60 protein-coding genes, 1 other RNA gene and 2 other annotated features (1 of these 63 running past the window's edge) are annotated in these 57,671 nt (G+C 37.2%); of the genes, 13 read left to right on the top strand and 48 right to left on the bottom strand.

From position 1 onward, the window contains the following. From ACW2QC_RS16325 to ACW2QC_RS16275, 11 genes are all read right to left on the bottom strand, one after another. Positions 1 to 690 carry the beginning of a DNA internalization-related competence protein ComEC/Rec2 gene (locus ACW2QC_RS16325; RefSeq protein WP_457545004.1) on the bottom strand. 1,599 nt of this gene lie to the left of the window's left edge, so 690 of the gene's 2,289 nt are visible here — the first part of the coding sequence; its start codon is at positions 688 to 690; the stop codon falls past the left edge of the window. Between the two features lie 18 nt (positions 691 to 708). Beyond that, on the bottom strand, positions 709 to 1,272 hold the full coding sequence (locus ACW2QC_RS16320; RefSeq protein WP_457545003.1) for a ComE operon protein 2: 564 nt from the start codon (positions 1,270 to 1,272) through the stop codon (positions 709 to 711). 92 nt (positions 1,273 to 1,364) lie between these two features. Further along, entirely contained in the window at positions 1,365 to 1,970 is a 606-nt protein-coding gene (locus ACW2QC_RS16315) for a helix-hairpin-helix domain-containing protein (RefSeq protein WP_457545002.1), read from the bottom strand. A 117-nt stretch (positions 1,971 to 2,087) separates the two neighbouring features. Further along, positions 2,088 to 2,849 (bottom strand): class I SAM-dependent DNA methyltransferase, encoded by a 762-nt coding sequence (locus ACW2QC_RS16310; RefSeq protein ID WP_457545001.1) that lies wholly within the window; start codon positions 2,847 to 2,849, stop codon positions 2,088 to 2,090. A 3-nt stretch (positions 2,850 to 2,852) separates the two neighbouring features. Beyond that, on the bottom strand, positions 2,853 to 3,212 hold the full coding sequence (rsfS, locus tag ACW2QC_RS16305) for a ribosome silencing factor (protein WP_457545000.1): 360 nt from the start codon (positions 3,210 to 3,212) through the stop codon (positions 2,853 to 2,855). Between the two features lies 1 nt (position 3,213). After that, entirely contained in the window at positions 3,214 to 3,786 is a 573-nt protein-coding gene (yqeK, locus tag ACW2QC_RS16300) for a bis(5'-nucleosyl)-tetraphosphatase (symmetrical) YqeK (RefSeq protein ID WP_457544999.1), read from the bottom strand. Then, positions 3,773 to 4,342: a nicotinate-nucleotide adenylyltransferase gene (locus ACW2QC_RS16295; RefSeq protein WP_457544998.1), complete on the bottom strand. Its 570-nt coding sequence runs from the start codon at positions 4,340 to 4,342 to the stop codon at positions 3,773 to 3,775. The genes yqeK and ACW2QC_RS16295 overlap by 14 nt, the downstream gene beginning before the upstream one ends. Before the next feature lie 10 nt (positions 4,343 to 4,352). After that, positions 4,353 to 4,643, bottom strand: coding sequence for a ribosome assembly RNA-binding protein YhbY (gene yhbY, locus ACW2QC_RS16290; RefSeq protein WP_457544997.1), 291 nt, complete (start codon positions 4,641 to 4,643; stop codon positions 4,353 to 4,355). 1 nt (position 4,644) lies between these two features. Next, a complete protein-coding gene (gene aroE / locus ACW2QC_RS16285; protein ID WP_457544996.1) occupies positions 4,645 to 5,493 on the bottom strand; it encodes a shikimate dehydrogenase in 849 nt (282 codons plus the stop codon). A gap of 17 nt (positions 5,494 to 5,510) precedes the next feature. After that, on the bottom strand, positions 5,511 to 6,611 hold the full coding sequence (yqeH, locus tag ACW2QC_RS16280) for a ribosome biogenesis GTPase YqeH (RefSeq protein ID WP_457545015.1): 1,101 nt from the start codon (positions 6,609 to 6,611) through the stop codon (positions 5,511 to 5,513). A gap of 2 nt (positions 6,612 to 6,613) precedes the next feature. Further along, a complete protein-coding gene (locus ACW2QC_RS16275; RefSeq protein ID WP_457544995.1) occupies positions 6,614 to 7,129 on the bottom strand; it encodes a YqeG family HAD IIIA-type phosphatase in 516 nt (171 codons plus the stop codon). A 492-nt stretch (positions 7,130 to 7,621) separates the two neighbouring features. Between ACW2QC_RS16275 and sda the strand changes: the two genes are divergently transcribed. The 8 genes from sda to sigK all read left to right on the top strand — a co-directional run bounded on the left by sda (position 7,622) and on the right by sigK (position 14,372). Next, positions 7,622 to 7,783 carry a sporulation histidine kinase inhibitor Sda gene (gene sda, locus ACW2QC_RS16270; RefSeq protein ID WP_457544994.1) on the top strand — a complete coding sequence of 54 codons (162 nt, stop codon included), beginning with the start codon at positions 7,622 to 7,624 and terminating at the stop codon, positions 7,781 to 7,783. A gap of 467 nt (positions 7,784 to 8,250) precedes the next feature. Beyond that, a complete protein-coding gene (locus ACW2QC_RS16265; protein ID WP_457544993.1) occupies positions 8,251 to 10,575 on the top strand; it encodes a Na+/H+ antiporter subunit A in 2,325 nt (774 codons plus the stop codon). Next, positions 10,576 to 10,914 (top strand): Na(+)/H(+) antiporter subunit C, encoded by a 339-nt coding sequence (locus ACW2QC_RS16260; RefSeq protein WP_106497076.1) that lies wholly within the window; start codon positions 10,576 to 10,578, stop codon positions 10,912 to 10,914. Then, positions 10,907 to 12,388 carry a Na+/H+ antiporter subunit D gene (locus ACW2QC_RS16255; RefSeq protein ID WP_457544992.1) on the top strand — a complete coding sequence of 494 codons (1,482 nt, stop codon included), beginning with the start codon at positions 10,907 to 10,909 and terminating at the stop codon, positions 12,386 to 12,388. The genes ACW2QC_RS16260 and ACW2QC_RS16255 overlap by 8 nt, the downstream gene beginning before the upstream one ends. Before the next feature lie 6 nt (positions 12,389 to 12,394). After that, entirely contained in the window at positions 12,395 to 12,871 is a 477-nt protein-coding gene (locus ACW2QC_RS16250; protein WP_457545014.1) for a Na+/H+ antiporter subunit E, read from the top strand. Continuing rightward, positions 12,868 to 13,179 (top strand): Na(+)/H(+) antiporter subunit F1, encoded by a 312-nt coding sequence (locus ACW2QC_RS16245; protein ID WP_457544991.1) that lies wholly within the window; start codon positions 12,868 to 12,870, stop codon positions 13,177 to 13,179. Before ACW2QC_RS16250 ends, ACW2QC_RS16245 begins: the two co-directional genes overlap by 4 nt. After that, complete coding sequence (mnhG, locus tag ACW2QC_RS16240; protein ID WP_457544990.1) at positions 13,160 to 13,540, top strand: monovalent cation/H(+) antiporter subunit G; 381 nt, start codon at positions 13,160 to 13,162, stop codon at positions 13,538 to 13,540. Before ACW2QC_RS16245 ends, mnhG begins: the two co-directional genes overlap by 20 nt. 124 nt (positions 13,541 to 13,664) lie before the next feature. Beyond that, the gene (sigK, locus tag ACW2QC_RS16235; protein ID WP_457544989.1) at positions 13,665 to 14,372 is read left to right on the top strand and encodes an RNA polymerase sporulation sigma factor SigK; all 708 of its coding nucleotides are present in this window, start codon (positions 13,665 to 13,667) and stop codon (positions 14,370 to 14,372) included. A 38-nt stretch (positions 14,373 to 14,410) separates the two neighbouring features. On the opposite strand, the gene ACW2QC_RS16230 is transcribed toward sigK, so the two are convergent. From ACW2QC_RS16230 to cymR, 18 genes are all read right to left on the bottom strand, one after another. Continuing rightward, complete coding sequence (locus ACW2QC_RS16230) at positions 14,411 to 14,641, bottom strand: YrhC family protein (RefSeq protein WP_457544988.1); 231 nt, start codon at positions 14,639 to 14,641, stop codon at positions 14,411 to 14,413. A gap of 75 nt (positions 14,642 to 14,716) precedes the next feature. Next, the gene (gene mtnN, locus ACW2QC_RS16225; protein ID WP_457544987.1) at positions 14,717 to 15,409 is read right to left on the bottom strand and encodes a 5'-methylthioadenosine/S-adenosylhomocysteine nucleosidase; all 693 of its coding nucleotides are present in this window, start codon (positions 15,407 to 15,409) and stop codon (positions 14,717 to 14,719) included. Positions 15,410 to 15,451: 42 nt separating this feature from the next. After that, the gene (locus ACW2QC_RS16220) at positions 15,452 to 16,120 is read right to left on the bottom strand and encodes a DUF1510 family protein (protein WP_457544986.1); all 669 of its coding nucleotides are present in this window, start codon (positions 16,118 to 16,120) and stop codon (positions 15,452 to 15,454) included. 395 nt (positions 16,121 to 16,515) lie between these two features. Next, complete coding sequence (gene greA / locus ACW2QC_RS16215; RefSeq protein WP_457544985.1) at positions 16,516 to 16,992, bottom strand: transcription elongation factor GreA; 477 nt, start codon at positions 16,990 to 16,992, stop codon at positions 16,516 to 16,518. Positions 16,993 to 17,213: 221 nt separating this feature from the next. Next, entirely contained in the window at positions 17,214 to 17,867 is a 654-nt protein-coding gene (udk, locus tag ACW2QC_RS16210; RefSeq protein WP_457544984.1) for a uridine kinase, read from the bottom strand. 19 nt (positions 17,868 to 17,886) lie between these two features. Next, positions 17,887 to 18,522: an O-methyltransferase gene (locus ACW2QC_RS16205; protein WP_457544983.1), complete on the bottom strand. Its 636-nt coding sequence runs from the start codon at positions 18,520 to 18,522 to the stop codon at positions 17,887 to 17,889. 31 nt (positions 18,523 to 18,553) lie between these two features. Further along, the gene (gene mltG, locus ACW2QC_RS16200; RefSeq protein ID WP_457544982.1) at positions 18,554 to 19,672 is read right to left on the bottom strand and encodes an endolytic transglycosylase MltG; all 1,119 of its coding nucleotides are present in this window, start codon (positions 19,670 to 19,672) and stop codon (positions 18,554 to 18,556) included. A gap of 290 nt (positions 19,673 to 19,962) precedes the next feature. Next, on the bottom strand, positions 19,963 to 20,253 hold the full coding sequence (locus ACW2QC_RS16195; protein WP_457544981.1) for a DUF1292 domain-containing protein: 291 nt from the start codon (positions 20,251 to 20,253) through the stop codon (positions 19,963 to 19,965). Between the two features lie 11 nt (positions 20,254 to 20,264). Then, on the bottom strand, positions 20,265 to 20,681 hold the full coding sequence (gene ruvX / locus ACW2QC_RS16190) for a Holliday junction resolvase RuvX (protein WP_457544980.1): 417 nt from the start codon (positions 20,679 to 20,681) through the stop codon (positions 20,265 to 20,267). Positions 20,682 to 20,685: 4 nt separating this feature from the next. Beyond that, positions 20,686 to 20,952 carry an IreB family regulatory phosphoprotein gene (locus tag ACW2QC_RS16185; protein ID WP_106497061.1) on the bottom strand — a complete coding sequence of 89 codons (267 nt, stop codon included), beginning with the start codon at positions 20,950 to 20,952 and terminating at the stop codon, positions 20,686 to 20,688. Positions 20,953 to 21,157: 205 nt separating this feature from the next. Then, complete coding sequence (gene alaS / locus ACW2QC_RS16180) at positions 21,158 to 23,800, bottom strand: alanine--tRNA ligase (RefSeq protein ID WP_457544979.1); 2,643 nt, start codon at positions 23,798 to 23,800, stop codon at positions 21,158 to 21,160. Between the two features lie 248 nt (positions 23,801 to 24,048). Further along, positions 24,049 to 24,255, bottom strand: a binding site (T-box leader). Positions 24,256 to 24,300: 45 nt separating this feature from the next. Continuing rightward, the gene (locus ACW2QC_RS16175; RefSeq protein ID WP_457544978.1) at positions 24,301 to 25,368 is read right to left on the bottom strand and encodes an AI-2E family transporter; all 1,068 of its coding nucleotides are present in this window, start codon (positions 25,366 to 25,368) and stop codon (positions 24,301 to 24,303) included. A 45-nt stretch (positions 25,369 to 25,413) separates the two neighbouring features. Next, a complete protein-coding gene (locus tag ACW2QC_RS16170; protein WP_457544977.1) occupies positions 25,414 to 25,608 on the bottom strand; it encodes a hypothetical protein in 195 nt (64 codons plus the stop codon). Between the two features lie 76 nt (positions 25,609 to 25,684). Continuing rightward, the gene (gene recD2, locus ACW2QC_RS16165; protein ID WP_457544976.1) at positions 25,685 to 28,012 is read right to left on the bottom strand and encodes an SF1B family DNA helicase RecD2; all 2,328 of its coding nucleotides are present in this window, start codon (positions 28,010 to 28,012) and stop codon (positions 25,685 to 25,687) included. Between the two features lie 18 nt (positions 28,013 to 28,030). After that, positions 28,031 to 28,699: a tetratricopeptide repeat protein gene (locus tag ACW2QC_RS16160; protein WP_457544975.1), complete on the bottom strand. Its 669-nt coding sequence runs from the start codon at positions 28,697 to 28,699 to the stop codon at positions 28,031 to 28,033. 82 nt (positions 28,700 to 28,781) lie between these two features. Continuing rightward, on the bottom strand, positions 28,782 to 29,894 hold the full coding sequence (gene mnmA, locus ACW2QC_RS16155; protein ID WP_457544974.1) for a tRNA 2-thiouridine(34) synthase MnmA: 1,113 nt from the start codon (positions 29,892 to 29,894) through the stop codon (positions 28,782 to 28,784). A gap of 13 nt (positions 29,895 to 29,907) precedes the next feature. Next, positions 29,908 to 31,053, bottom strand: coding sequence for a cysteine desulfurase family protein (locus ACW2QC_RS16150; protein ID WP_457544973.1), 1,146 nt, complete (start codon positions 31,051 to 31,053; stop codon positions 29,908 to 29,910). Positions 31,054 to 31,084: 31 nt separating this feature from the next. Beyond that, positions 31,085 to 31,504 carry a cysteine metabolism transcriptional regulator CymR gene (gene cymR, locus ACW2QC_RS16145; protein WP_457544972.1) on the bottom strand — a complete coding sequence of 140 codons (420 nt, stop codon included), beginning with the start codon at positions 31,502 to 31,504 and terminating at the stop codon, positions 31,085 to 31,087. Between the two features lie 374 nt (positions 31,505 to 31,878). On the opposite strand from cymR, the gene ACW2QC_RS16140 reads away from it, so the two are divergent. Together ACW2QC_RS16140 and ACW2QC_RS16135 are read left to right on the top strand one after the other, a co-directional pair. Next, entirely contained in the window at positions 31,879 to 33,162 is a 1,284-nt protein-coding gene (locus tag ACW2QC_RS16140; protein WP_457544971.1) for a replication-associated recombination protein A, read from the top strand. A gap of 93 nt (positions 33,163 to 33,255) precedes the next feature. Then, positions 33,256 to 33,966, top strand: coding sequence for an RsfA family transcriptional regulator (locus tag ACW2QC_RS16135; RefSeq protein WP_457544970.1), 711 nt, complete (start codon positions 33,256 to 33,258; stop codon positions 33,964 to 33,966). Positions 33,967 to 34,024: 58 nt separating this feature from the next. Here the strand turns inward: ACW2QC_RS16135 and ssrS are convergent. The 4 genes from ssrS to ACW2QC_RS16115 all read right to left on the bottom strand — a co-directional run bounded on the left by ssrS (position 34,025) and on the right by ACW2QC_RS16115 (position 37,995). Beyond that, positions 34,025 to 34,214, bottom strand: a non-coding RNA gene (gene ssrS / locus ACW2QC_RS16130) — 6S RNA. A gap of 130 nt (positions 34,215 to 34,344) precedes the next feature. Further along, positions 34,345 to 36,132, bottom strand: a complete 1,788-nt coding sequence (gene aspS / locus ACW2QC_RS16125) for an aspartate--tRNA ligase (protein WP_457545013.1) — start codon at positions 36,130 to 36,132, stop codon at positions 34,345 to 34,347. 2 nt (positions 36,133 to 36,134) lie between these two features. Continuing rightward, the gene (gene hisS, locus ACW2QC_RS16120) at positions 36,135 to 37,415 is read right to left on the bottom strand and encodes a histidine--tRNA ligase (protein ID WP_457544969.1); all 1,281 of its coding nucleotides are present in this window, start codon (positions 37,413 to 37,415) and stop codon (positions 36,135 to 36,137) included. A 64-nt stretch (positions 37,416 to 37,479) separates the two neighbouring features. Beyond that, positions 37,480 to 37,759: a binding site (T-box leader), on the bottom strand. Between the two features lie 62 nt (positions 37,760 to 37,821). Further along, positions 37,822 to 37,995, bottom strand: coding sequence for a hypothetical protein (locus ACW2QC_RS16115; protein ID WP_457544968.1), 174 nt, complete (start codon positions 37,993 to 37,995; stop codon positions 37,822 to 37,824). A 97-nt stretch (positions 37,996 to 38,092) separates the two neighbouring features. Here ACW2QC_RS16115 and ACW2QC_RS16110 point away from each other — a divergent pair, with 97 nt between their 5' ends. Next, positions 38,093 to 38,932 (top strand): N-acetylmuramoyl-L-alanine amidase, encoded by an 840-nt coding sequence (locus ACW2QC_RS16110; protein ID WP_457544967.1) that lies wholly within the window; start codon positions 38,093 to 38,095, stop codon positions 38,930 to 38,932. Between the two features lie 43 nt (positions 38,933 to 38,975). Here the strand turns inward: ACW2QC_RS16110 and dtd are convergent, their stop codons facing one another. From dtd to ACW2QC_RS16075, 7 genes are all read right to left on the bottom strand, one after another. Continuing rightward, positions 38,976 to 39,422, bottom strand: a complete 447-nt coding sequence (gene dtd / locus ACW2QC_RS16105) for a D-aminoacyl-tRNA deacylase (RefSeq protein ID WP_457544966.1) — start codon at positions 39,420 to 39,422, stop codon at positions 38,976 to 38,978. A gap of 61 nt (positions 39,423 to 39,483) precedes the next feature. Continuing rightward, positions 39,484 to 41,685 carry a RelA/SpoT family protein gene (locus tag ACW2QC_RS16100; protein WP_457544965.1) on the bottom strand — a complete coding sequence of 734 codons (2,202 nt, stop codon included), beginning with the start codon at positions 41,683 to 41,685 and terminating at the stop codon, positions 39,484 to 39,486. 376 nt (positions 41,686 to 42,061) lie between these two features. Further along, positions 42,062 to 42,574: an adenine phosphoribosyltransferase gene (locus tag ACW2QC_RS16095; protein ID WP_457544964.1), complete on the bottom strand. Its 513-nt coding sequence runs from the start codon at positions 42,572 to 42,574 to the stop codon at positions 42,062 to 42,064. Further along, complete coding sequence (gene recJ / locus ACW2QC_RS16090; RefSeq protein WP_457544963.1) at positions 42,564 to 44,888, bottom strand: single-stranded-DNA-specific exonuclease RecJ; 2,325 nt, start codon at positions 44,886 to 44,888, stop codon at positions 42,564 to 42,566. The genes ACW2QC_RS16095 and recJ overlap by 11 nt, the downstream gene beginning before the upstream one ends. A gap of 58 nt (positions 44,889 to 44,946) precedes the next feature. Continuing rightward, a complete protein-coding gene (locus ACW2QC_RS16085; RefSeq protein ID WP_457544962.1) occupies positions 44,947 to 45,291 on the bottom strand; it encodes a LapA family protein in 345 nt (114 codons plus the stop codon). A gap of 86 nt (positions 45,292 to 45,377) precedes the next feature. Beyond that, on the bottom strand, positions 45,378 to 47,645 hold the full coding sequence (secDF, locus tag ACW2QC_RS16080; RefSeq protein WP_457544961.1) for a protein translocase subunit SecDF: 2,268 nt from the start codon (positions 47,643 to 47,645) through the stop codon (positions 45,378 to 45,380). Positions 47,646 to 47,689: 44 nt separating this feature from the next. Continuing rightward, positions 47,690 to 47,992 carry a post-transcriptional regulator gene (locus tag ACW2QC_RS16075; protein WP_457544960.1) on the bottom strand — a complete coding sequence of 101 codons (303 nt, stop codon included), beginning with the start codon at positions 47,990 to 47,992 and terminating at the stop codon, positions 47,690 to 47,692. 122 nt (positions 47,993 to 48,114) lie between these two features. Between ACW2QC_RS16075 and spoVB the strand changes: the two genes are divergently transcribed. Then, on the top strand, positions 48,115 to 49,659 hold the full coding sequence (spoVB, locus tag ACW2QC_RS16070) for a stage V sporulation protein B (protein ID WP_457544959.1): 1,545 nt from the start codon (positions 48,115 to 48,117) through the stop codon (positions 49,657 to 49,659). Positions 49,660 to 50,433: 774 nt separating this feature from the next. Here the strand turns inward: spoVB and ACW2QC_RS16065 are convergent. Continuing rightward, positions 50,434 to 51,735 carry an ArsB/NhaD family transporter gene (locus ACW2QC_RS16065; protein WP_457544958.1) on the bottom strand — a complete coding sequence of 434 codons (1,302 nt, stop codon included), beginning with the start codon at positions 51,733 to 51,735 and terminating at the stop codon, positions 50,434 to 50,436. Between the two features lie 173 nt (positions 51,736 to 51,908). Here ACW2QC_RS16065 and ACW2QC_RS16060 point away from each other — a divergent pair, with 173 nt between their 5' ends. Next, a complete protein-coding gene (locus tag ACW2QC_RS16060) occupies positions 51,909 to 52,289 on the top strand; it encodes a TIGR04086 family membrane protein (protein WP_457544957.1) in 381 nt (126 codons plus the stop codon). Between the two features lie 156 nt (positions 52,290 to 52,445). Here ACW2QC_RS16060 and yajC read toward each other — a convergent pair whose 3' ends face one another. From yajC to ACW2QC_RS16025, 7 genes are all read right to left on the bottom strand, one after another. After that, a complete protein-coding gene (yajC, locus tag ACW2QC_RS16055; protein WP_457545012.1) occupies positions 52,446 to 52,703 on the bottom strand; it encodes a preprotein translocase subunit YajC in 258 nt (85 codons plus the stop codon). Between the two features lie 24 nt (positions 52,704 to 52,727). Next, on the bottom strand, positions 52,728 to 53,867 hold the full coding sequence (gene tgt, locus ACW2QC_RS16050; RefSeq protein ID WP_457545011.1) for a tRNA guanosine(34) transglycosylase Tgt: 1,140 nt from the start codon (positions 53,865 to 53,867) through the stop codon (positions 52,728 to 52,730). 17 nt (positions 53,868 to 53,884) lie between these two features. Then, a complete protein-coding gene (gene queA / locus ACW2QC_RS16045; protein ID WP_457544956.1) occupies positions 53,885 to 54,913 on the bottom strand; it encodes a tRNA preQ1(34) S-adenosylmethionine ribosyltransferase-isomerase QueA in 1,029 nt (342 codons plus the stop codon). A 21-nt stretch (positions 54,914 to 54,934) separates the two neighbouring features. Next, on the bottom strand, positions 54,935 to 55,132 hold the full coding sequence (locus ACW2QC_RS16040) for a DUF2905 domain-containing protein (protein WP_457544955.1): 198 nt from the start codon (positions 55,130 to 55,132) through the stop codon (positions 54,935 to 54,937). Further along, a complete protein-coding gene (gene ruvB / locus ACW2QC_RS16035) occupies positions 55,129 to 56,133 on the bottom strand; it encodes a Holliday junction branch migration DNA helicase RuvB (RefSeq protein ID WP_457544954.1) in 1,005 nt (334 codons plus the stop codon). The genes ACW2QC_RS16040 and ruvB overlap by 4 nt, the downstream gene beginning before the upstream one ends. Before the next feature lie 12 nt (positions 56,134 to 56,145). Further along, entirely contained in the window at positions 56,146 to 56,754 is a 609-nt protein-coding gene (gene ruvA / locus ACW2QC_RS16030; RefSeq protein ID WP_457544953.1) for a Holliday junction branch migration protein RuvA, read from the bottom strand. A 120-nt stretch (positions 56,755 to 56,874) separates the two neighbouring features. Further along, on the bottom strand, positions 56,875 to 57,606 hold the full coding sequence (locus tag ACW2QC_RS16025) for a YebC/PmpR family DNA-binding transcriptional regulator (protein WP_457544952.1): 732 nt from the start codon (positions 57,604 to 57,606) through the stop codon (positions 56,875 to 56,877). Between the last annotated feature and the right edge of the window lie 65 nt (positions 57,607 to 57,671).

The raw sequence follows: 57,671 nt of genomic DNA, 5'->3' as shown, positions 1-57,671 counted from the left end.
TCGCTGAAATAATTCAATCGTGTCTTCACTAATCATTGAATCATCGCCAAGCACTAAGGCAGTTAACCAGGAAGCTGTTTCTGGACTTACCTGTTCATGAATATGACGAATTGCTTTAGTACGCATCTCATAAATATTGGCCATGGCAGATGAACCAGAACAAGTAATATCTTCAAGTGAATTTAGAGTTACTTGATAGGCAATTCCTTGGGAAAGTAAATAATTTCGGTAATCAAACTGCCCGGGGTTTCTACTTCCATCCGGACGTTCTACCTTGCCATTCAGCTGACAGGAGGCACCATCCTTCAACATAGCTATATTTTTGTAAAGTACATTTTCATCTTTAACTGGAAAATAGACAACGAGGAATTTGGTTTTAGTAGATTGATCACGAAGCACGAAATCAATTTTTTTCACTGTGTTATTTATCGGTCCGACAATTTTCCCTGATAACTGGGAAGCAGTATCGTTAGGAGTTGGTTGTTCAATCGGGGTTATCGTTGGAATAAATGCATAGAAAAAGAGGAAAAGCGTTAGGGAAATGATGATCGGTATTTTCCCTAACCTATTAGAAACATACAAAAGCAAAAGCCACAACATTAATCCACCAGCAAACCAGTACGTATGAAAAATTGTTGTCAAAATACTCACCGCGACTGAAATAGCCGGAAAATGCCAATATCCTTTCACGTTACTTATCACCTTGTTTCAATAAAGATTAAATAATTTCTTTGCTTCATTTTTAAGTGAAGAAAGTCGGTCATTTGTTGATGTATCCTCAAGATTTTCTAATAATGATTTAACCAGTTCTGTTTTTTTTGCAGCATTTTCATCAATTGCAACATAATTTAACTCTACTTTCTTGGTCTCAACTCCAGCTTCTCTAAATAAATCAATTGCATATGGGTGATTTTTATAATCTTCTGCGTAGTAAACGGATTTAATACCACTCTGAATAACTTGCTTGCAGCATTGTAAGCAAGGGAAATGCGTAACATATAATTCAGCACCATCTGTTGGGACACCAAATTTAGCACATTGTAATAATGCATTCGCCTCAGCATGAACGGTACGAACACAGTGTCCATCAATTACATAACACCCTTCATCAATACAATGAACGCCGCCGGAAACACTACCATTGTAGCCACCAGCAATAATGCGTTTATCCCTAACAATGGTTGCACCTACCATTAGTCTTGTACATGTACTTCTTAACGCTAATAAATGGCTCTGCGCCATAAAATATTGATCCCAAGATATCCTCTCCATGAAAATATACTCCTTTATTATCATTTGGTAATGCTTTGTACAGGCACTATAAAATTATAGTTTACATGTATGGTTTCGGATTCGTCAATTCACTATGGAACTTGAATATCATCTTTAAGATTTTCTAGCGTTTTTTCGCCAATTCCGGAAACCTCAAGCAAGTCTTCCACTGCATGAAAAAAACCATTTTCTTCTCGATACTGGATAATTGCTTGAGCTTTTGAAGGGCCAATTCCATTTAAACCTTCAATTTCTTCTTTTGTTGCATAATTTAATTTAACTTTGTCATTACCATTCGTAGGAGAACTTAATCCTGACTCAGGTTCTGAACCTGTACTTACTTCACCCATTTTGGGGATCGTAATTACCATTTCGTCCTGTACTTTCTGGGCTAAATTCACCATTGTCTGGTCAGCCTGCTCAGAAAAACCACCCGCTAATTGGATTACATCGTTAACCCGGGTATTTCCGTCTATTTCATATACACCCGGGTTCATCACTTCACCTTTGACGTCAACTATTACCATTTGATTTTCTATTGTCTTATTATTAGATTCATCTTTTTGGGAAGTTTCAATAGGAGTAAAGTCAGAAGCAGGATCTTTAGCATCATCATCATTGTTAATTACCAAAAAAATAATAATAACAATGCTTAGCAAAATAAAAAGTGCACTCTTCTTTAATAATTCGATGTTCATAGAATCACACCTTTCATTAGAGGTGAAAAACTGTAGAAAACAAAATACGAGAGATTATCTATACTATTCGACATAAACTCCAAAAATCCTTCAACAAAAAGAAAGATCGAAAAAATATTATTTTCCCGATCTTTTTTCTGCAACAAAAAATATTCGTTCTGTACTGTCTGTCACGCTTTTCGGTCTAACAGAAAAATCACCAAATAAATGTTGAATTTTAAAGCCAGCTTCTTGTAATAATTTCTGATAAACCTCAATTGAAAAAGTCCGTTGGTGATGATATTCATCAAAACGAACATAACTGTCATCATCATCGTCAGCAACAAAAAATGTTAGGTCATGATACATATCACCGGTTGCTTCCCCTGGGGAACAGAACCATATATAAGAAATAGCATCATCCACCAGTGCGAACGTTTCGCCTACAAGATGATTTTCAACATGATACAGAGAATGCACGTCAAAGATAAACATTCCTCCTTCATGAAGCATATTCGCCACATGATGGAAAACGGTCGCAAGCTCCTCTTCAGTTGTAATATAATTGATGACATCACAGTAACTTACAACTGCATCCATACCGGTGATTCCCTCTAAAGACCGTAAATCTTGATGAATCCACTGAACCGCAAGACCCGCATTGCTAGCACGCTGCTCGGCATAGCTGAGCATATCCTCTGAATAGTCCACCCCGATCATATCGAACCCTGTTTTGGCTAACTTTGTTGTGATTTGGCCTGTGCCACACCCTAAATCAGCAACCATCTTAATTTTTTTATCCGATTGCTTGAAAATTTCTTTTGTTACAGCTACCCACTCATCGTATGGCGCATCAAGCATCAGTTGATCATATAAATAAGCCATTTGTTGATATGCCATGTTTTATCCTTCTTGCCCGAAGTTTAATGTAACCTGGGAAGCATCGCCCCATAAACGTTCTAAATTATAATAAGACCGCTCATCTTTATGGAAAATATGACAGACAATATCGCCAGTATCGACTAATATCCAACGCGCTTGTTCAAATCCTTCCAAACGTTTGACATTTATACCTTCTTCTTCAACCGTATCTTTAATGGATCTGGCAATTGCCTGTACTTGTCGCTCATTACTTCCATGACAGATTAAGAAATAGTCCGCAACTAATGAAACATTTTTCATATCCAATGCAATAATATCTTCGGCACGTTTATCATCACATGCTTCTGCTACGTTTTCTAGAATTTCTTTCGTTTCCTTCAAATTAGTTACCTCCATTTAATTGCTTTGTTAAATCATTATATGCATGAAAAGTATCTGGATATATACGTGATTGTTTCTGCATTAAAAATGCGATCGTATTTTTCAGTGTTAGCCAACATGCATGGGTTAAATCCTGTTCTGCCATCCCTCTAACTTCATCTAAGCCCGGGAAGGATCTGCCAGGTTCAATATAGTCAGCCAATAAGACAACCATTTCAAGATTGTTCATGTGTGCTTTCCCAGTAGTATGATTATGGATGGCTCCAAGAACCTCCTGATCGTTAATACCATGCTCTTGATTTACCAAAATTGCCCCGACTGGTGCGTGCCACAATTCATGATGATATTGTAATAAATCATTTGGCAGTGAGCTAGATAAAATGATCCGTCTCATTTCATCTAAGGAACGGAATTTTGCATAATCATGTAAAATTCCCGCTAATTCCGCCTTCTCTTCGGGTACATTAAATCTCCTCGCTAATTCAACAGCTGTTTTGGCAACCCGTAAAGTATGATCAAACCGTTTTTCAGTAAGATGAGGTTTAACGGCTGCAATAGCATCATTTATTTCCATATAACTGTTTCTCCTTAATAAAAGTTTCCACCTTTTCTGGTAGTAAATACTTGACTGATTGGTTCGATTTTAGACGATCTCTAATTAAGGTTGATGACACATCGATCATCGGAATATCCAATTCAATAATTGAATAATTCGTATGTAACTGATATCCTTTTCGTTTTACACCAACAAATTTAACAATATCCATTAATTCATCAATTCGATCCCATTTAGGCAAATATTCGACCATATCAGCCCCAATAATAAAATAAAACGTTATATCAGGATATGTATCATTCAATAGATTCATTGTATCAAACGTATACGATTTTCCTAAACGATCAATTTCAATTGTATTCACCTGAAAATCTTTATTGTTCGCAATTGCTCTGTTAACCATGGCAACACGATCTGCTGCACGTGTTCTAGCCTTTTGTTTATGTGGTGGTTCATATGAAGGAATAAACCAAATTTCCTCCAATTCAAGCTTATTTTTTACTTCTTCAGCAATCAGTAAATGGCCTAAATGCGGTGGGTCAAATGTCCCTCCTAGAATACCAACACGTCTCATAATGGCTCCTTTATGGTAACTCGATATGTTTATTTTCTTCCGACTCTTTATATAAGACAATATTATTGCCAATTATTTGTACGACTTCTGCCTCTGTTCCTTCTGCTAATTGTGCAGCAACATCATCCTTTTCTTCCAAACAATTTTGCAAAATGCTTACTTTTAGTAATTCTCTCTTTTCTAATGCCTCTTTTATTTGTTCAATCATATTCTCATTCACGCCGATTTTTCCAACTTGAAATATCGGTTTTAATTGATTAGCTTGTGAACGTAAATATCTTTTTTGCTTACCTGTTAACATATTATCTTCCTTCCAAAATTTGTTGTAGTTGATTTTCCATATCACCGATTGGAACATGTTTATTTGTCCATATCTCAAAAGCATATTGTGCTTGATACAAAAGCATTGTATGACCATAATGGATCATTGCTCCAGCGTTATTTGCTTGTTGTAGAAATTTTGTTTCAATTGGTTGATAAATGATATCACTTGCCAAACTAGTACTGTCCATGGGTGACTTTATTGTTAAAATCGTTTGGTCTTGATTCGGTTTCATACCAACAGATGTCGTTTGAACGATCACATCATACATATTTAATCTTTGCTGTAAATCATCTAAAGATAAAATAGTCGTTTTGGTATCACTTTGTTGTAAATCGGCAATAGCTTCTGCGCTTTTCATTGTTCGATTGGCAATATCTATGAAAAGGAACCCCTCCGTAACAAGTGCATCATAAATCCCTCTGGCCGCACCACCTGCACCAACAATTACTATTTTTTTATGCTTGTCCGAAAAAATAGCAGGATAGTGTTCCTTTAGTGATCTGGTATATCCTTTACCATCTGTATTATAACCAACCCATTTACCCTCCCGATTTACCACCGTATTCACTGCACCAATTCGTTCAGCTTCAGCATCTAGTTCATCTAAATAAGTAATTATTTTTTGCTTATATGGGACGGTTACATTAAAACCATCAATCTGACTATCCTTTAGTTCCTTCATTTTTTTATCAAACGATTCATTCGGGTTCATTTCTTTTATTACGTAGTTTCCGTTTAACCCAGCTTTCTGTAAAAATTGTTCATGAATCCATGGTGAAAGCGAATGTTTAATCGGATAACCAATCAGAGCAAATTGATAATTCATTCAGCAACCAACCTCCTTTAGATCAATGATTTCCGGATAGACACGGCTACATCTTTTGGGCTATGTGCAGTAACTGTGGTTTGATAACCAGGGACACTCACCCAGCCTAGGCCAGGAAAAACGATATCTGTTTTCCCGTCATTTAACCGATACGTTGTGCTTGTGAATTCTGGTAACTTCTCCAAAGTTTGTTCATCAGGAGGTGCTAATAGCTCCCCTTTATGCTCTTCATATAATGAATCTGCATTATCAAGCTTTGTTCGATGAATCGGTAGCTGATTAGAGAAGTAACAAACGAATGATTGTTTATCTCCTTTTAGAAAATCCAAACGAGCAAGTCCACCAAAGAATAATGTTTGACCACTATTCAGTTGATAAATTCTCGGTTTTATTTCCTTATTCGGTGTAATAAGCTTTAAATCCTGCTCAGAAACGTAATGGGCTATTTGCTGTTTATTCACAATTCCTGGTGTATCAATTAATGCAGTCGATTCATCTAATGGGATTTCGATAAATCCAAGTGTTGTTCCAGGAAAATAAGATGTTGTAATTACATCGTTTACCCCTGTTGAATGCTTAATTAGTCGATTAATAAACGTTGATTTGCCTACGTTTGTTGTTCCGACAATGTATACATCCTTATGAGCACGAAAATACTCAATAGCTTCGGTTAATGCATCCATTCCATACCCCTTGGCTGATGAAATCAAAAATACATCCTCTACACGTATTCCCATTTCTTTAGCTGATGATCGAAGCCAATCGGTTAACTTCCGTTTATTCGTTGATTTTGGTAATAAATCCATTTTATTTCCTACCAAAATGATCGGATTATTCCCGGTTATCCGTGGCAAACTTTTAATTAAACTTCCACTAACATCAAATATATCAACGATGTGAACGACTAATCCACTTGTTTTTCCGATTTGACTAACCATCTGTAAAAAGTCATCATCACGAATCGAAACGGACTGTATCTCATTATAATGTTTTAAACGAAAGCAACGTTGACATAAAATAGTATCCTTTTGAAGTGCTGATTCTGGTGTATAGCCAATTTCTCTCGGTTTAGCTGTCTGAATTGGGGCACCACAGCCTTGACAAAGTCTTTTTTCCACCATTATTCCTCCCAGGTAATTTTTCCTTTTTTCCTCATATAGCTTAAAATTCGTCGTTCTATTTTTCGATTGATTTTAGTCATTTTTCCATCTGTTTGTACAATCGGAACAACTAATATTGTATAAAACCCAGCGAAATTTCCACCGAGAACATCTGTCAGCAATTGATCACCGACAACTACAATTTCTTCCTTTTTCAAATTCATTTGTTTCGCGGCAGATTTAAACGCATGTCCTAGTGGTTTTCTCGCACTAAAAACAAATGGTGTACCTAGAGGTTCAGAAAAAATTTTAACACGTTCTTCTTTATTATTAGAAATAATCGTTACATTAATATTATGTTCTTTCATTAATTTAAACCATTGAACAATTTCCGGTGTTGCATCTTTAACATCCCATGCAACGAGTGTATTATCCAAGTCGGTTATAATTCCACGAATACCCCTTTGCTTCAATGCGGCAGGGTGAATATCAAAAATACTTTTAACATGCTCATTCGGCAAAAACTTCTTTAACAACTGTCACACCTCATTATTATCTTCCCTAACCTAGTCCTATTTTATTGGGCAAAACAATACCATCTATTATCACAAGTTAACATTATACCTCAATCCTATAACAACTTTCTACAATATTAAAGCGAAATTTCTATCGGGGGTGTTTAATTTGTCATATCCTGGCAAAACTATGATGATCTACTGCCATTCGGAACGGGATGAGCGGATAAACTTTGTATGTTTATGTCTATTTACAAAAAAATATGCTTGCGTGAGCACATTTTCTACTAAAAACCGTTCGACAAATTCCTTCATAATCCGACTTGTGGATAACTTTAATCACATTATCCACATTTATACAATAGTATTTCCAGGGTGATTTTTTGTTTTTATACACAAGTTATCTACAAGAGACTGTAGATAACTATCATCTTGTTCAGTACTATTATTCATGGTAAGTTATTAATAACTTCAAATGGAAGTACTACTAATTATCCGGGAGGGGCTATACTGATGGAGCATTTGTCAGATGAATTGTTGTTAGAATCATATCGAAAAGCAAATGAATTAAATCTAAGCCCTGATTTTCTTTACCTTATTGAACAGGAAATAAACAGAAGGTCATTAACACATAGAATCAATTCGAAAAACCTGCTTAATACTTCAACCCGCTAGAAACACAAATACCTATAAGTAAAAAGAATGCTTTTTGTTAACTCTTGTCATTTTTATGAATGATAGGGGTTTTTTATTTTGCAGGACCCTATAATATGATAAGCTATCATTTGAACATATGTATAAATAGCAGGATTTAATAACATTTTAATATGTTTAAAAAGCTTTATTACAAAATTACAGCGTATACTTGATACATAATGGAATGAAAATACGTTAGAATGGATTAAACCACTAACATCCCCCATCAGGTTACCTGACAAAGCCTCAGACGTATGTTCATTGATCCTATTGATTTAAAAGTAGGCTGAACGTTTTAAGAACAAAACCGGAAGCAAACCGATGTTGACTTATCGTAAGGAGGCGAGGGAGTCTCGCTGGCCGTTGGAGCTAGCATCCTGCCGAAAGCAAATTAGAACCAAATTTTATACTTTCTTAGTTTTAAAACAAAGGAGGAATCCCAATAGATGATTTTCACTGTAATAATACCACTTATACTTGCATGCTTTGTTCCATTACTTAGTAAAATGAAAGAAAAAATACATACTGGTATTTTTGTGTTTTTCATCCCATTTATCATTTTTCTTTACTTTATTCAATTTATTGGCAGTGACTTTTCGCCAATAGCAAAAACATATAAGTGGATACCATCACTCGGAATCAACTTGAACTTTTATTTAGACGGATTAAGTTTGTTATTCGTTTTGTTAATTAGTGGTATCGGCGCCCTTGTTGTTTTATATTCCATATATTATTTGGATAAAACAGAGCGGCTTGGTCACTTTTATGTTTATCTCCTTATGTTTATGGCAGCGATGCTCGGTGTCGTATTATCCGATAATGTATTTGTGTTATATACATTTTGGGAGCTAACATCTATCTCTTCCTTTTTATTAATTGGTTATTGGCATTTTAATGAGCGCTCCCGCTATGGGGCATTAAAATCAATGCTTATTACTATTTTTGGTGGTTTGAGTATGTTCGGTGGATTTGTCTTACTATCTGTCGTTACTGGTACGACTAGTATCCAATCGATGATCGAACAAAAAGATGTTATTTTAAACAGTACCTATTTACCATTAATTCTTGGGTTCATTCTGCTCGGTGCATTTACCAAATCAGCACAATTTCCATTTCATATTTGGCTACCGGATGCAATGGAAGCACCTACACCTGTTAGTGCTTACCTGCATTCCGCAACAATGGTTAAAGCAGGACTATTTTTAGTTGCTCGGTTTTCACCTATTTTCTCCAGTTATGAATGGTTCTTTATTATTGTCAGCCTTGCAGGGATTGTCACATTATGCTGGGGATCTTACATGGCGGTAAGACAAACGGATTTAAAGGCAATCTTAGCATTTTCTACCATTAGTCAATTAGGTATGATTATGGCAATGCTTGGATTTGGCACGAAAATAGCAGTATTTGCAGCTGTATTTCATATTTTAAACCATGCAACATTTAAAGGAAGTCTCTTCATGGTTGCAGGTATTGTTGACCATGAAACAGGAACACGTGATATCCGTAAACTTGGTGGATTAGTAACGTTTATGCCAATCACTGCTACATTAGCCTTGTTTGGAACATTCTCAATGGCAGGAATCCCGTTACCATTTTTAAATGGGTTCTATAGTAAGGAATTATTTTTCGAGTCAAGCCTTGATTTAGAAGGCGCTACGACATTTGCGAGAGTTCTGGCTCAAGTAATTCCGTACCTTGCTGTATTCGGAAGTATCTTCACGTTCGTCTATTCGATTTACTTATTATTTGGGACTTTTGCTGGTAAAAAACATCTTGATTTATTGCCAAAGAAACCGCATGAAGCACCAATCGGCATGTTGCTGTCCCCATTTATTCTAGTTTTAGGTGTTGTGTTAATCGGACTGTTCCCTAATTTTGTAAACGGAACATTTCTAGCTCATGCTGCGGAGGCAATAAAGGGTGCTGAAATTAATCAAGATATTGGTTTCTGGCATGGATTTAATACACCGTTTAAAATGACATTAATAGTTGTTGGTGTAGGACTATTGTTAGTTTTAACACGTAAAAAATGGGCAGGTGCTTATCGTGTGCTGCCTGGTAAATTAAGTCTGAACAAACTGTATGATTACATTCTAAATAAATTGGATGTCGTATCACAAAAAGTAACACAATCTTATATGACGGGATCATTACGGTTATACGTAGCAATCATCTTAGGTGTAACACTTGTTGCAACCTTTATTGTTATGCTTGTAACGGATGGATTCAACCTTCAATTCGATAATTTGGCGGATGTAACAGCTATTGAGGTATCTGTTGTCGCCATCATGATTGTTGCGGCACTTGCTACTATTTTGGCCAAAAACAATGTATCAGCTATTTTAATATTAGGTGTTGTTGGTTACGGTGTGGCAATTCTCTTTGTACTTTATCGTGCACCTGATCTAGCCTTAACACAATTGGTAATCGAAACCGTAACTGTTGTATTGTTCTTGCTCTGTTTCAGACACATGCCACAACTGCGAAAAAGAAACGAAACAAGCAGAACCAAAATCGTTAATATTGTTATTTCAGTTGGCTTTGGCGCCTTAATGACATTAATCGGAATTTCAGCACACAGCAGTAAATGGTTTGAGTCCATCTCAAATTACTTTATCGAAACATCCTTAAAACTAGGAGGCGGTCACAACATCGTAAACGTCATCCTTGTCGATATGCGTGGTTTCGATACATTATTTGAGATAACCGTGTTAGGTATTGCAGCACTCGCAATCTATAGCCTCATTAAGCTTAAGAAGGGGGCGAAATAAATGGAGATTATTATTCTCATTTTGGCAGGTATCCTGTTTGCTGCAGCTATTTATAATTTGCTGCAAAAGCAGTTATTGCGGATCATTATTGGAACCGGACTGCTATCCCACGGGGCACATTTGTTTATTTTAACAATGGGACAACTGAAACGTGGACAACCACCAATTCTAACAGAAGGCAAATCAGACTATGCTGATCCACTGCCACAGGCATTGATTTTAACATCAATCGTTATCAGTTTTGGCGTTACGAGCCTATTATTAGTTTTAGCTTACAGGGCTGCTAATGAAAACAATACAGATGACATGGCACAATTAAGGGGTGACGAAAATGAGTAATTTAGCAGTATTGCCAATTATCATCCCATTAATATCCGGGATAATCCTGGCCTTTTTTCACAATAGAGTAGGCATTTCCCGTTGGTTAAGTAGAATCTTCATCATGATAAACCTAGGGGTTGCATCATACATTGCATGGATCGTTTTCAATAATGGTGCACTTGTATTGGAAACTGGTGGTTGGGAAGCACCATATGGAATCATCCTTGTTGCTGATCCGCTAGCAGTAACACTTGTTCTAACAACGAACATCATTGCAACTGCTTGTGCATTCTATGCGCCGTATTCCATGGATGTAAAACAGGAAACCCATTACTTTTATGCATTTTTCTTCCTGTTAATTGCCGGTGTTTCCGGGGCCTTTATCACGGGCGATTTATTCAACCTGTATGTATTCTTTGAAGTGTTATTAATGGCCTCCTACGCCCTGATCGTTCTTGGGGGAGGAAAAGTTCAATTACGTGAATCAATTAAATATGTGTTAATTAATCTTTTTTCTTCGGTATTATTTGTTACAGCTATTGCTTTCCTCTATTCCGTAGTTGGTACAGTAAACATGGCGCAAATTGCCGAACGGGTTCAGGATGTTGATCAAAAAGGTATTTTGACTACAATCGCTGTGTTACTCTTTTTTGTTTTTGCAACAAAGGCAGCGTTGTTCCCATTATATTATTGGATGCCTAAATCATATGTTGTACCAAATCCGGTCATTTCTGCATTGTTTGGTGCACTCTTGACCAAAGTTGGAATCTATTCAATCTTACGTGTGTTTTCCCTGATTTTCATATACAAATTAGATTTGACACACCATGCATTTATTTGGATCGCTGGTCTATCAATGATTTTCGGAATTGTTGGGGCATTGTCCACTTCCAATATTAAATTAATTATTGCATATAACATTATCCCTGCTATCGGTTTTATTATGATGGGAATTGGTGTATTCAATCAGGATGCGATTAGTGGATCGATTTATTATTTGGTTCATGACATGATAATAAAATGTGCATTATTCTTGCTTGTTGGAGCCGTAGCCTATGTAGCTGGAACTTCTGATCTGCGCAAGTTTAGCGGATTAATTCACTACTATCCATTGCTTGGCTGGTTATTATTTGTTTCTGCCTTTGTCCTTGCAGGAATACCACCATTCAGCGGGTTTATCGGAAAATTATTGTTACTCAAAGGTGCATTATCCGCCAATGAAGTCGCAATTGTTATTCTCGCCTTACTTTCCAGTTTGTTGATCCTTTACTCCATTATGAAAATCTTTATTAATGGGTTTTGGGGCGAAAAGGATGAGTCACTTATTACGGAAAAGAAATCTACCAAAGGCTTGATTGGCCCAATTGTATTTTTGTTAGCATTTTCTGTTATTCTAGGCTTAGGTGCAGAATTTATTTACCCATCAATAGAATCGATCTCAACATATTTACTTGATCCAGAAGTTTATATGGAATCTGTTTTAAAGGAGTAATGGATGATGGCCTTTCAAATAGTTATTAATTTTATTATTGCAATCATGTGGATGTTCTTAAGTGAGTCATACACGGTAACCAGTTTCACTGCAGGGTATTTACTGGGACTTCTCTTGTTGTTATTGCTAAATCGTTTTGTTCCCGACACTTTCTATGTAAAACAGGTCTATAAAATAGTGAAGCTGATTCTTTTGTTTATCAAAGAATTGATCTCGTCAAACATTGATATTGTGAAATTGGTTTATAAACGCAAACCTGAATTTGAACCGGGGATTTTTGCACTACCAGTTGATCTAAAAAGTAACTGGGGAATAACGTTACTAGCAAATTTAATTACATTAACACCGGGAACTTTATCGGTTGCCGTTTCATACGATCATTCACATATTTATATTCATGCGATGGATATCGATACGATTGATGATTCCATTAGTTCTATTAAAAATACATTTGAAAAAGCAATTATGGAGGTGACACGATGAACGACTTTTTGGACTTCACAAAGGAACTTATTCATGTGTCAACCATTATTTGTATTGTCGCTATTTCTGTGTCCCTTCTATTGCTTTTAATTCGGGTGATAATTGGCCCATCGAATGCTGACCGGGCTGTTGCATTAGACGGAATTGGAATTAATTTAATGGGACTTGCAGCATTAATTTCGGTTATCCTTGTGACAACTAAATTAAACGATGTTGTCTTGTTAATTGGGATCCTACTTTTCATTGGAACACTAGCTATCGCTAAATATTTAGAAAAGGGTGTTATAATTGATCGAGACGTGGATTAGCATCATCTTAAATATTCTCGTTGTTTTTCTTATATTAGCTGGCTCATTTTTCATGCTTTCCGGATCCATTGGGGTGATTCGATTCCCCGATGTGTACACCCGGCTCCACGCAGCGACAAAGGCATCAACGCTTGGAATATCTGGTATTTTAATTGGCGCATTTCTATTTCTATATGTAGAACACTCGCTTGTAAGTGGGAAATTGCTTTTAGCTATTGTTTTTACACTAATAACGGCACCGGTCTCTGGACATATGATATCAAGGGCAGCACATCGCAGTGGCGTAAAACCAGTTACACATAACCGAAATGACGCTTATGAAGAGGCATTACAAAAATACAATGAACAAACACAAAAGTGACTTTCTCAACTGAAAGTCACTTTTTATTTTAGTTTTTAAATAAGGACAGACACAATATAATCATTATCCTCATATGGATGTTATATAGGCAAATACCCAGCCAATATTTAGGAGGTGCATGTGTTTGTCAGGAATTTTAAGTGTGCTCGGATTACTTGTAAAAGAAGCGCTCTTTTTTGTATCCTATGTGAAAAATCACGCCTTTCCACAGCCACTCCCCCCAGACGAAGAAGCGAAATACATTAGGCAAATGCAAGACGGAGATGAAAACGCGCGAAACAAATTAATTGAACACAATTTACGGCTGGTCGCTCACATCGTCAAAAAGTTTGACAATACCGGTGAAGACATGGAGGATCTTATTTCCATCGGGACAATTGGTCTAATCAAAGGAATTGAGAGTTTTTCTGCTAAAAAAGGAACGAAACTTGCCACCTATGCCGCAAGATGTATTGAAAATGAAATTCTTATGCATTTACGCGCACTAAAAAAAGTAAAAAAAGATGTGTCATTACATGATCCAATTGGCCAGGATAAAGAAGGCAATGAAATAAGTTTAATTGATATTCTAGAAGCAGAAAATGCTGATGTTATCGAATATATTCAATTAAACATGGAAATTGACAAAATGAAAGATTATTTGTCTATACTTAACAGCCGAGAAAAAGAAGTTATTGTTTATCGTTACGGTTTAAATGATTCTAAAGAAATGACCCAACGTGAAATCGCCAAAAAGCTAAATATATCACGAAGTTATGTATCACGAATTGAAAAAAGAGCGTTAATGAAAGTGTTCCACGAGTATTTTCGTAGTGAACGCAGAGGAAATTAGAAACAAAAATAGCGCGATGATCTAATCAATCATACGCGCTACTTATCCTCTAACATTGCTTTTATTTTGCGGAATTTCATAATAAAACCTGCTGCTACTACAACCATTCCAAATGAAAATCCTGTCAATAATCCACCATCTGCTTTGGGGTTAATGTACGTATCCATTACAGCACCCATATATAGGTAAATACTAATTATTAATAACGTTATTATAAAACGATGGTAATCTTTAAGTTTTAACTCAAGTTCTTTTGTCTTTGGTTCCACTGAGTTATTCCCCTTTCCCTATTAAGCATCATATCATAGAATAATAGAGAATCTGGGAGGTAAATGATGGATTCTTTATGAAAGCTCCTCAATCATTGTCATAATTAATTTTGATGCATTCAATGCTGCCCTTTCCAAAAAGGCATCAAATGAAATGGAAGATTCCTTTCCAGCGATATCTGAAAGTGCACGGATAACAACAAATGGTTTCGCATATTGGTAGCATACTTGTGCAACAGCAGCTGCTTCCATTTCAGCAGCAATCATCGTAGGGAATTTTTCATTTACAAACGCTACTCGAGTAGGATCATCCATAAATGAATCTCCTGTTGCAATAATTCCCTCTTTTGATGGGATATCCAATCCCTTAAGTGCCTTTGTTGCTAAAGTCACTAGTGTTGCATCAGCATCAAACATTGCTGGCATATTTGGAACTTGTCCATATGCGTAGTCAAAAGCAGTTACATCTACATCATGATGAACGACCTGGGTTGAAATAACAACATCACCGACCTCCAAATCAGTATCAAATCCACCAGCTGATCCTGTATTAATAACATATGATGGTGAAAAGCGTTCATGCATTATAGTAGTAGCCATAGCTGCGTTTACTTTACCAATTCCAGATTTCAATAATACAACATCTTTACCATGTAATTTACCATGAACAAACAAGCAATTCGCAACAGTAGTTTGCTGTTGATCTGTCATATTTTCTAATAAAATTGCGACTTCTTCGTCCATTGCACCAATAATTCCTATCGTCACAAGAATGCCCTCTTTTCCTTTTTTTGAATATTTTCTTAGTCATCATTCAAAACGATATTTTTGATCATTTTCTTTTAACACTTCAACTTTTGTTGGTTGCCATCCTTCACTTTCCACCCATGTTAAATAGGTTCGGTATGTTTGGGTTTCATCCTGATCAGAAACAGTAGCGATTACACCTTGATCCCTATCACGTTCTAACCACCATGTTGTCATATTTCCTTCTTCAAGCCCTGTAGCTAAACGAATTGCCTGCTCCATTTCGATACGATCCTGTGAGCCTTCATCATAATTTGTTGTATGTGAGCCTTGCTGTTCCGTTCCTATTGGTTGCCAGTTTCCTGTATACGCTTCGGTCACATTTGCATCATCCGGAGTTTCAATTTGTTCCATTTCAACGTTTGTATTACTTTCTGTATCATTTTCTTGCTCATTAGAAGGATTCTCTTCATCCATCGTCAGTTCATCATCAGTGTCTTGTGAACCATCTGATTTTGTATCATCACCAGATTCGGTCGCATTCTCCTCATGTTGATTATTGTCTTGATCTGCTGGCTGGCTCTGGTCATCATCACCGCCACCAAATAACAATATACCTATTAGAATAACAATCAGAATACCGCCAACGACAAGTAAAATAGATAATTGCTTCGTATTTTTTCGTCGTTTTTCAAACTTGTTGACTCGTGAATAGTTATTGTAATCGTTCACTCAAAAACACCCTTCCCTTACCTATTATAATATCATAACTTGCATGAGTATATATTAGCAAAAATATCGTAAGTGAATTCGCATAACCATTAGGTCAAAGGTCGGATAAAAGCAATGACTGATGAATCGATTATTTAGTAACACAATGGAAATATAGATAATGCAATATTTCGAGAAACATATATGTAAAGTAACTCATCTATAAATTGTAAAGGCCGGCGGGAGATGCGCGTACTTATAGAAAAGAGCCCAGCAGTTACTTCGCAGTTTATTTCTATTGTGTAAACAACAAACAAATGTTTTCGATGGGGCGAGTAATCGTAGTCCCAATCTTTTAGAAATCAGCCTTTGTAAAAAAACAAAAGCGGTAATGTTCCGCTTTTGTCAGCAACTATTTATTCTACTTTCGTAATTTTAACTTGAATGTCTCCCCCTGGGGTTGTCACACTCACCTCTGTGCCAATTTCATGGCCTAACAGGCTTTTAGCCATTGGTGAATCATTGGAAATTTTACCCTCAAAAGGATCCGCTTCGGCACTGCCGACAATTTTGTATGTTTCCTCTTCTCCATCTGGTAATTCTATAAACGTAACCGATTTTCCCATTGATACAATATCCGGATTGTCATTATCATTTTCAATAATAACTGCATTACGAATCATTTTTTCGACTTGTGTAATACGTGATTCAACAAATGCTTGTTCATCTTTTGCTGCATCATATTCCGAATTCTCGGATAAGTCACCAAATCCACGGGCAACTTTTATTCGTTCTACAACTTCTTGTCGTCTTTCCGTTTTTAAATAATGCAGTTCTTCTTCTAACTTTTCTTTCCCCTCTTGTGTCATATAATAACTTTTCTCTATAGCCATTTAAAAACACTCCTTTTCTTTCTACCATGGAAATAAATGAGCAATACGCTTGTACAACCTTATGGAATAAACAAAATGTATCAGTTTATTTATTAGCGATGTTCACTTGTCTGCCATTCGAACAGACAGTTTGGAGGTTATAAGATTGTTTATTCAATGTTATGAATTACTATTATAAAATAATGTACTAATAAATACTATGGCAGATTCAATTTAAATTTTCAATACTTTTCCTTAATTTGCTTATCGCGATTTTTTGACAATATCGTTTCAATTTTTGTTGCCATAATGTCGATTGCTACGTAATTTTGACCGCCTTCAGGGATGATAATATCCGCATAGCGTTTCGTTGGTTCTACAAATTGTAAATGCATTGGCCTAACATTGTTAATATACTGATCAATAACCGAATCAAGAGTTCTTCCTCGTTCTTTAATGTCTCTTAAAAGCCGTCGCATAATCCTGACATCTGCATCTGTATCAACAAACACTTTAATATCCATTAAGTCGACTAATCGAGGATCCTCTAAGATTAAAATACCTTCCAAAATAATAACCTCTTTTGGTTCAACAGGAATAACCTCATTTGACCGTGTATGAATTTTGTAATCATAGACGGGTTTTTCTATTGATTTATGGTTCATTAAATCATGTATATGTTGAATTAGTAAGTCATTATCAAATGCCAACGGATGATCATAATTTGTATTCAGCCGCTCCTCGAATGGTAAATGACTTTGATCTTTATAGTAATAGTCCTGTTCAATAACAAGAATTGTTTTATCAGAAAAACGTTGACAAATGGATCGGGTTACAGTAGTCTTTCCACTCCCACTTCCTCCTGCAACACCAATAACAACTGGCTTTTCGCGCATGAACTAAAGTGCTCCTTTCTTATTCTTTAATGCTTATCGCAACTCCATCACCAATTGGAACAATCGATGTAGAATATTCGGGGTTTTGCATAAGCCAATCATTATACTTACGAATTTTCTTTCCAAGTTTTGCATACCTTGGATGTGCGTTGCCCGGGTCGACAACATACCCTTTAAATAATACATTATCTGTAATAATTAAGCCACCTTTGGGAATTGCCTGGCTATACAATTCAAAAAAGCGTTGATATTGTCCCTTAGCCGCATCAATAAACAACAAATCAAAAGGACCTTTGGCAATTATATCCTCAGCTTTTTCTAGCGCATCTCCAAAAATAACATCAATTTTATCTTGTTTTTGTTGTTTTTCAATATTGTACAATGCTTGTTTATAACGCTGTTCATCCCGTTCGATTGTTACAACAGCTGCTTCGGGGTTCGCCTGAATCATTCGTAAGGCAGAATACCCAATTGCCGTACCGATTTCCAGAATCAAATTTGGCTTCCTTACTTTAATTACCTGCATCAAAAAATTAATTCCAACTGGATCCATGATCGGCACATGATCTTCTTTTGCTTGCTTCTCTAATTTTAGCACCCAGTTTTCTTGTTCAGGCAACATTTGGGTTAAATAGCCTGTCAAGTTATCTTCCATGATTTTCAGCCTCTTTTCAAATTCCTTGCAATTACTTAATATATTGCTCCTTTAATTTTAAATGTTCATCATGGGTTTTTGCATAGTGAATGTTTCCTTCACTATCATGCAGAAAATATTTATAGTCCGATTCCTCCGGTTCAAGTGTTGCTTTCAATGAACTTTCGGCAAAATTAGAAATAGGTCCAATGGGTAATGTGTCAATTTGATACGTATTGTATGGGGACTCAATTTCTAAATCCTTAAGTAAAACCTTATCCTTATGTTTTCCTAATGCATATAAAACAGTTGGATCAGTCTGAAGAGGCATCCCTTTATTTAAACGGTTATAGAAAACCCCAGCAATCTTTTTACGTTGATCTTTAGTCCGTGCCTCGTTTTCAACCAAGGAAGCCATTGTGATCGTCTCGTGAACTGTAAAGTCCCGAGTTGAAATGTCATCTAAATAAGGGGAAACAACAGCCACAGTCTTCTTAAGCATTTTTTCTATGATTGTTGTAACACTCGGTTCCTCTTGATAAAATTTATAGGTTGCTGCGAATAAATACCCTTCTAATGGTGTCCTAATGTTTGGATTCAGAATTTCCTCTGATAAAACTTCTGGGTATTTATCGATCAATTTCGAAACATAATCTTGGTCATTTACCTTTGAGAGAAATTCTTCCTTTGTAATTGGCAGTTTTTTTGCATAGATTTGGGCAATTTGATCAATTGTTTTCCCCTCTGGTATGGTGACCTTATAAATCGCTTCTTCCATAACTTTTCCTTTTTTTAAGGAATCAATAATCTCATCCAATGTCATCGATGGTGAAAACTTGTAGTCACCAGCTTGGAAATCTGACTCATTTTGAAATTTTATGTAAAATCGGAAAACACGTGCATCTTTGATTATTCCTTTTTCATCAAGTATCGATGCAATACCCGATGTTGATGAACCCATTGGAATTGTAACATTCACTTCTTTTTTGCTATCTGGATCAACTGGGTTTAATGCTGATTTAACATACATATACCCTGAGATACCTCCTACCAGAAGTATCAGGACAAGAGAAATAATAATAATAGCAACGATTTTCCGCACTGTTCTAGCTTCTTCGCTTCGAGCTATAAGCTTATCCTTATAATTACCTTTATCCTTCTTCCTAAACATTCAGTATCCCCCTTTCCCATCCGGTATATTATACTAAAAAAAAGATAAACATGCCATGATTCGCTAAATTTTTTAAGCTGCTTTTGCATAGATTGTTGCTATCTGCCCCACATACCGATTCATGTTCCCTTTGATGATGAAAGCCTTCTCATGCTCCAATTCGAAGTTCTCAATGCATAATCTTAAGCACAGTGAACTAACATCGGATCCATTTATCAATTTGCAGTATGAATTCGAAAGGCTGATGTCAAATTGTGACATCAGCCTTATTTTGTATTAAAGTCATAAATTTATGAATGGTCATCCTCTTCATCTGCTAACGTATTTAGCATTTCTTCAACCATTTCCCACTCTTCTTCTGACTCAATTGGGAATAGTGACAAGTCATTTTCATCACTACCCTTTTCTTCATAGCGAAAAGCATATACTTCTACTTCTTCGTCGTCCTTTTGTTCTACCGGTACAACGGCAATATAAGATTGATTTGTTTGATCAACATCAAACGTGAACAATACTTCAAATAGATGCTCTTCCCCATTTTCATCAGGGATAATAATCCGTTCTTTTTCTTCTAGTGCCATGTCTTCACTCCTTATATTTTTTGATCAAGATAACCTTGCAGGATCATAACAGCAGCCATTTTATCAATCACTTTTTTCCGCTTTTTTCGACTTACATCCGCTTCTAAAAGCACACGCTCAGCAGCAATTGTTGTAAGGCGCTCATCCCAAAGCACGGTAGGTATTTGATGGATCTCCTCGATATGTTTTGCATATACTTCCGATGCCTGTCCACGTTCACCAATCGTTCCATTCATATTTTTCGGTAAACCAACAACAGCTTTTTCTATCTCATGTTCATGGATGATAGCTTTCAACTCTTCATCTGCAGAATGAATATCCTGCTCATTCCATTTAATTGTTGTTAATCCTTGTGCTGTCCAGCCAAAGGCATCGCTTATAGCGACACCTATTGTTTTGGACCCTACATCTAATCCAATAATTTTCATTCACTCAGCCCTCTTGCTGTTGCTCTAAATAAAATTTTACTAACTCTTCTATCACTTCATCACGCTCAACTTTACGGATTAAATTTCGCGCATCATTATACCTTGGTATATACGCAGGGTCACCAGATAATAAATAACCTACAATTTGGTTAATCGGATTATACCCTTTTTCCTTTAGCGCTCCATGAACAGTCAGTAAAATCTCTTTAATATCCTGATCAAATGGTTCCTCTGAAAAATTAAATTTCATCGTTTTATCAATAGAGCTCATAGTGACACCTCGTTCCATGTTTTGCCTTATTCATCATTCTAACATGTTTCCAACTAATATTATATCTTTTTTTAACAATCGTATAAGTGAACCGATGTTTATCGTACGATGAGAAGTCCACTAGCACTCTGCCTAGTATAACTTAGCTTCCACAGCGCACAAAATTATAATGTTAAATCCATAGAATAAATAGAATACAGTCTATTTATTCTTTTATCGTATCTGTGACATAAAGACTTGCATTACGTAATGCATCACCTATTTTTTCCGGGTCTTTACCGCCAGCTTGTGCCATATCAGGACGACCACCCCCGCCGCCACCACATGCTTGGGCAGCTTGTTTAATCAAATTACCGGCATGTAAGCCACGATCAACCAAGTCTTTGGATACTCCTGCAGCTAACTGTACCTTTTGATTATTTTCTGCAGCAAGTAAAATCACACCAGATTCAAGTTTCTGTTTTAATTCATCCACCATATTTCTTAATTGGTTCATATCTTTAACACTCACTTTTTGAGCTAGTACAGAAACATCTTCTATTTTTTCTACTTTATCTAGTATAGACGAAGCTTCGACATTTGATAATTTCGAACTTAGTGATCCGTTTTCTTTTTGCAATGCTTTTATCTCTGTATACAAACTGTTTATTCGTTCAGGGACCTTTTCATCATTGGCTTTCACTAGTTGTGCAGCCTGATCCAAAACTGCCAATTTTTGATTAACAAAATGATAGGCATGTTTACTTGTAACGGCTTCAATTCGTCTTGTGCCTGCACCAATTCCAGTTTCGGCTATAATTTTAAACATACCAATCTCTGCTGTGTTTTGTACATGGCAACCACCACAAAGTTCGATACTATAGTCACCAACTTGAACAACTCGGACAATATCTCCATATTTTTCACCGAATAATGCCATTGCTCCCATTTCTTTCGCCTCATTAATTTTCTTGCTTTCGATAACAACCCGGGTTGATTCCCAAACCTTTTCATTAACAATTTGTTCAATTTTTTTTAGTTCATCGTCACTTATAGCTCCAAAATGGGAAAAATCAAATCGGAGTCTGTCTGGTGTTACAAGTGATCCAGCTTGATTTACATGGTTGCCAAGTACATCTTTAAGTGCTTGATGCAGCAAATGTGTTGCTGTATGGTTTTTAACAATCAAGTTTCGGAAATCAACATCAACAACAGCTTTGACATGATCGCCTAGCTTCAGTTCTCCCTCTTTCACAATAACCTGATGAAGGTGCTGTCCTTTTGGTGCTTTTTGAACATTTTTAACATATGCTGTTGCTTGATCCGAGTAGATCCAACCATTATCCGCAATTTGTCCACCGCTTTCTGCATAGAAAGGAGTTTCCTTTAAAAATAGAACAACTTCGTCATCAACGCCAGCAGTATTAACCATTTCTTTTCCATTTATCATTTGTTCAATTGTTGTTTCTACATCTAATTGGTGATACCCAATAAAAGTACTTTCCACGTCTACTTTACTTAACGTTTCATCTTGTACATGCATCGAGTCTACTTTTTGTCTTGCATTACGCGCGCGTTCCCGTTGCATTTTCATTTCTTCGTCAAATCCAGCTTCATCAATTGTAAAGCCTTCTTCTTCTACATATTCTTCGGTTAACTCTTTCGGGAAACCGTACGTATCATATAATCGGAACACTTCTTTCCCAGGAAATACAGTGCTACCATTGGCTTTTTCCTTTTTTATGATGGAAGTCAGTATTTCCAATCCTTCATTTAATGTTTCGTGAAAACGTTCCTCTTCGGTTTTAATGACATTTTCAATATATGATGCCTGATTTAAAACTTCCGGGTAAAAGTCATGCATTATTTGTCCAACGATAGAAACGAGCTTGTACATAAATGGCTTCTCAATACCAATTTGTTTTGCAAAACGTACCGCACGTCGCAATAACCGGCGTAATACATATCCTCTTCCTTCGTTTGAAGGTAGTGCATTATCACCAATCGCAAAAGCAACTGTCCGTATATGGTCAGCAATTACTTTAAACGCTGTATCACTATTTTTATTCTTTCCATAAGTAACGTTTGCTAGTTCCTCAATTTTATTAATGATCGGCATAAACAAATCCGTTTCAAAATTTGTTGGTGCATCTTGTATAACAGAAACCATGCGCTCAAGCCCCATACCAGTATCAATGTTCTTTTTCGGAAGTGGTGTATACGTATCATCAGGGTTATGGTTGTATTGTGAAAATACTAAATTCCAAATTTCTAAATAACGTTCGTTTTCTCCACCAGGATATAATTCTGGATCACTTGGAACGTTTCCATATTTTTCACCACGATCATAGAAAATTTCTGTATTTGGTCCACTTGGTCCTTCCCCAATATCCCAGAAATTTTCCTCCAGACGAATGATGCGTTCTTTCGGTAGCTTAATGTCATTTAACCAAATATCATATGCTTCATCATCTTCCGGATGAACGGTGACAGATAATAACTCCGGGTCAAAGTTTATCCATTTTTCATCTGTAAGAAATTCCCATGCCCATTCGATTGCTTCTTTCTTAAAATAATCGCCAATAGAGAAGTTACCAAGCATTTCAAAAAATGTATGGTGTCGTGCTGTAAATCCAACATTTTCAATATCATTTGTCCGAATCGCCTTCTGAGCGTTCACGATACGCGGATTATCTGGTATAACACTACCATCAAAGTATTTTTTCAAGGTCGCAACCCCACTGTTAATCCACAGCAATGTTGGGTCATCTTTCGGTACTAATGAGGCACTTGGTTCAACTCGGTGCCCTTTTTCAGTAAAGAAATCTAAAAATAATTGTCTTACCTGTTCTGATTTTAACTGTTTCATGTTACTGCCCTCCAATATTTTATATTTCATGTCGGATTAACCAATCCATCTTCAATAAAGGCTCTCTTCATAATATTTGTTGCTTTTTAAATTTCGTAGTTGATATAAAATGCGACGTTATTCGAGACGATGATTGGTGTTCTTCCACCGCTACGGAAATCACGTTGCTGTTACGTCGCATTTTATATCTATTGTGTAAAAAAACAATCTTTTAGAAAACAACCTAAAAAAAATCCCATCTCTGCAATTGCAGGGACGAGATGTTCGTGGTACCACCCTAATTATAAACGATGCTTCGTTTATCACTCATCACAGTAACGGTGTGGGTACCGACGGGGTTTACCCGTACTCCAGTTTAGCTTTCCATGATTCTTTATCTAAGAATTTCTCTCAGCTAATGAAACTCATCTCTTGTAGATAGGCTATCATGTACTTGGAACTTTCAACGTTTTTCGTATTAAACTAGTTTAGCGATATTATAGAAAACAATTGTAAAAATGTCAACGTTGAACCCTAATTCTCGCTAAATGTGTCATGATAACTTTCAAAATCGTTAAAGTTGGAACGGCTACGATCATTCCGATAACACCACCTAATTCACCACCTAGAAGCAAGGCAAATATAATGGCGATGGGATGAATATCGATACTTTTTCCAACAATATAAGGCGATAACAAGTTACTCTCAATTAATTGGATAACAAATATTCCTAGCAATACAAAGATGATTAATTTAGCTGACATTGTTAATGTAATGGCAACTGCAGGTATGGCACCAATAATTGGTCCAAAATAAGGAATTATATTTGTTAGACCCATAATAATGGCTAGTAATAATGCATATTTAATATGTAACATCTGAAAAATGATAAACGTTGTTAGACTAACAAACAAACAGACAATAAGTTGCCCTCGAATGTAATTCCCTAGACTTTCACCGATTGCACGGAACATTTCACCATATTGTTCATGATGTTTAGAAGGAATCCATTTTTTAATAGATGTTTTTATTTTCGTGAAGTCCTTCAAAAAATAAAATACGAGGACAGGTATGACCGTAATTGTTACAACCATATCAAATATTCTTGTAAAGCCACTTACTAATTTCCCTAACAAGTTTTCCATTGAAGTTTCAATTCCAGCTATCAATTGATCCATCTTATCATGAACAACTTCCGGCAAGAATGACGTGTATTCATACAATTGGTAAATCAAATCCTCATACATCCTAATCAGTTGTGGTAACTGTTCATTTAAATCACTTAACTGGTGAATCACTGCTGGATAAACACGGTAAACCAAATAGGCAATCCCACCAAAGAAAAAAATATAAATCAATAAAATTGCTACACTTTTTGGGATGTGATAAGTATGTATTTTTTTGACTACTGGATATAATAAATAAGCAATTAAGCATGCAATGATAAACGGGGCGAAAACGCGCCAAAGAAAAGAAAAAACAGCCCCATATAACGGGAACAGTTTAACAAGTAAATAAATAAATAAACATACAAAGATACCGATAACAATCCAATAGAGAAATAGTAGCGGTTTTTTTTCCTTAAACATAGCAAGCGCTCCTTCGTACAAAAATAGTATTACTGTAACGAAGCGCTACCATTGTATTCTTCTTTCATCATCCGTAAACAGATCATTTAACGAACTTAACGAACCATCAGATTCAATTTGATGTACAGCTAATTCATTATTGTCAGCAATCGATAACTCAATAAAGCAATTCCAGCAGTAAAATTGTTGAGAGCCGATTTTCCCAATATCTTTTCCTCTACAATTCGGGCATTGTAACATAGATAATGCTCCTTTGTGATAAAAATTACATTATTACGTTAGTTTAACCGCGAATTGTATAAAATATACATTTTTCTCACATGAAATCATATGGGGTAAGTTCTTCTTCATCCTCTTCAGATGTTGCTTTTTCTTGATTCGTTAATCTTTCTTGTAGCAGTTCTTTCAACGAGGTAAACCGAATGTTCGTATCCAAGGTCTGCACTCCACGAAGAAAAGCATTAACCTCACCGCAAATGATTAAAGATTGTTTACTTCTAGTTATGGCTGTATACAGTAGGTTTTTGCGAAGCATGCGATTATACGTTGACAACACCGGCAACAAAACGATGGGAAATTCGCTTCCTTGTGATTTATGAATCGAAATACAGTATGCGTGCATGATATTAACATAATCTTTTCGCTCATAAACAACCTCTTTACCATCATAGGCTATAACCAATTGTTCAACATGTTCCGTATTCTCATCTTCTTCAAAAATAGCGACAACTTCCCCAATGTCTCCATTGTAGACATGATCTTCTGGTTGATTAACTAGTTGAATCACTTTATCACCGACACGGTAACATACATCCTGCAGCTTAACTTCACGTTTTTGATTTGTTTTTGGATTAACCAATTGCTGTAAATGTTTATTGATCATGGTTATTCCCGCTTGTGAACGATACATTGGTGCAAGTACTTGTATATCTTTCGTATCAATCCCTTTATTCTTTGCTTTTTCATAAATTGTCACAATTACATCAATCATTTGCTGCTCATGACATGGGATAAAGCTGAAATCCTTATCATTTTGTAATGATTCTACTGTACATTTGTCATTTTTGATCTGATGGGCTAATTGAATAATTTTTGAACCTTCCTTTTGTCGGTACACTTCATTTAAACGGACATATGGAATGAACATACTCCCTAATAAATCACTCAGTACTTGACCTGGTCCGACTGATGGAAGCTGATCCTCATCACCAACTAACAATACTTGCATATCATCAGGAATTGCTTTAAATAAACTGTTAGCAAGCCATATGTCAACCATGGAAAATTCATCAATAATAATAAATTTTCCTGCTAGTTGTTCATGTTGATCTTTTTCAAAACCGTTTTTGCCATCCCACCCCAATAACCGATGGATGGTAACCGCTGGAATGCCAGTCGATTCATTAAGACGCTTTGCTGCACGACCTGTCGGAGCAGTTAAAACAAATGGAAAGTCAGTTTCTGTATCATAATCCTCTGGGTCCATGGAAACAGTGTGAATGGCTGAATATGCTTGTAATATACCCTTAATCACCGTTGTTTTTCCTGTGCCTGGTCCGCCTGTTACAATGGTTATTTTCGAATCAAGTGATTGGTTGATTGCTTTAAACTGTTCTTTTCCATAACTAAGTATTTCCTCTTCTTCAATTTTACCAATTATCGTCATTAATTCAGCTAGCGTTGTTTTTTGCTCAATTGGTTTTGAAATTAATCGTTTTAAATGGGAAGCAAATCCATCCTCTGCATAATAGAGGGAGGGTAAATACACATTTCCATTATGCAAAATAATAATCTTTTCTGTGTTTAGCTCTTCCAATCTACTCTGAATCGTTTCAACTGATAAAGTGAAATCGGCATTGTAGAGCAGACGAATAACTTGCTCCACACAATTGTCTAGTGGTAAATACACGTGCCCATCTTGAACACTCTTTTGCAGAACATAAATACACCCAGCACCAATTCGATTTGGGTGGGTTAATGCTAATCCATTCTGTCTGGCAATTTCATCGGCCTTTTGAAAGCCAAAACCTTCAATATCAAACACATACTGATACGGATCCTCCTCAAGTTTTGTAATGGCATCTTCTTTATATTCCTGGTAAATTTTTTGAGCCATTTTTAACCCAATTCCGTATTTCGCCAAATAGACAACAATATGCTCAAACCCTTGATTTTCTTGCAAGTTCTTAATCAATGTATCTGCTTTGTCCTTTTTAAGACCTGGAACTTCATCTAACATGGATGGCTGATTTAAAATCTTAGAAATAGCATTTTCACCTAAATGGTCAATAATCCGCCCCGCTGTTTTCTTACCAATTCCATGAAATAAATCGCTGGACAGATAGGCAACTAATCCATCTTTTGTATTTGGGATAACTGTTTGATAGGAGGTTACCTGATATTGTAGGCCAAATTTAACATGCCGTTCGAATTGACCATAAAAGCGATACTTTTTACCAGTTTGTAAATTGGAAAAATAGCCTTTTGCTACAACATCTTTTTCATGATAATCTTCATTTGTGTCTTGAACTTTAATTTTTGCAATCGAAAAGTGTTCTGCTTCATTATGAAAAATCGTGTATAAAAGTTCACCAGTAATATAGCCCTGTTCCTCGTCTTTCGTCATTTCCCTTTCATGTACCATCACAACTACCCCACCATCTTACGCTTCGTTATGATTTAACAGTTCGTCCACCATTTTCTTACCATTAGCAGCCAAAACATGCTCCGGCTGAATTTTTAATGCTTCATTAAAATGTTGTAATGCTTCCTCTGCTTTGTCATGGTACAAATCAATAACGCCTAAATTATAGTGTGCGTCACTATGCTCAGCATTACGTTTCAACACATTCTCAAAAACAACTTCGGCATCCGCAATTTGATCGGTTTGTGCTAATGACAAACCATATTGAAATAATAATTCATCATCCTCTTGGTCCAGTTCCGTTGCTCGCATGAGATATGGCAATGCGAGTTTAAATTGCTCTTGTTGTTGTAATGTCAAGCCTAACATATAGAAGACATCCGCTTCCTCTAAGCCCAATTCAATCGCCTTTTGGAAGTTTTCTTGCGCTTTTTCATAAATAGATTGCTCAAAATATACATTTCCTAAACCATAATAGGCTGTAGCTGCAAATTGATCTAGGGTGATTGCTTTTTCAAAAAATGCCTTTGCACGTGCTAGTTCGTTTACATGCACTAATAGATTTCCAAAATTTATATAGCCCAACGGATCATCTGGGTTCGCTTCAATTAATTCATTAAACAATTCAGCAGCCTCTTCGTATTTTCCTTCTTTCATATATGCTATTGCTTGTTGATTTTCATCCATTTTAAACATCCTTTTTCATATACTTGCTACCCACAAAATAAGGACCTTTACTCTCAAGCAACTTGAGAGTGTGATCCTATTTTCATCCAACATAATCAAGGTATTGGTCGTCTTTGATTATTTCATCAATTGTTCCTCCACCAAGACAAACATCTCCATCGTAAAACACAACGGATTGACCAGGTGTTATGGCACGTTCGTTCTCATCGAATACAACACGGAGCCTGCCATTTTCAAGCTGGCTAACCGTGACACCACTATCCTTTTGACGGTAGCGAAATTTCGCTGTACATGTTAATGGATTGGTTAAATCAACCTGACTAATCCAATTAACATCAGAAGCAATTAATCCATCCGAGTACAATGAATCATTGGCAAAGCCTTGTTCAACGTATAATACATTTTCTTTTACATCTTTTCCAACAACAAACCACGGATCACCCGCACCGCCAATTCCTAACCCTTGTCTTTGGCCAATTGTATAATACATGAGCCCATCATGCGTTCCTTTCACTTCTCCTGCCAATGTTTTCATTTTACCAGGTTGTGCAGGTAAATATTCGCTCAAAAAATCTTTGAAATTACGTTCACCGATAAAACATATACCAGTACTGTCTTTTTTCGTTGCTGTCGCCAGGTTATGCTCTTGAGCGATTTTACGCACCTCTGGTTTAGGCAAATGGCCCAATGGGAACATTACTTTCGCTAATACATCTTCCGTTAATTGATTCAAGAAATAAGTTTGATCCTTATTGTCATCAATACCACGCAGCATTTCATAGTGCCCGTCACGATAGCGGACTTGTGCATAGTGTCCTGTTGCTAAATAATCAGCTCCAAGTGACATCGCGTGTTCCAAAAATGCCTTAAATTTAATTTCTTTATTACACATGACATCGGGATTCGGTGTTCTTCCCGCTTTGTATTCATCAAGGAAATAAGTGAAAACTTTATCCCAATATTGTTTCTCAAAATTGACCGCATAATATGGTATACCAATTTGATTACATACGCGGACAACATCGTCAAAATCTTCGGTTGCTGTGCATATGCCATTTTCATCCGTGTCGTCCCAATTTTTCATAAAAATACCGACAACATCATACCCTTGTTCCTTTAACAGTAAGGCAGCTACAGATGAATCAACACCACCACTCATGCCAACAATTACCCGAGTATCTTTTTTACTTTTCATGTTGCTCACCACCTTAGTTTGAAGTTAGTCGTTTCACAATTGCTGCCACACGTGTTGCTGCTTCTTTTACATTTTCCGTTGTATTAAAGGAACCAAAACTAAATCGAATCGAGTTCGTAGTTCGGTCGTCTTCACTTCCGTACATCGCAGCTAAAACATGGGATGGTTCTACAGACCCAGCGGTACAGGCACTTCCACTGGAAGCGGCAATCCCCGCTAAATCAAAATTTGTTAATAATGCTTCCACATTTGTTCCTGGAAAGCTAATATTTAAAATAGATGCTACCTGCGACTCAGGATCACCATTTAGTTGAAAGGTGATTTGTTCCTCATCAAGTACTCCGAGAAATAGCTGTTTATAATCTGTGTACTGCTTAACACGATGAGTTTTAGTTTCAGTTGCTAATTCTACTGCTTTTTGAAAACCAACAGCACTTACAACATTCTCTGTTCCTGCACGACGTTTTCTTTCCTGCTCACCGCCAAATTGCAATGCATGTAGTTTCACACTATTATCTACATACAAAAACCCAATTCCTTTTGGTCCGTTAATTTTATGGGAAGACACAGAAAGGAGATTAACCCCTAGTTTTTTTACATCTAATTCCATCAATCCATATGCTTGTACAGCATCTGTGTGAAAATAAGCCTGGTGGTCATACAGTAATTGTCCGATTTCCTGAATTGGTTGTTTAACTCCCGTTTCATTGTTAACAGTCATAATGGTGACAAGAATGGTATCGTCTGTCAATGCCTCTCTTAAATCGTCCAATGCAATTTTCCCATCTTGATATACAGGCAAATACGTTATACGAAATCCATTCTTCTCCAAATATTCTGCGGTACGCAATGTAGCATGGTGTTCCTGAACGGTAGTAATAATATGGTTGCCTTTATGCTGGTTAGCCATTGCAGTCCCTATTATCGCCAAATTGTCTGCTTCCGTTCCGCCACTTGTAAAAATTATTTCTTTTTCGTTGGCACCAATACTACGGGCCATAGTTTCTCTAGCTTCATCCAAGTAACGTCTCGCTTTGCGTCCAAATGAATGAATACTGGATGGATTGCCAAACACTTCTTCATATATTGGATACATGGCTTCCATAACGCGTTTATCAACTGGTGCTGTTGCAGCATGATCCAAATAAATATGCTCCATTTTTTACCTTTCCTTCCTATCCGTAAAGACCTTAAATATAAAACATATAAGGTTCTTGTTGTTGATCATTTTCATGATTTTTTAAGTCAGTTAATGTCGTTGTATCTAATACATCCTTCACTGCATCCCTTACTCGCAGCCATAATGCCTGTTTAGCTGGTTCCTCTTCTTCGATACCTTCAACAAGCGTAATTGGTCCTTCCAAAACACGGATAATATCACCTGCTGTAATTTCATCCGGCTCCTTTGCTAAAACATAGCCACCATATGCCCCACGGACACTTTTAACTAATCCAGCATTACGCAGTGGTGACGCTAATTGTTCCAAATAATGTTCCGATAATTTTTTATCACGGGCAATTTGCTTTAAAGAAATTGGACCATCACCAAATTTTCTTGCAAGCTCGATCATGATCGTCAGACCATACCGCCCCTTCGTTGATATTTTCATTTATGACACCTCAATTGATTGCTTTCAATTCATTTGTTTTATTGTAATACATATAATTATAGCATGAATAGGCTGTTCCTTGCATTTTTACAAGACTACAATTAGGCTTAATTATACAAACCATTATTATAGAGCGTGTTCAAAAAGGAGGATAAAAAGGACCGAGAAATTCGAGGCGGCGTAGTTTCGAGCAGCGGAATGTATGTATTTAGATACATGAGCAGCGGAGAAACAAGCCAACGAGCTTCCACAGGATGTGGTGACTTCAACGTTCGACACAGGACGTGTCGGTAATTAGTTGAAGTTCCCCTTTAAAGATGTGTCATTTTTACCGGACTTTTTGAACAACCTCTTATATACAAAGGAAGATTAAAATGAAACAGAAACCACTTGCCTATCGGATGCGTCCAACCCATATAGATGAAATAATTGGACAAGCCCACCTTGTTGGTGAGGGTAAAATCGTAAAACGTATGGTTGAAGCAGAGCAACTGGCATCCATGATTTTGTTTGGCCCTCCAGGTACCGGGAAGACATCGATGGCTGTAGCATTAGCTAAAACACTTGGCATACCTGTTAAAATGCTTAATGCAGTAGTTGATAAAAAGAAAGATATGGAAATCGTTGTGGAAGAAGCGAAAATGACTGGCCAAGTTGTCTTAGTCCTTGATGAAGTTCACCGCCTAGATAAAGCCAAACAAGACTTCTTATTGCCTTATGTTGAAAGTAATTTGCTTACATTAATTGGTTGTACAACAAGTAACCCATATCACTCTATTAATCCAGCGATTCGCTCAAGATGTCATTTATTTGAATTGCATGGTTTAACAGCAACAGATATTAAAACAGCGTTAAATCGATCTATTACTGATAAAGTGAATGGTCTTGGTGAACGTGATGTTGTTATTACTGATGATGCACTAGATCACTTCGCTTTTGCTGCCAATGGTGACATGAGATCTGCACTTAACGGGCTGGAATTAGCTGTTTCTTCAACACCTAAAAATGAAAATCATCAGATCTCTATTACACTTGGAGTCGCAGAAGAGTGTATGCAAAAGAAAAGTTTCTCTCATGATAAAGATGGTGACGCGCATTATGACGTCCTTTCTGCTTTCCAGAAATCGATAAGAGGCAGTGATGTCAATGCCGCCCTTCACTATTTAGGTAGATTGATTGAAGCAGGAGATTTAGATAGTATCGCACGAAGAATGATTGTTTGTGCTTATGAAGACATCGGACTCGCCAATCCTCAAGCAGGGCCACGCGCAGTTCATGCTGTTCAGGCTGCTGAGCGTTTAGGCTTTCCTGAAGCCCGCATCCCGCTTTCGGTTGCGATTGTTGAATTATGTTTATCACCAAAATCCAATACCGCTTATAAAGCATTAGATGCAGCATTGGCCGACATACGCAACGGTAAAACTGGCGACATACCAAAACATTTGAAGGACTCCCATTATCAAGGTGCAAAAAATCTTGGCCGAGGTGTTGACTATAAATATCCACATAACTATGAAAGCGGCTGGATTAGCCAACAGTATCTACCTGATGCGATAAAAAACCGTCACTATTACCAGCCAAAGGACTCCGGAAAATTCGAACATGCATTAAAACAAGTATATGAAAAAATCCAAAACGACAACAACAATGTAAACTAGTTGGTATAATTCCTTTTTCGAGCGGTCACAATAGATACTAGATAAATAAATCTATGGAATTATGATGGTTATTCGAAAAAGGAGATGAACGAATTGGTTAAAGTTAGACAAGACGCTTGGTCACATGAAGACGACTTGTTATTGGCAGAAACGGTTTTACGCCATATTAGAGAAGGTAGTACCCAATTAAACGCATTTGAAGAAGTTGGTGACAAATTAAATCGCACCTCGGCCGCTTGTGGATTTCGTTGGAACGCCGAAGTAAGACAAAAATACGATCATGCTATTGATCTGGCAAAAAGGCAACGAAAAGAAAAGAAACGGGCTATCGCTGCAAATACAGAGAAACAAAAAGAGCCTGTCGTTTCTTTATCCCAACACAATGAAGTAATAACGCAAAATGATGGAGAAATATTACAAAACATCATAGACAACAATCCGATAGAAAACAAACCTATCGAAACAACAACGGAAGAACCGACACTAACGATGGATATGGTTATACGATTTCTCAAGGAAGTGAAAAAAGACTATCATGCTTCTAATCAATCAAAACGAAATCTAGAAGAAACACAAAAAGAAAATACGTTACTTCGAGATCATGTAAGTGAATTAGAAAAAAAATTAGCTCAAACTGAAGAACAACTGACCACCATTCAGGAAGATTATCAAGTATTCATGCAAATTATGGACCGTGCCAGAAAAATGACGGTCTTTGAGGATCAAGGGACAATGAAACCACCAGCATTTCGCATGGACAAGAATGGAAATCTACAACAAATTGCCCAAAGCTCTGGTCAATAAAAAACTCTTCCATTACGGAAGAGTTTTTTATTGTTAACCTACACGATCTTTGCAAAAATGCAATCCCAATTGTGCCGTTTAATTCCTAGTTTTGATCCCGCTCCATGCAGGTGGGTGCCCTGTTCTATACGTTGTACGTCCTCGGGTTAAGTAAGTAGAGGCATGCACGCAGCACAAAAACTCTAAAAGCTCCCGTTCATAAAAATGTTCGGTCAAAACAAATATATAAACGTACACATCAGGATTGACAGCAAATTGCAAACTAATTACTCATGTAGCAACAAGTACCTGTTCTTTATCTGTAAGTATATCATAGCATACACCGTCAGTTTTTTCAATATTGATCATTATGAAAAAAGGATTACAATTTTTACAGCTTTACGACATTTTGTTATTTTCATCATATTTTTCCTGTAGCTGAATAGATAGTTCATCTAATTGGCCGGAGCTAACTCCACTTGGTGCATCAGTAAGTAAGTCTGATGCAGAAGCTGTTTTAGGAAATAGAATGGTATCGCGTAAATTCGTTCTGCCTGCTAACAGCATGATAATTCGATCTAGACCAAGTGCGATTCCGCCATGTGGTGGTGCACCGTATTCTAATGCGTCAAGCAAAAAGCCAAATTGTTCTTCTGCAGATTCTTTTGAAAATCCTAATACTTCAAACATTTTATCCTGCTGTTCTCGTTTGTAATTACGTAGTGAACCACCACCAAGTTCATATCCATTCAAGACAAGGTCATAAGCTACTGCACGGACGCTTCCAGGATCAGTCGTTAATTTATCCATATCTGCTTCAACTGGCATCGTAAATGGATGATGTGCAGCAAAATATCTTTCGGCATCCTCATCATATTCCAACAATGGCCAATCGGTAACCCAAAGGAAATTAAACTTCGTCTCATCAATCAGTTTTAATTCCTTTCCTAGCTTTAGTCTCAAAGCGCCTAAACTGTCATAAACAACTGAAGTCTTATCCGCACAAAATAACAATAGATCACCATCAGTTGCCTCAGCACGAGTAATCAACCCAGCCTTTTCATCATCCGATAAAAATTTAGCAATTGGTCCTTTTAACTCGCTACCTTCTAGTTTCAACCATGCTAACCCCTTGGCACCATAAACTTTCACAAAGTCTGTTAGCTTATCAATATCTTTTCTCGAAAAATTAGTGGCCTGATTTTTGACATTTAACAAGCCAACATTACCACCAGCTTCGATTGCTCCCTGGAATACTTTAAAAGAAGAATCCTTTACTATATCTGCTATATGAATAAGTTCCATTGCAAATCTTGTATCTGGTTTATCTGATCCATACCGCTTCATTGCTTCATCATAGCGCAACCGTGGTAGTGGTAATGTTATATCAATATCTTTTACCTCTTTCATGACCTTCTTCATCATATTTTCAGTCATTTCCATGATTTCATCACTTGTCATAAATGATGTTTCAATATCGATCTGAGTAAATTCCGGTTGTCTGTCCGCTCGCAAATCTTCATCACGAAAACAACGGGCAATCTGATAGTATTTCTCAAAACCAGACATCATAATTAATTGTTTAAATAATTGCGGTGATTGTGGCAGTGCATAAAATTCACCTGCATGTACTCGACTTGGAACAAGGTAATCTCGTGCACCCTCTGGCGTACTTTTAGTCAAAATAGGTGTTTCCATTTCCAAAAATCCATCCTGATTCAAAAAGTCACGAATAGCCTGTGTTGTTTTATGACGAAGTTTAAATGTATCTTGTAAAGTAGCTCTTCGCAAGTCAATGTAACGATATTTTAACCGTAAATCCTCACTAACATCTGTTTCATCCTGAATCATGAATGGTGGGTTTTTCGACTTGTTTAAAATAGTTAATTCTTCCGCTAAAACCTCAATACTTCCTGTTGCCATTGCATCGTTTATAGTGGATTCTTCACGATGAACCACTTTACCCTTTATTTCTACCACATACTCACTTCGAACATTCTCAGCAATTGCCAAGGCTTCTTCTGAAGTAGCTGGATTAAAGACGACCTGGACAATCCCTGATTTATCACGCAAATCAATAAAAATTAATCCACCCAAATCACGACGCTTTTGTACCCATCCCTTAAGCAAAACATCCTGATCGATATGATTTGTTGTTATTGTTCCCGCTAGTATTCGTTTGTTCATCATTATTTTCCTCCTTGCAGCAAATCTTTCATTTGGTCAGTTACCTCAGCAATTGGAATTTCCTTTTGTTCACCGGTTTCCATTGACTTTACATTAATGACTTGATTTGCTAGTTCTTCTTCACCCAAAATCAGGACAAATTTAGCATGTAATCGGTCAGCAGTTTTAAATTGCGCCTTCATTTTTCGGCCCTGATAATCTTTATCAACTTGTATCCCCTGTTTTCTCAATTCATGGACAAGGCGAACAGCTTGTTTTTCTGCTTCCTCACCAACGGCAACGAAATAGCAGTCTAATGTATCATCAACCGGAATCGAAACTTTTTCTGCTTCCAGCGCTAACATTAATCGTTCAATTCCAAGGCCAAAGCCAATTCCTGGTGTACTTGGGCCACCTAAATCTTCTGCTAGACCATTATATCGTCCACCACCAGCAAGTGTCGTAATCGCGCCAAACCCTTCTGCATCACTCATAATTTCAAATGCTGTGTGATTGTAATAATCTAAACCACGGACCAGATTTTTATCAACGGTAAACGGAATCTCCATCATCGTCAAATATTCTTGGACTTGATTAAAATACGTTCTAGATTCATCATTTAAATAGTCTAGAATGGATGGTGCTGTTTGCATCGCCGGATGTTCACGATCTTTCTTACAATCTAGAATGCGCAACGGATTTTGTGTGAGCCGTGCCTGACAATCGGTACATAATTCCTCTTTATGCGGTGAAAAGTGCTCAACCAAAGCCTGACGATAGTTTTGCCTGCTTTCATTATCTCCCAGACTATTGATCACAAGCTTTAGTGACTTTAGGCCAAGCTCTTGGTAACATGTCATGGCAAGGCCAATTGCTTCAGCATCAACAGCTGGATCCGCACTTCCCAGTACCTCTACACCAAATTGATTTAACTGACGCATGCGACCATGTTGTGGTCGTTCATAGCGAAACATCTGACCAAAATAATATAGTTTGACTGGTTGTACCGGTGAACCATACAATTTATTTTGCACAAACGCCCGAACTACGGAAGCTGTACCTTCTGGACGAAGTGTTATACTTCTTCCTCCGCGATCAAGAAACGTATACATTTCCTTCTGAACAATATCCGTTGAATCTCCCACACCCCGTTCGAATAACTCTGTATGTTCGAACAATGGTGTGCGAATTTCCTGATAATGAAAGCGACTGCAAATCGTTTTAATCGTATTTTCGACATATTGCCATTTCCATGAATCCTTCGGTAAAATATCAACCGTTCCACGTGGTGCATTGATATTCATCGTAAAACCCCCAATTTTTAGTTAAATGTTTTAGCATACAAAAAACTCCCATCCCTTTTTATAAAAAAGGGACGAGAGTTCACCCGCGTTGCCACCCTAGTTGATGCAATAGCTGCATCCGCTCTTCACAGTTAACGCCCGCAAAACGTCCATACCTACTTATTAAATGATAGAAGCAAACTGCGACAAATAGCTATTTACTCTGTTTTGAGCTTCTATTCATTGTTCAGTATCGATCCTAAGGAATGTCTTTCAATAGGTCATAATGTGAAAATGTTCTCAGCCGATGACATCTTCTCTCTTTTCATCTGATTCCTAATTACTTTTTCCCTCAATGGTTTCTTGTATATAATCCATTTACTCGTTTGTTGAATGACTATAATCATAATCTGTCTAAAAAAGAATGTCAAGCACGATTAATTTTTTTCTTTAACATTTTTACTTCACCTAAAGAAATGCCTAATTCTTGCGCTATTTCCATATGGTTCGCATGATCTTCAAGTTCCATAAACCGATGTAGATTTACACCAAAAATGTCTTTATTTTGCGTAGAATTCCATTGTTTTTCAGTATATCGCATACGATCATTTCCTCCCATAAGATTATCTTTGCCTAAATAGAGGATTTTTATTAAAATAAGACAAAATGATAGTGAATAATAACTAGGGGGGGATGATTTGCGTATTTTGCCAATAGCCTTGCTTATTCTCAGTCTGTTTCTCGTGCTCTCATCAAGTTCATCAAGTGTTTATGCAAACAGTGTCACAGCACCAAAAACCATCACCATCCCATATGAACACACCCAAATCCGTAATGGTCCTTCAACTGACGATGAAATAATCCATTTCGCCAAAAAAGGTACCACATTTGACGTTCTTGCGGACACAATGGAATGGTATAAAATTTCTAACGATGAAATTACAGGATTTGTGTACAAACAATTAGTTGACAGGCAGCAGGCTGCAACTAGTAAAGGGATTGAAAACAAAACAATTGTAGTTGATGCTGGACATGGCGGAAATGATGTTGGGGCAATCGGCGCATCTGGAGTATTTGAGAAAAACCTTACATATAAAACAGCGTTAACCTTACAACAAGAGCTCACTGCGCTTGGAGCAAACGTTATATTAACAAGACAAAAAGATCAATACATTTCACTAGCTAGCCGAACAAGCCTTACCAATGTAACTGACGCGGATGCATTTGTGAGCATTCATTATAATAGCGTCCCTCAAATACCTGAAGCCACTGGAATTGGGACATATTATTATCAAGATTATAATCAATCATTAGCAAACAATATACAGACCGAATTGATAAAAGAAACAAACGCTAATGACCGGGGTACTGCTTTTGGTGACTACCAAGTGATCAGACAAAACCTTAAACCAGCAGTGCTAATCGAACTTGGGTTTATCTCTAACCAAAATAAAGAACAACTATTATTAACAGATGCCTATCAGAAGCTATTGGTAAATGGAATCATCAGTGGCCTTACTAAATATTTTTACGAATGAAGGTCTGACCCCCAGGGGACAGACCTTCACAATAGGTGTTCTATTATTTATCTTTGCTATCTACGATCATTGTAACAGGGCCAACATTAGTAAATTGGACATCCATCATTGCCCCAAATTCACCTGTTGCAACGGTGATTCCTTGCTCCGTGATTAATTTATTAAAATACTGATACAAATTGTTTGCATCATCTGGCTTTGCAGCTTGAAGAAAGTTCGGCCGCCTTCCTTTTCTTGTATCACCATACAATGTGAATTGCGATATGGACAATAGGCTGCCCTCAACATCTTTCAATGATAAGTTCATTTTGTCGTTTTCATCTTCAAAAATTCGCATATGGATGATTTTGTTCACCAAATATGCTGCATCATCCTCTGTATCATCATGGGTAACCCCAAGCAACACAACAAAACCATGATCAATTGAACCGATTGTTTCCCCGTTCACTGATACACTGGCATCACGTGCACGCTGAATAACAGCTTTCATGATATCTCTCCTTCACCACGCACAATGGGAAAAAGAAAATCCCGATTACATGCGTTTCACTTTATTGCAATGTTCGTGTCACCGTATAGACATCTTTGATTTGCTTAATTCGTTCGACAATTTTCCGTAAATGGCCTGTATTATGAATAAGGATTGTAATATTAATGATTGCCATTTTATTTCGGTCTGATCGGCCATTTACTTGGGTAATATTTGTTTTCGTTTCATTAACGGCCTGTAGCACCTCATTTAACAAACCTCTGCGGTCATACCCCGAGATTTCTAAATCAACATGATATTGTTTCTTCTCGGTTTGATCTTTCTCCCATTGAACATGTAAATACCGTTGCTGTGCTTCTTCTGTTTGCACATTCGGACAGTCAGCACGATGCACCGAGACACCTCGACCTTTCGTAATATAGCCAACAATAGCATCGCCAGGTACAGGGTTACAACATTTGGATAGCCGGACTAATAGGTTGTCAACACCTTCGACTTTTACACCTGAATCGCGTTTATGGGTCTTTTTTTCCTTCACTTCCGTTTTTACTTCTTCAAGCGTTTGGGAAAGCTCCTGTTCCTTTTGTTTCGTCTGTCTTATCTTATCAGAAAGACGAGTGGCGATTAATGCAGCGGTTATTCCTTGATAGCCAACAGCTGCATACATGTCATCCTCGTTCATAAAATTGAATTTATCGAAAACACGCTGCAAATTTTCTTGCGTCAACACTTCTTTTGGTTCAAGCGTCAATGCTCGTATCTCTTTATCGACTAATTCTTTCCCTTTAACGATGTTTTCTTCACGCCGTTGTTTCTTAAAAAACTGTTTGATTTTATTCTTAGCCTGCGATGTTTGGGTAATTTTCAGCCAATCTTGTGATGGACCATACGAATGTTTCGAGGTCATCATTTCAATAATATCACCATTTTTTAGTTTATAATCAAGCGGCTCCATTTTACCATTGATTTTTGCACCAATTGTCTGGTTTCCTATCTCAGTGTGAATTTTGTAAGCAAAATCCAGCGGAACAGAACCGGACGGCAACTCAATCACATCACCCTTTGGGGTAAAAACATAAACCATGTCAGAAAATAAATCAACTTTCAACGATTCCATAAATTCTTCCGCATCATGTGTTTCATTCTGCCATTCAAGAATTTCTCTAAACCAGGTCAATTTCTCTTCAAATGACTTTTTATCCTTATTTAATTGGCGTCCTTCTTTGTATGCCCAGTGCGCAGCAATTCCATATTCGGCAATTTCGTGCATTTCTTTGGTACGGATTTGAACTTCAAGTGGATCCCCTTTAGGTCCAATAACAGTTGTATGCAAGGATTGATAAAGATTAGGTTTGGGCATGGCGATATAATCTTTAAACCTACCTGGCATTGGTTTCCAGCAAGTATGAATGATTCCCAACACCGCATAACAATCCTTGATACTATTTACAATAATCCTTACTGCTAACAAATCGTATATTTCATTAAATTGTTTATTCTGTTTAACCATTTTCCTATATATACTGTACAAATGTTTTGGTCTTCCGGAGATATCCGCTTTAATATTAACATCTTTGAGCTGTTCATTAACCTCGTCCATTACATCTTTAATATAGGTTTCACGCTGCTCTCGTTTTTGCTTCATAAGCTGAACAATACGGTAATATTGTTGCGGATTTAAATAACGTAATGCTGTATCCTCTAATTCCCATTTAATTGTTGAAATACCAAGGCGGTGTGCTAGCGGAGCAAAAATTTCCAATGTTTCGTTGGAAATTCGTCGTTGCTTTTCAGGTTTTAAATGCTTTAATGTTCGCATATTATGCAAACGATCAGCGAGTTTAATTAAAATAACTCGAATATCTTTTGCCATTGCTACAAACATTTTTCGATGGTTTTCCGCTTGGATAGCTTCTTTTGATTTGTATTTAATCTTACCTAATTTCGTTACACCATCAACAAGCATAGCAACTTCATGATTGAATTCTGACTCAATTTGTTCTAGCGTAATGTTCGTATCTTCCACAACATCATGCAAAAAGCCCCCAGCGATCGTCTCTGGATCCATCTCAAGTTCTACCAAAATACCTGCAACTTGAATCGGATGGATAATATATGGCTCACCGGATTTTCGAAATTGATCATGATGAGCCTTATTTGCAAATTCATATGCGCGACGAACAAAAGCAGTATCTTCTTCTGAAAGATAAAGGCTAGCCTTGTCTATCACATTTTCAATTGTCATAATAGCTTCCTTTGCCATGTAATCACCTTTATTCGTTGCTTTAGAATTCTATGATAAGTCCGTTTTAATACTTTTGTCTAGTAGAAGATGTTCAAAAGGTTAGCCTAAATTTAACTTCTAAACCAACCTCTGTAAATTGAATATTATCTCTCTATTATATATAAATACATTCCATTTTAACAACCTTTGCGTAACCGATTTTTAATACTTTATTCCTTAGGGCTCTTTTCGTGCAAATTGTTGCTATTTACGCCACCGCTACCCGAGTACAATTCACGCACCTTATGGTGACATGCGAGCATTTTCTCATAAGGTGTAACAATAGGTCTGACGAAAAAACATTTATCGCCAGACCTACATTCCCGTTATTCACATTTCTTTTGGGTTGCTTTATTTAGTATTGCATTAACGTTAATACATCATAGCCATCAAGTTTATCACGGCCATTCAAATATGATAGTTCAATTAAAAATGCACAACCCACAACAATACCACCAAGCTCTTCCACTAGTTTAATTGTTGCCTCTATTGTACCACCAGTGGCAAGTAAATCATCAGTAATTAATACACGTTGTCCCGGTTTGATTGCATCTTTATGAATTGTCAGGATATTTTTACCGTATTCTAAACCATAATCAACTTTAATAACTTCCCGTGGTAATTTACCTTCCTTACGTACAGGTGCAAACCCAATCTCAAGTGCATAGGATACCGGACAGCCAATTATAAAGCCTCTTGCCTCAGGCCCAACAATAATATCAATGTCTTTTTCTTTCGCAAACTCCACTATTTCATCTACTGCCGATTTAAAAGCCTTACCATTGTCCATTAACGGGGTAATATCTTTAAATTGAATTCCTTCTTTTGGCCAATCCTCAACTATTTTAATATAGTTTTTATAATCCATAGATAATCTCTTCCTCCTTGGGTGCTTCCACATCTTCTTTACATGATGAAAACCACTCTTTTAGTTCTTTATAATTCGAATAGTATAGTACTTTCTCGATGTCAGCTTGTCTCAATCGTTGCTGGTATAATCCCGAATCTTGTAAATCATGTTTGACAGGATTAGGATTTAATTGTATAACACCGTTCTCTATTTTAACAAATCCCAATTCAAAAAACACGTTAGACATAAAGAGTATTCGATCTTTCGTCCAGCCTCTGGCATTCATTAACAGATTCATTTCTTGATTCAAATCAATTACTTTCCGTGTACGGATTAGTGCATAAAGCCATTTAAAATCATTTCTTGTCGGAAAAACTTGCATATACGTGCTATCCTCTACATAGAAACATGCATGTATACATGATGGGTTAGTTTTCTTAATAATAGTCTGTAATTGATCAAGCTGAGGTGGTAGTTCAAATAAAAATAGTGATTCAACTTTACCTAGAGCAGCAGGGTCCGTTTCATAATCAATAGTGGATGCCTGCTGTGGGACACGATCTGAATCCTGACTACAAACGACTAAGTCTGCCCTGGAATCTGTTATAAAAGGTGCTATATCTACCTGTTTTTTTCCTCGATGATCAAATAACTGCCATTCATCAATCCGGAGATCCTGGATAACAATCTGCGGCTTTCGAATTCCATTCCACTCATTAATCCCAATTTCGCCAACAAGTGATACGTGCGTTTGTTTTGAAATATGGGTATATAAATCACCTAATCCAAATCCAATACCATCCAGTTGTGCGGTTTCCTGTTTGAATTGCATTTTAAGATGCTTCTTATTATTTCCAAGTTGCCGAATCTCGGTTGGAATTTGCTTAATATGAAAAATTGGTTTTGGATTTGCCATCCCAAACGGTGCTAATTGCCTAATTTCATCAATTAAAGCTTCATTAACTTCAGGAACGCCGAGTGTTTTACTAATTTGAATTTCTTGTTTAAAGTCTTCCTCAGTAAGTTGTTGCTCGATTAATTTGTTTAGTTCATCTTGCAGCAATGGTACATTATCGATTGATAACGTCATCCCTGCAGCCTGTGCATGTCCACCAAAATGGGTAAATAGGTTTCTGACCTGCATACAGTTTTTAAACAAATCGAATTTAGGGATACTACGAGCTGACCCTTTTACCTGTGTTTTATCTGAATTAATGGCTAATACGATTGCCGGCCGATCATATTTTCGGACTAGTCTCGAGGCAACAATGCCGAGGACTCCCTCATTCCAACCTTCTTTTGCAACAATAATTACCCCATTTTCAGGTTGAACCATTTTTTCCGCTTCTTTGACGATATTGGCGACAATCTGTTTACGCTCCTCGTTCAATTGCTGGACCATTTGTGCTAACTGTTCCGCTTCTTCTTGGTCTTCTGTCAGCAATAATTGGACAGCTAAATCAGCATCTTGCAATCGCCCGACAGCATTCAGTCGTGGACCGATCAGAAATCCAATATCTTCCTCGGTAACATTTCCTTCGATTTTACAGATTTTTTTTAACGCCCTTAGCCCATATCTATTAGTGGTTGTCAGTTTCTGTAATCCAAAATAAGCTAGGATTCGATTCTCACTAACAAGCGGGACCAAGTCGGCAATGGTACCGATCGCCACTAAATCTAATAATTTCTCAGGAAAATAACCTAGTAAATGTTCGGCAAACTTAAACGCCACCCCAACTCCAGCAAGTTCCTGAAACAAATAGTCTGGTGAGCATTTGGGATGAACAATTGCCAATGCATCAGGTAATCGTTCTTGCGGCTCATGGTGATCGGTAATAATCAAATCAAGGCCGAGTTCTTTAGCGACTTCAGCTTCTTGAACAGCAGCAATACCATTATCAACGGTAATAATTAATCGAAACCCATCTGCATATGCTTGTCTAAATGCTGCTTCATTCGGTCCGTATCCTTCAGTAAACCGATTGGGAATATAATAATCACAGTCAGCTCCTAATTCTTGCAATGCTGTTAACAAAACTGTAGTTGAGCTTACCCCATCAGCGTCATAATCTCCATAAACAAGGATTTTCTCGTTTTGCTCAATTGCCTTATGTACACGTGCAGATGCTATATCAATCGATGCGAGTCTACCCGGATTTTGTAAATTTGTCAGATCGGGCGATAGAAATTCTGCTGCAGCCTTTGCTGTTGTTATTCCTCGTTGTAATAAAAGCTCTTGCATCACAGGGGACAACGTTATCGCATCGTCCATCCATCGCACTGTCTCATCTTGTATTGTCGTAAATTTCCATGTTGCTTTACTTTGTAACATAAATTCACCCCTGACTAATCTATTATACACACATCAAGTCAAGGGTAGCAATTAGAATTTATTTTGTTTGGTTTCCTTCATCATTTTTAGTAGGCTTTGTTTTTTCTTGCGTTTGCTTTTTCAACTTATCTGCTAATCCGTTTTTAACTAACAGATCATGCATTTTTTTATTACGATCCTTTAATGTACGGATTTCACGTTGCAGACGGAACATTCTCACTACACCAACAGCTGCTGTTATGATTCCTCCCATTAATACAGAAAATAAAATAACCAAAATAAGTGGTGCCTCACCTGACCAGAACAAATAATTCACTTCAACCACATCGACGTTGGTCACTGCGAACACAGCTACAACGATGACAAAAATGATAGCCAGAATTACATATGTTTGTCCTCGCATGAACAGCCTCCTTTCCCCTATTTTAAATTTCCCCGATATTTAGAAAACAAACCCTTGCTACAAACTTGTAACAAGGGTTTTCTTATTTAAACTTGTGGTCCTTCCGTCCGTTTTTTCTTAGCAAATTCAACTGGTTTTTTCTTAATCATTTTCCCGCGCCAAACTAACCATAGCTGGGAAGCAAGAAATAATGATGAATATGTTCCCGCTATAAGCCCTACCGTTAAGGCAATAGCAAAACCAGTTATCGATTCTGCACCTAAGAATAAGAATGCTAAAACGGCAATGAGCGTTGTCACCGTTGTATTAATGCTGCGTGTTAATGTTTGTACCAAGCTCCTATTCACAACTTTAGCAAGTTCTTTAAAAGACTTGACTCGTTTTTTCTTCTGTAAGTTTTCCCTAATTCGGTCAAAGGTTACAATCGTATCATTTATCGAATAACCGATAATGGTGAGTATTGCGGCAACGATTGTCACATCAAACTCGATTCTAGTAAAACTAAAGATGGCTAAAACGAAAAATGCATCATGGATTAACGCAATAATCGCTGTAATAGCAAAGAAAAACTCAAAACGAAATGCTACATAAATAATCATCCCGATGGAGGCAATTCCGAGTGCATACAACGCGTTTTTAACCAATTCCTGCCCGACAATTGGCGATACAACACTTACACTTGGCTCAATACCATATTTATCGTTGAAATACGATTTAAGTTCAGCAATTTTATCCTTATTTATGACCTCATCATAACGTACAACAGCAACATTTTGGTTATCACCAGAAAGAACAACTTCCTCTTTTAAATCCAACTCTTCTAAACTTTTCTCTACTTCTTCTGTTGTCAAACTATGATCGGCCATGATTTGAACACGTGATCCATGTGTAAAATCGATCCCAGGATTCAACTGGAAAATCAAAAATGAAACAATCCCTAAAAGAACCATTATAGAAGAGGCGACAAAGAATTTTTTTCGATGCCCTACTATATTGACTTCACGATTAAAGACTTTAGGTTCTACTTCTGTTGGGTCCTTAATATCTTTAATGTCACGTTTCTTCACACCAAACCAGCCTGGTCTGTTTTTCAGGAATTTGGTTTTTATCCATAATTGTAATAATAATCGAGATCCATAAACCGCTGTTAAAAAGCTGACCACGATACTAAGGATCAACATGGTCGCAAACCCTTTTATTGAGCTTGTACCGAAAATAAATAACACAGCAGCAGCTAATATTGTTGTGATATTGGCATCGACGATCGCTCGTAGTGAATTGCTTGTACCTGCCTTAAATGCCGCCTGTAGTGATTTACCTTCTCGTAATTCTTCTTTAATTCTCTCAAATGTAATAACGTTCGCATCAACAGCCATACCAACACCAAGTATCAAGGCAGCAATTCCTGGTAATGTCAGCACACCATTCATCAATTCAAAAAACAGTAGTATTAAGTAAATATAAATACTTAAATTGATGGCAGCAATAAATCCTGGAAAACGGTAAACAGCAATAATAAATAAAAAGATAATGCTTACACCAACTATCCCAGCAAACACCGTTTTATTTAATGCTTGTTCCCCAAATTGTGCACCAACAGATGTGGAGTATTTTTCTGTTAAATTAACAGGTAGTGAACCTGAGTTGATAATATCCGCTAACCGTTGTGCCGATTCGACTGTAAAATTACCCTCTATCATAACGTCTGACGTATTCAGTGTCTTTGAAACTGCAGGTGAGGAAATATATTTTGGTTCTTCTTTTTTCGTTTCCTCAGCAAATGAATCCCCTTTTTGGTAATCCATCCAAATAACAAGCAAGTTATCTTGATATGGAGTTTCAGGGTCTTGCATTTGTTTAATTTTACTTGTTACTTCCCCGAATTTAGACGCATCTTTTAATGATAACGTGACAATAGGTTGTTTTGTGTCTGGATGAAAGTCTTGCTTAGCACTTCCTTCCTTAACATCTGCCCCATTGAGTAATTCATTATCATTTACGTCGCGAAAAGAAAGGCGAGCGGATGTGGATAACATTTCTCTCGCTTCATTTTGGTCTTTAACACCGGCAAGCTGTACACGGATTCGATTAGGATCTTCAATGTCAATGTTAGCTTCACTAATACCAAGTCGATTGACACGTTCATTTAACGTACGTACAGTTGCCTCAAGTAACTCGCGATTGACCTCTTGATCTTCGTTAACGGGTTCAACATCATATAAAACTTCGAATCCCCCTTGAAGATCCAATCCTAAATTTATGTCTTTTGTAATTCCAGTTATCGTTGTCCCGATCGTTCCTGCGAACAATAATACAATCAAGAAAAAGGCAACGATTTTGCCTCTGTTTTTCATCTACCAAATGCCTCCCTTTTTCCACTTAAACATTATGTAAATTGTTACTCATCTATTGACTGCTTATCCCCGGTCAATGCAGCAATAGACGCTATTAAATCATCATCTTGGTAGGCACTCACCGTTAAATAACTCATGTATACATTTGATGCAAGATGAAAAATATCCTGCGTTACTTCATATAAACGTTTTGACGGATTACCTTTCCAAACTTTTTGCACTAAACAATTCCAAATGTCGTCATTTGTTGCCTGTGAATACCCCAATAATTTCAATTCACTTGTTTTACTATCTAAAGCAGGTTTCAAAAGCGTTTTCCAATCATCAACATTCCGCACAATCTCCAAGTTCTTCCCCCCTGTTAGCACGCAGAAGTTTAAATTCTGTTTCTTGTCATGCTTGGCCAACTGAATTGCATATATATCATTGTATACGAAATTTTATTTTTTGAGAAGGCAGGTCGTACGAAATGACCAAACAAACATTTCTACAAGGTACACTAATATTAATTGCTGCAGGCATGATTTCCCGTTTTTTAGGTTTTATTAACCGAATGGTACTCGCCCGTTTCATGGGCGAAGAAGGTGTTGGTCTTTATATGATGGCACTGCCAACACTATTTCTCATTATGACATTAACACAACTAGGTTTGCCAGTGGCCATATCCAAACGAGTTGCGGAAGCGGAAGCGCGAAATGACCGGGTAAAAGTTAAAAAGATTCTTGTTGTCTCTTTAATTGTTACCGCAATATCCAGTATTTTTTTCACGATTGGAATGATTATAGCAGCACCATTTATTGCATCATTAACTGATGAGCGTACATTATTACCATTAATAGCCATAAGTCCAATTATTCCCATTACTGCAATTTCATCGATTCTGAGAGGGTATTTTCAGGGTAAACAAAATATGAAGCCACAAAGTTATACCCTCGTAATCGAGCAAGTAGTACGGATCACCAGTGTTGCTTTATTCGTTAAACTATTACTCCCGTATGGTGTTGAGTATGCTGCTGCAGGTGCAATGTTTAGTGTGATTCTGGGCGAATTCATCTCCTTGCTCGTTATGATTCAAATTTTTAAACATAAAAAAAATATAACGATCCGCTATCGATTTTTCAACTATTTAAAATCAAGTAAGGATACATTAAAAGAATTGTTTTCTATTGCCCTACCAAGTACAGGCAGTCGATTAATAAGTTCATTTTCTAACTTTTTGGAACCAATATTAGTTGCTCAAAGCCTGGCAATCGCCGGTATTTCAAGCAGTTTAGCTACAAAGCAATATGGAGAACTAACGGGATTCGCTCTACCACTCTTATTTTTACCAACTTTTATTACGCAATCCCTATCAATTGCTTTAGTTCCATCTATATCTGAAGCAGAAGCAAATAAACATAACCAGTTAATCCACTACCGGATCCATCAATCCATTCGTATCTCATTCGCTTCGGGAGCGATTGCAACGATTGTCCTGACACTTTTTTCAGTTCCGATTTTAACATATATGTATGGAACAGGAAATGCAAGCAAATTCCTAGTGCTTATGGCCCCCTTTTACCTGTTGCTTTACATTCAGGCCCCACTGCAATCTGCATTACAGGCACTGGATTTAGCAAAACCAGCTATGTGGAATAGCTTGATTGGTGCACTATGTAAATTTACCGTACTTATTTTGCTAGCATCAAATCCAAAGTTTGGTATCATGGGGGCAGCAATTGCAATGTCTGCCAGTGTTGTATTGGTAACATTGCTGCATCTTGCGGCACTGCACAAAGAAATACGTTACTCAATTCCATTGAAAGACATTACAAAAATGATCCTCTTATTAGTCATTACCTGGTTCATTGGAAACTTCTTAAAAAACATATATGGTTTAATGGACACAAACATCTTTGTCTTTATTACCATCTTAGCTATCTTAACAGGTATTTACATCATACTATTATTTGGATTAAGATTCATCACAAAAGCAGAATTAAAGCAAATTCCTATTCTACAAAAATGGATTTAAAAAATAACCTGCCGTGGTGGTTTAAACCAATACGGCAGGTTATTTGATGGGATCATTCTCAGGGACTGTTTTATAAAGGTGCTATTCGTATTGTTTGTTGCTCTTTAAATTTCGTAGTTGATAGAAAATGCGACGTAACTTTAGCGTGACTTCCCCCCCTTCTATATAAGATGAGTGCTAATCCAGCGCTGCGGAAAAATACTCGCTTTCCATGGGGAACGCTTCAGCCTCCTCGGAAGAAAACCACTTCCTTTGGTGTCTTCAGACTGTTCCTTTTTCCATAGGACTTGAAAAGACATCCTTGAATCTTCACCGCACGAAGAAAATGTGTTTTTCATTTTCGAGGAGTCTCGCATTTTTCCGCAGCTTGGAATAGCTTTCTGTTCAAGTGATAAGAACTCCTCGATACGTTGATTTTATGGGATTATATCCATTTGATAATCAGAAAGACTCTAACAGCGTAGGCAGAATACGTAGACTCCTGCGGGAACAGCACGTGTCTGAAGACCCCGCAGCGGTGTTTTTTCCGCGAGGCGGCTGAAGCCGTGCCCGCGGAAAGCGCTTTATAATAGATTGTTGCTTTAGGTGCTTAAGAAACTGTTAAATGCTGTGAGCAGTTGTAATACACGTAGATTCCTTGAAAATACAGATCCATTTTCTGTGTGCAATGCTAACGATGCCGAAACATCCCTTGTCCTGCGGTAACTATGATTCCGGAATAGCAACAATCCATACGATCAAAGCCTTTTCTAAAGTGATCACCAGTCAAGTTTTTCAAAAGGCTTGTCCCGAATATGGAATTAGATAGCGTATATAGATGTAAATCGATGAAATGATAAGTGAGAATAACACAAAAGGGATACCATAAAGCATAAAACGGATAAATGGGACTTTTTCATTTGCCCCTTCTGCTAGACCTGCTACTACAACATTTGCAGATGCACCAACTAATGTTGCATTCCCACCCAAACAAGCTCCTAAAGCAAGTGACCACCATATTGGATCCAAATAAACAAGACCATAACTTTCAAACTCTTGGACAACTGGAATCATTGCAGCAACAAATGGAATATTATCAACAATTCCAGAAAACAATCCAGCAGCCCACAAAACGAAAATGGCTGTTTTTGAAAAATCTCCATCCGTGGTCAAGATAATTGCTCTTGCCAGTTCATCAATTATCCCAACCTCCTGCAATCCGCCAACAAGGGCGAAAAGTCCAATGAAAAAGAACAGTGTAACCCATTCTACTCTTTCAAATACTTGTTCGGTAGCTATTTCCTTCTCTGTTAAGAGTAATAACAAAAGTGCCCCAGATAACGCAATCGCTGTTAATTCAATGTGTAGTAGCGATTGCATTAAAAAACCTATTATCGTCAGCCCTAGTACAATAATCGACTTATATAACATGGGCGTTTTGATTAACTGAGCAGTGGCATCAATATTTTCAAGTTTTGATTCATTTATGTTATCCACTTGTAAAGTTCTACGGAATAATAAAACGATGGATGCTAACATAACCGAAAACACAATCAAAGTTAGTGGTGCCAAATGAGTTATAAAAGATAAAAAGGTTAGATGATCAACAGCTTGACCGATCATAATATTTGGCGGATCTCCAATAAGGGTTGCAGCCCCACCTATATTCGAGCTAAAGATGATTGCCAATAAATATGGGAATGATGGAAGGTTTAATAATTTTGTTATTTTTAAAATAATCGGTACAAAAATTAACACCGTTGTAACATTATCCAGTAAAGCTGAGCCTATCGCCGTTAAAATACTCGCTCCAACTAACAACGGAATAGGTTTACCTCGTATCCGTTGAGCAAAACGAATGGCAATGAATGAAAATAATCCAGTTTTCTCTGTTATCGAAATAAGTACCATCATGGAGAACAATAAAGCGATTGTATTCCAATCAATATAATTCATAAAGACATCGTCAGCTGAATATATTCCACTTACTAACAGCAATACACCACCAAATAAGGCTATTACAGCCCGATTGATTTTCTCTGTCATAATGAAAGCATAACTAACAATAAAAATTATGGAAGCAAGTACAACATCCATATACACCATCCCCCAAACCAGCATTTATCCTAGTAGAGTATATGATAAAAGTGACTTTTAAATATCCTCTCCTAAGAATATATGCAGGGAAAAGAAAAATATTTTCCGTCTATTTTTAAATCATGTGAATAAAATGACAATGACTGGACAATCAGGGGGGAGGAGAGAATATCATGAAAAAACAGCAATTTATAGCTTTATTGTATGGCTGGATCGTAATACTCGGTCTAATCCTTCTAACTAGTTTTGTGTTAGGATTGTTGCTTCGGTTTACTAGTATGGACGAAACAACATTGTCATGGGTATCGCTTGCAGTTGGATTAATCGCTTTATTTATTGGTGGGATCGTCGCTGGAGTTAAAGGAAAGAAAAAAGGCTGGGTTATCGGTGCTGTAACCGGCTTAGGATTTACACTTTTTACATTTTTAGTCCAATATTTAGGCTATCAGCAAACATTCTCATTAGAACAGTCCTTACATCATGCAGGCTTTGTAGCAGCAGCACTTGTCGGAGGGGTAATTGGTGTAAATATTTTTGTCGCTGATAAAAAATGATGAATGATAGAAACGAAAAAAGCGCAGCGTAATTCGCCTGCGCTTTTTTCGTTTCTATGTATAAGTGAAATTGTCTATCTACCACAGGTGGTTTAAGCAACAGACAGAAAGCAATCAGTCTATTGCTTATCCTCTGACACTATTTATACATATAATTTAACTAGTTGTTTTCACTTCACGAATCGCTGAGCGGTCAAATGTCAGCTTTGTACCGTCACCTGATTCCACAACAATGATGTTTTCATCAATTTGGTGTATCGAGCCATGAAATCCACCAATTGTCACAACATTATCTCCCTTTTTCAAATCTGATTGCATTTGCCTAACTTGCTTTTGTCGTTTTTGTTGCGGACGAATGAGCAAGAAATAGAAAATAACAAACATTAAAATGATTGGTGATAATTGAATAAGCATGTCCACTATGAATTCCCCCTTTCCTTAAAAGTTTTTTGCATTCGGTTGATTAAAACCATATTGTTCAAAGAATGCTTCCTTAAAATCGCCAAGTCGATCCTCGCTTATCGCTGTTCGTACTTGCTCCATTAAGTTTAACAGAAAATATAAATTATGGTAAGTAGTTAGCCTAAATCCAAATGTTTCATTGCATTTAATTAAGTGACGGATGTATGCACGTGAATAATTTTTACATACATGACAGTCACATTTTTCATCGATTGGACTAAAGTCACGCGCGTACTTAGCGTTTCTTACCACAAGTCTTCCGTTAGATGTCATGCACGTCCCATTTCGAGCAATTCGTGTTGGTAGAACACAATCAAACATGTCAACACCGCGGATTGCGCCATCAATTAAAGAATCCGGTGACCCTACCCCCATCAAATACCTTGGCTTATCGCTTGGCAAAAGTGGTGTAGTAAATTCCAACATCCGATTCATAATCTCTTTTGGCTCTCCAACAGATAAGCCACCAATCGCGTACCCAGGAAAATCCAATGATGTTAAATCCTGTGCACTTTGTTTTCTCAGATCCTCATATTCGCCACCTTGGATAATTCCAAATAAGCCCTGTTCATTTTTACGTCCGTGTGCTTGGAGACAACGTTCTGCCCAGCGTGATGTTCGCTCAACAGATGTTTTCATGTAGTCATAGGTTGCCGGGTATGGTGGACACTCATCGAACGCCATCATAATATCTGAACCAAGGGCATTTTGAATCTGCATCGATTTTTCTGGTGACAAAAACAATTTTTCCCCATTTAAATGATTACGAAAATGAACCCCTTCTTCTTTAATTTTACGCATATCACTTAAACTAAATACTTGGAATCCACCCGAATCAGTTAAAATTGCCCCATCCCAGTTCATAAATTTATGTAATCCACCAGCTTCTTGAATGATATCCTCACCGGGACGTAACCACAAATGGTACGTGTTGGATAGAATAATCTTAGCATTCATCTCCGTAAGTTCTTCTGGGCTCATCGTTTTTACCGTTGCAAGTGTACCAACAGGCATAAACGTTGGCGTATCAAACGAACCATGTGGTGTATGCACCTTTCCGAGTCTTGCACCCGTTTGTTTACATGTTTTAATTAATTCATATGTTATTGGTTGCATTTTCATTCGTTCCTCTTCTATATGATTAGCATCGCATCACCAAAACTAAAAAAGCGATACCGTTCTTTCACAGCTTCATTGTATGCCCGTAAAATCGTTTCTCGGTCTGCCAAAGCACTTACCATCATAATTAAAGTGGACTTTGGTAAGTGAAAATTCGTAATTAAGCCATCAATAGCCTGAAACGTATAAGGTGGATAAATAAAAATATCTGTCCAGCCACTGGCCTCAACGAACTCTCCATTATTATCACGAACAATTGTCTCAAGAGTACGCGTTGATGTCGTGCCAACCGAAATGATTCTACCATTATTCTTCCGGATATTTGTAAGCGTCTCTGCAGTTTCCTTTGTCATATGATAAAATTCGGAATGCATTTTATGATCATCAATATTGTCTACACTCACAGGGCGGAATGTGCCTAATCCAACATGCAACGTTATAAACGCAATGGTTACACCCATAGCACGTATTTCATCCAATAGATCATTGGTAAAATGCAAACCTGCTGTAGGAGCCGCTGCAGATCCTTCTTCCTTCGCATACACCGTTTGATAACGTTCTTTTTCTGGTAATTGTTCTTTAATATACGGTGGTAATGGCATTTCACCTAATTCGTCTAAAACTTCATAAAAGATCCCTTCATAGTGAAATTCAAGAATCCGTCCGCCATGGTCCAATATATCCTTACACGTTGCCTTCAGCTTACCATCACCAAAAATAAGCTCTGTGCCAATTTTAATTTTTTTGGCTGGTTTTGCAAGTACTTCCCAATTGTCTTCTTCCTGCTGATGCAAAAGCAATATTTCAATCTTTGCTCCAGTGTCCTCTTTGATGCCATACAATCTGGCAGGTAGTACCCGTGTATCATTTAATACCAAACAGTCACCTTTATTTAGATACTGTTTTATATCGAGAAAATGTTTATGGTCTATCTTATTCTTGTCACGATCCAATACTAATAATCGTGAGGCTGTCCGGTCTTTTAACGGTGTTTGCGCAATTAATTCCTCTGGTAAGTCAAAATCAAAATCTTCTATATTCATGATGTGTCTCCTTACTATACGTTAACGAAATTTTCCTAGCACATAAAAAATTAATGATAAAATTATACTGACCACAATCGATGTCATAATTGGAAAATGAAATGAGAAGTTCCCTTTTTTGAAGCTAATATCTCCAGGTAGTCTTCCGATAAATGTCCAAATTATGCCAATAATAACAAATGCGATCCCCAAAACAATGAAGAGTTTGCCAATACTCATTCCATTTCTTTCCCTTTCAAGCCAAAATGCTGATAGGCCTTCTGTGTTACGATCCTACCTCTTGGTGTACGTTGAATAAAACCAATTTGTAGTAAATATGGTTCATATACATCTTCAATTGTCTGAGACTCTTCACCGATTGTTGCTGCAATTGTATCCAACCCAACCGGACCACCTTGAAATCCTTCAATAATACCTTTTAACAGTTTATGATCAATATGGTCTAACCCTGCATCATCTACCTGTAACATTTGTAGAGCAAGTTGCGTTGTCTCCAGACTAATCGCTACTTCACCTTTAACTTGAGAAATATCACGAATTCGTTTTAGCAATCGATTGGCAATACGTGGTGTTCCCCTTGATCGTCTAGCCACTTCTACAGCCGCATCATTCGTAATGGTTGTTTGAAATATCTCTGCAGTACGTTCGACAATGGAACATAAAGCGTCTGTATCATAATATTCCAAGCGGCTTAGGACTCCAAATCGATCGCGTAATGGCGCGGATAAAAGACCTGCCCTTGTTGTTGCTCCAACTAATGTGAATGGCGGTAAGTCAATGCGAACAGACCTCGCACTTGGTCCTGTGCCAATGACGATATCAATAAAAAAGTCCTCCATCGCAGCGTATAGCACTTCTTCTACTGATCTCGGCAAGCGATGGACCTCATCGATAAACAACACATCACCAGGCTCTAACGAAGAAAGGATTGCCGCAAGATCACCGGCCCGTTCGATTGCCGGGCCTGAAGTAGAGCGAAATTGAACACCCATTTCATTCGCGATAATTGCTGCAAGCGTTGTTTTTCCCAACCCTGGTGGACCGTATAGTAAAACATGATCAAGTGGCTCTTCTCGCATTTTTGCCGCTTGAATGAAAATTCTCAGATTGTCTTTTACTTTTTGTTGACCAATATATTGATTTAAAGTTGTGGGGCGAAGACTAAGCTCAACAGTCGAATCTTCTGCTTGTAATTCACCTGTAACCATGCGCTCATCCATCCTATAATCCCCCTAGTTTTTCACCAATAATCCTAATGCTTTACGAATGATTTCATCGGTATTCTCAATCGCTTCATTTTGTAATTTTGGCATTATCGCTTTTATTTCCCGATCAGAATATCCTAATGTTTTTAATGCTTCTTGCGCCTCTTGCATCTCTTGATTGTTTGAGGCTGTTTTACTCGTTTCTGTGATTTCCGGCTGTGCTTCCAGCGAAAGCATCGTTGTTAATTTTCCTTTTAGATCTAATATTACCTGTCTTGCTGTTTTTTTACCGATTCCAGGAAAGCTAGTTAAAAATTTGTCATCCTCACGTTCGACCGCTGCAATAAAATCCCCAACATTAACGGATCCCAAAATTGCTAACGCTCCTTTAGGTCCGATGCCAGACACTTGCAGTAACTTCGTAAAAAGTGCTTTCTCATCTTGGTGTTTAAATCCATATAATACTTGTGCATCCTCACGAACGTGATGGTAGGTATAGATAAGTGTTTCCTGATTTAGTAATGTCTGAAATACAAAAGGATTGGCACACATTATTTCGTACCCAACCCCTTGAACATCCATTATAACAGAATCATCATGTATATATGTAACAATACCTTTTATATATGCAATCATGCGACCTTCTCCTTTTACAGTCCTTACACTATTCTAACACATCTATACCTAATGCAAATTAAAAAACACCAATTTGTTTCTTATAATTGGTGTTTTTAATTTGCGTTGTTCTATAAAACATTAATCTGTTTCTTCCAAGTTATGATGTATGTCCTGAACGTCCTCATTATCCTCTAAAGCATCTATTAAATTCATCATTTTCTCTTGATCTTCTTCGGGTAGTGTATTATACGTTTGTGGAAATAGTGTAATCTCTGCATCTGCTAATTCATAGTCATTATTGCGCAGGTAATCACAAACAGCATCATAATTTTCAGGTGTAGTGTATATTTCATATGCACCCTCTTCAACAACAATATCATCAGCACCTGCTTCAATTGCTTCTAAGGTAATGGCGTCTTCATCGATCGATCCATCTTCATTTTCGATTACAATGTAACCCTTACGATCGAACATGAAAGATACACTTCCATTCTCACCAAGATTACCACCGTTTTTCTTAAAGGCATGACGAACTTCTGCTGCGGTTCTATTTTTGTTATCTGTTAAAATGTTTACAATAACTGCTACTCCACCAGGACCATAACCTTCATACGTAATTTCCTCATAGTTGGCACCATCAAGCGTTCCGGTTGCCTTTTTAATGGCGCGATCAATATTATCATTCGGCATATTGTCTGCCTTTGCTTTATCTATTGTCAAGCGTAGTGTAGCATTTGTAGTTGGATCCCCACCACCTGCTTTTGCAGCCAAATAAATATCTTTCGCATGGCGCATGAAAATTTTTCCCTTTTTCGCATCCTGAGCATTTTTTCTTCGTTGTATATTTTTCCACTTAGAATGACCAGCCATAGGACATTCTCCTCTCTAGAAATTTCCTTTTTTACTATATCAAAAATCGAACTATTTATAAAGTC

The organism is Virgibacillus sp. FSP13, assembly GCF_054048505.1.
This window is presented reverse-complemented; position numbering and strand designations above follow the sequence as displayed.

What these genes read in the sequence shown, in the direction of transcription:
- ACW2QC_RS16320 (WP_457545003.1), bottom strand. Translation starts at nt 1,272, where the DNA reads ATGGAGAGGATATCTTGGGATCAATATTTTATGGCGCAGAGCCATTTA.
- ACW2QC_RS16315 (WP_457545002.1), bottom strand. Translation starts at nt 1,970, where the DNA reads ATGAACATCGAATTATTAAAGAAGAGTGCACTTTTTATTTTGCTAAGC.
- ACW2QC_RS16310 (WP_457545001.1), bottom strand. Translation starts at nt 2,849, where the DNA reads ATGGCATATCAACAAATGGCTTATTTATATGATCAACTGATGCTTGAT.
- yqeK (WP_457544999.1), bottom strand. Translation starts at nt 3,786, where the DNA reads ATGGAAATAAATGATGCTATTGCAGCCGTTAAACCTCATCTTACTGAA.
- ACW2QC_RS16295 (WP_457544998.1), bottom strand. Translation starts at nt 4,342, where the DNA reads ATGAGACGTGTTGGTATTCTAGGAGGGACATTTGACCCACCGCATTTA.
- yhbY (WP_457544997.1), bottom strand. Translation starts at nt 4,643, where the DNA reads ATGTTAACAGGTAAGCAAAAAAGATATTTACGTTCACAAGCTAATCAA.
- aroE (WP_457544996.1), bottom strand. Translation starts at nt 5,493, where the DNA reads ATGAATTATCAATTTGCTCTGATTGGTTATCCGATTAAACATTCGCTT.
- sda (WP_457544994.1), top strand. Translation starts at nt 7,622, where the DNA reads ATGGAGCATTTGTCAGATGAATTGTTGTTAGAATCATATCGAAAAGCA.
- ACW2QC_RS16265 (WP_457544993.1), top strand. Translation starts at nt 8,251, where the DNA reads ATGATTTTCACTGTAATAATACCACTTATACTTGCATGCTTTGTTCCA.
- ACW2QC_RS16260 (WP_106497076.1), top strand. Translation starts at nt 10,576, where the DNA reads ATGGAGATTATTATTCTCATTTTGGCAGGTATCCTGTTTGCTGCAGCT.
- ACW2QC_RS16255 (WP_457544992.1), top strand. Translation starts at nt 10,907, where the DNA reads ATGAGTAATTTAGCAGTATTGCCAATTATCATCCCATTAATATCCGGG.
- ACW2QC_RS16250 (WP_457545014.1), top strand. Translation starts at nt 12,395, where the DNA reads ATGGCCTTTCAAATAGTTATTAATTTTATTATTGCAATCATGTGGATG.
- ACW2QC_RS16245 (WP_457544991.1), top strand. Translation starts at nt 12,868, where the DNA reads ATGAACGACTTTTTGGACTTCACAAAGGAACTTATTCATGTGTCAACC.
- greA (WP_457544985.1), bottom strand. Translation starts at nt 16,992, where the DNA reads ATGGCTATAGAGAAAAGTTATTATATGACACAAGAGGGGAAAGAAAAG.
- udk (WP_457544984.1), bottom strand. Translation starts at nt 17,867, where the DNA reads ATGCGCGAAAAGCCAGTTGTTATTGGTGTTGCAGGAGGAAGTGGGAGT.
- ACW2QC_RS16205 (WP_457544983.1), bottom strand. Translation starts at nt 18,522, where the DNA reads ATGGAAGATAACTTGACAGGCTATTTAACCCAAATGTTGCCTGAACAA.
- mltG (WP_457544982.1), bottom strand. Translation starts at nt 19,672, where the DNA reads ATGTTTAGGAAGAAGGATAAAGGTAATTATAAGGATAAGCTTATAGCT.
- ACW2QC_RS16195 (WP_457544981.1), bottom strand. Translation starts at nt 20,253, where the DNA reads ATGGCACTAGAAGAAAAAGAACGGATTATTATCCCTGATGAAAATGGG.
- ruvX (WP_457544980.1), bottom strand. Translation starts at nt 20,681, where the DNA reads ATGAAAATTATTGGATTAGATGTAGGGTCCAAAACAATAGGTGTCGCT.
- ACW2QC_RS16185 (WP_106497061.1), bottom strand. Translation starts at nt 20,952, where the DNA reads ATGAGCTCTATTGATAAAACGATGAAATTTAATTTTTCAGAGGAACCA.
- alaS (WP_457544979.1), bottom strand. Translation starts at nt 23,800, where the DNA reads ATGAAACAGTTAAAATCAGAACAGGTAAGACAATTATTTTTAGATTTC.
- ACW2QC_RS16175 (WP_457544978.1), bottom strand. Translation starts at nt 25,368, where the DNA reads ATGTTTAAGGAAAAAAAACCGCTACTATTTCTCTATTGGATTGTTATC.
- ACW2QC_RS16170 (WP_457544977.1), bottom strand. Translation starts at nt 25,608, where the DNA reads ATGTTACAATGCCCGAATTGTAGAGGAAAAGATATTGGGAAAATCGGC.
- recD2 (WP_457544976.1), bottom strand. Translation starts at nt 28,012, where the DNA reads ATGGTACATGAAAGGGAAATGACGAAAGACGAGGAACAGGGCTATATT.
- ACW2QC_RS16160 (WP_457544975.1), bottom strand. Translation starts at nt 28,699, where the DNA reads ATGGATGAAAATCAACAAGCAATAGCATATATGAAAGAAGGAAAATAC.
- mnmA (WP_457544974.1), bottom strand. Translation starts at nt 29,894, where the DNA reads ATGAAAAGTAAAAAAGATACTCGGGTAATTGTTGGCATGAGTGGTGGT.
- ACW2QC_RS16150 (WP_457544973.1), bottom strand. Translation starts at nt 31,053, where the DNA reads ATGGAGCATATTTATTTGGATCATGCTGCAACAGCACCAGTTGATAAA.
- cymR (WP_457544972.1), bottom strand. Translation starts at nt 31,504, where the DNA reads ATGAAAATATCAACGAAGGGGCGGTATGGTCTGACGATCATGATCGAG.
- ACW2QC_RS16140 (WP_457544971.1), top strand. Translation starts at nt 31,879, where the DNA reads ATGAAACAGAAACCACTTGCCTATCGGATGCGTCCAACCCATATAGAT.
- aspS (WP_457545013.1), bottom strand. Translation starts at nt 36,132, where the DNA reads ATGAACAAACGAATACTAGCGGGAACAATAACAACAAATCATATCGAT.
- hisS (WP_457544969.1), bottom strand. Translation starts at nt 37,415, where the DNA reads ATGAATATCAATGCACCACGTGGAACGGTTGATATTTTACCGAAGGAT.
- ACW2QC_RS16115 (WP_457544968.1), bottom strand. Translation starts at nt 37,995, where the DNA reads ATGCGATATACTGAAAAACAATGGAATTCTACGCAAAATAAAGACATT.
- dtd (WP_457544966.1), bottom strand. Translation starts at nt 39,422, where the DNA reads ATGAAAGCTGTTATTCAGCGTGCACGTGATGCCAGTGTATCAGTGAAC.
- ACW2QC_RS16100 (WP_457544965.1), bottom strand. Translation starts at nt 41,685, where the DNA reads ATGGCAAAGGAAGCTATTATGACAATTGAAAATGTGATAGACAAGGCT.
- ACW2QC_RS16095 (WP_457544964.1), bottom strand. Translation starts at nt 42,574, where the DNA reads ATGGATTATAAAAACTATATTAAAATAGTTGAGGATTGGCCAAAAGAA.
- recJ (WP_457544963.1), bottom strand. Translation starts at nt 44,888, where the DNA reads ATGTTACAAAGTAAAGCAACATGGAAATTTACGACAATACAAGATGAG.
- ACW2QC_RS16085 (WP_457544962.1), bottom strand. Translation starts at nt 45,291, where the DNA reads ATGCGAGGACAAACATATGTAATTCTGGCTATCATTTTTGTCATCGTT.
- secDF (WP_457544961.1), bottom strand. Translation starts at nt 47,645, where the DNA reads ATGAAAAACAGAGGCAAAATCGTTGCCTTTTTCTTGATTGTATTATTG.
- spoVB (WP_457544959.1), top strand. Translation starts at nt 48,115, where the DNA reads ATGACCAAACAAACATTTCTACAAGGTACACTAATATTAATTGCTGCA.
- ACW2QC_RS16065 (WP_457544958.1), bottom strand. Translation starts at nt 51,735, where the DNA reads ATGGATGTTGTACTTGCTTCCATAATTTTTATTGTTAGTTATGCTTTC.
- ACW2QC_RS16060 (WP_457544957.1), top strand. Translation starts at nt 51,909, where the DNA reads ATGAAAAAACAGCAATTTATAGCTTTATTGTATGGCTGGATCGTAATA.
- yajC (WP_457545012.1), bottom strand. Translation starts at nt 52,703, where the DNA reads ATGCTTATTCAATTATCACCAATCATTTTAATGTTTGTTATTTTCTAT.
- tgt (WP_457545011.1), bottom strand. Translation starts at nt 53,867, where the DNA reads ATGCAACCAATAACATATGAATTAATTAAAACATGTAAACAAACGGGT.
- queA (WP_457544956.1), bottom strand. Translation starts at nt 54,913, where the DNA reads ATGAATATAGAAGATTTTGATTTTGACTTACCAGAGGAATTAATTGCG.
- ACW2QC_RS16040 (WP_457544955.1), bottom strand. Translation starts at nt 55,132, where the DNA reads ATGAGTATTGGCAAACTCTTCATTGTTTTGGGGATCGCATTTGTTATT.
- ruvB (WP_457544954.1), bottom strand. Translation starts at nt 56,133, where the DNA reads ATGGATGAGCGCATGGTTACAGGTGAATTACAAGCAGAAGATTCGACT.
- ruvA (WP_457544953.1), bottom strand. Translation starts at nt 56,754, where the DNA reads ATGATTGCATATATAAAAGGTATTGTTACATATATACATGATGATTCT.
- ACW2QC_RS16025 (WP_457544952.1), bottom strand. Translation starts at nt 57,606, where the DNA reads ATGGCTGGTCATTCTAAGTGGAAAAATATACAACGAAGAAAAAATGCT.